This window comes from Chthoniobacterales bacterium (assembly GCA_018883245.1).
Classification (GTDB): domain Bacteria; phylum Verrucomicrobiota; class Verrucomicrobiia; order Chthoniobacterales; family JACTMZ01; genus JACTMZ01.
This window is the reverse complement of the sequence record VEQL01000005.1, coordinates 56,709-114,379: the sequence shown is the minus strand read 5'-3', so window position 1 is coordinate 114,379 and position 57,671 is coordinate 56,709. Positions and strand designations below refer to the sequence as shown.

Annotated in this window: 51 protein-coding genes and 2 tRNA genes (2 of these 53 cut by a window edge); 29 read left to right on the top strand and 24 right to left on the bottom strand. The window is 61.6% G+C overall.

The annotated features are described in order from the left end of the window. A protein-coding gene (locus FGM15_03325; GenBank protein ID MBU3664895.1) for a YHYH protein crosses the window boundary here: on the top strand, positions 1-50 show its 3' portion. Its footprint begins 985 nt before the window's first position; only the last 50 of its 1,035 coding nucleotides appear in the window; the start codon falls outside the window, past its left edge; it ends in the stop codon at positions 48-50. Positions 51-182: 132 nt separating this feature from the next. On the opposite strand, the gene FGM15_03320 is transcribed toward FGM15_03325, so the two are convergent. Next, positions 183-485 carry a hypothetical protein gene (locus FGM15_03320; GenBank protein ID MBU3664894.1) on the bottom strand — a complete coding sequence of 101 codons (303 nt, stop codon included), beginning with the start codon at positions 483-485 and terminating at the stop codon, positions 183-185. A gap of 202 nt (positions 486-687) precedes the next feature. On the opposite strand from FGM15_03320, the gene FGM15_03315 reads away from it, so the two are divergent. Next, positions 688-1,809 (top strand): 6-phosphofructokinase, encoded by a 1,122-nt coding sequence (locus FGM15_03315; GenBank protein MBU3664893.1) that lies wholly within the window; start codon positions 688-690, stop codon positions 1,807-1,809. 12 nt (positions 1,810-1,821) lie between these two features. Here the strand turns inward: FGM15_03315 and FGM15_03310 are convergent, their stop codons facing one another. Next, positions 1,822-3,426, bottom strand: a complete 1,605-nt coding sequence (locus tag FGM15_03310; protein MBU3664892.1) for a DUF885 domain-containing protein — start codon at positions 3,424-3,426, stop codon at positions 1,822-1,824. Between FGM15_03310 and FGM15_03305 the strand changes: the two genes are divergently transcribed. The 4 genes from FGM15_03305 to FGM15_03290 all read left to right on the top strand — a co-directional run bounded on the left by FGM15_03305 (position 3,392) and on the right by FGM15_03290 (position 9,233). Further along, entirely contained in the window at positions 3,392-4,870 is a 1,479-nt protein-coding gene (locus FGM15_03305; protein MBU3664891.1) for a universal stress protein, read from the top strand. The genes FGM15_03310 and FGM15_03305 overlap by 35 nt on opposite strands. 33 nt (positions 4,871-4,903) lie before the next feature. Further along, positions 4,904-5,404 (top strand): 8-oxo-dGTP diphosphatase, encoded by a 501-nt coding sequence (locus tag FGM15_03300; protein MBU3664890.1) that lies wholly within the window; start codon positions 4,904-4,906, stop codon positions 5,402-5,404. Further along, complete coding sequence (locus FGM15_03295) at positions 5,401-5,766, top strand: sulfite exporter TauE/SafE family protein (protein ID MBU3664889.1); 366 nt, start codon at positions 5,401-5,403, stop codon at positions 5,764-5,766. The genes FGM15_03300 and FGM15_03295 overlap by 4 nt, the downstream gene beginning before the upstream one ends. A 248-nt stretch (positions 5,767-6,014) precedes the next feature. Beyond that, positions 6,015-9,233, top strand: a complete 3,219-nt coding sequence (locus tag FGM15_03290; protein ID MBU3664888.1) for a hypothetical protein — start codon at positions 6,015-6,017, stop codon at positions 9,231-9,233. A gap of 25 nt (positions 9,234-9,258) precedes the next feature. Here the strand turns inward: FGM15_03290 and FGM15_03285 are convergent, their stop codons facing one another. The 6 genes from FGM15_03285 to FGM15_03260 form a co-directional block, all read right to left on the bottom strand. Then, entirely contained in the window at positions 9,259-11,757 is a 2,499-nt protein-coding gene (locus FGM15_03285) for an ATP-dependent Clp protease ATP-binding subunit (protein MBU3664887.1), read from the bottom strand. Beyond that, complete coding sequence (locus tag FGM15_03280) at positions 11,754-12,866, bottom strand: protein arginine kinase (protein ID MBU3664886.1); 1,113 nt, start codon at positions 12,864-12,866, stop codon at positions 11,754-11,756. The genes FGM15_03285 and FGM15_03280 overlap by 4 nt, the downstream gene beginning before the upstream one ends. Further along, on the bottom strand, positions 12,863-13,354 hold the full coding sequence (locus FGM15_03275) for an excinuclease ABC subunit B (protein MBU3664885.1): 492 nt from the start codon (positions 13,352-13,354) through the stop codon (positions 12,863-12,865). Before FGM15_03275 ends, FGM15_03280 begins: the two co-directional genes overlap by 4 nt. A 3-nt stretch (positions 13,355-13,357) precedes the next feature. Then, a complete protein-coding gene (gene ilvE, locus FGM15_03270; GenBank protein MBU3664884.1) occupies positions 13,358-14,227 on the bottom strand; it encodes a branched-chain-amino-acid transaminase in 870 nt (289 codons plus the stop codon). 92 nt (positions 14,228-14,319) lie between these two features. Continuing rightward, positions 14,320-16,911 carry a glucosidase gene (locus FGM15_03265; GenBank protein ID MBU3664883.1) on the bottom strand — a complete coding sequence of 864 codons (2,592 nt, stop codon included), beginning with the start codon at positions 16,909-16,911 and terminating at the stop codon, positions 14,320-14,322. Then, on the bottom strand, positions 16,908-17,801 hold the full coding sequence (locus FGM15_03260) for an alpha/beta hydrolase (protein MBU3664882.1): 894 nt from the start codon (positions 17,799-17,801) through the stop codon (positions 16,908-16,910). Before FGM15_03260 ends, FGM15_03265 begins: the two co-directional genes overlap by 4 nt. A gap of 86 nt (positions 17,802-17,887) precedes the next feature. Between FGM15_03260 and FGM15_03255 the strand changes: the two genes are divergently transcribed. Then, positions 17,888-18,340, top strand: a complete 453-nt coding sequence (locus FGM15_03255; protein MBU3664881.1) for a D-tyrosyl-tRNA(Tyr) deacylase — start codon at positions 17,888-17,890, stop codon at positions 18,338-18,340. Here FGM15_03255 and FGM15_03250 read toward each other — a convergent pair whose 3' ends face one another. Continuing rightward, positions 18,341-18,694: a cupin domain-containing protein gene (locus tag FGM15_03250; GenBank protein ID MBU3664880.1), complete on the bottom strand. Its 354-nt coding sequence runs from the start codon at positions 18,692-18,694 to the stop codon at positions 18,341-18,343. Between the two features lie 11 nt (positions 18,695-18,705). Between FGM15_03250 and FGM15_03245 the strand changes: the two genes are divergently transcribed. Genes FGM15_03245 through FGM15_03235 form a run of 3 tightly spaced genes read left to right on the top strand, consistent with a single transcriptional unit; the run spans position 18,706 to position 21,985 of the window. After that, positions 18,706-19,503, top strand: a complete 798-nt coding sequence (locus tag FGM15_03245; protein ID MBU3664879.1) for an SDR family oxidoreductase — start codon at positions 18,706-18,708, stop codon at positions 19,501-19,503. A gap of 43 nt (positions 19,504-19,546) precedes the next feature. Next, entirely contained in the window at positions 19,547-20,584 is a 1,038-nt protein-coding gene (locus FGM15_03240) for a polyprenyl synthetase family protein (GenBank protein MBU3664878.1), read from the top strand. Between the two features lie 18 nt (positions 20,585-20,602). Continuing rightward, positions 20,603-21,985, top strand: a complete 1,383-nt coding sequence (locus tag FGM15_03235) for an APC family permease (protein MBU3664877.1) — start codon at positions 20,603-20,605, stop codon at positions 21,983-21,985. 6 nt (positions 21,986-21,991) lie between these two features. On the opposite strand, the gene FGM15_03230 is transcribed toward FGM15_03235, so the two are convergent. The 3 genes from FGM15_03230 to FGM15_03220 are packed head-to-tail and all read right to left on the bottom strand — an operon-like array spanning position 21,992 to position 25,419. Next, positions 21,992-22,372 (bottom strand): DUF1844 domain-containing protein, encoded by a 381-nt coding sequence (locus tag FGM15_03230; protein MBU3664876.1) that lies wholly within the window; start codon positions 22,370-22,372, stop codon positions 21,992-21,994. Beyond that, positions 22,365-24,947: an insulinase family protein gene (locus tag FGM15_03225; GenBank protein ID MBU3664875.1), complete on the bottom strand. Its 2,583-nt coding sequence runs from the start codon at positions 24,945-24,947 to the stop codon at positions 22,365-22,367. The genes FGM15_03230 and FGM15_03225 overlap by 8 nt, the downstream gene beginning before the upstream one ends. Before the next feature lie 31 nt (positions 24,948-24,978). Beyond that, on the bottom strand, positions 24,979-25,419 hold the full coding sequence (locus FGM15_03220; GenBank protein ID MBU3664874.1) for a hypothetical protein: 441 nt from the start codon (positions 25,417-25,419) through the stop codon (positions 24,979-24,981). Positions 25,420-25,672: 253 nt separating this feature from the next. On the opposite strand from FGM15_03220, the gene FGM15_03215 reads away from it, so the two are divergent. The 11 genes from FGM15_03215 to FGM15_03165 all read left to right on the top strand — a co-directional run bounded on the left by FGM15_03215 (position 25,673) and on the right by FGM15_03165 (position 35,732). Further along, positions 25,673-26,206 (top strand): hypothetical protein, encoded by a 534-nt coding sequence (locus tag FGM15_03215; GenBank protein ID MBU3664873.1) that lies wholly within the window; start codon positions 25,673-25,675, stop codon positions 26,204-26,206. A 13-nt stretch (positions 26,207-26,219) separates the two neighbouring features. Continuing rightward, positions 26,220-26,948, top strand: coding sequence for a TlyA family RNA methyltransferase (locus FGM15_03210; protein ID MBU3664872.1), 729 nt, complete (start codon positions 26,220-26,222; stop codon positions 26,946-26,948). Then, a complete protein-coding gene (locus tag FGM15_03205) occupies positions 26,867-27,808 on the top strand; it encodes an NAD(+)/NADH kinase (GenBank protein MBU3664871.1) in 942 nt (313 codons plus the stop codon). Before FGM15_03210 ends, FGM15_03205 begins: the two co-directional genes overlap by 82 nt. Continuing rightward, positions 27,805-28,239, top strand: a complete 435-nt coding sequence (locus tag FGM15_03200; protein MBU3664870.1) for a PTS sugar transporter subunit IIA — start codon at positions 27,805-27,807, stop codon at positions 28,237-28,239. Before FGM15_03205 ends, FGM15_03200 begins: the two co-directional genes overlap by 4 nt. Before the next feature lie 48 nt (positions 28,240-28,287). Then, the gene (locus FGM15_03195; protein MBU3664869.1) at positions 28,288-29,079 is read left to right on the top strand and encodes an ABC transporter ATP-binding protein; all 792 of its coding nucleotides are present in this window, start codon (positions 28,288-28,290) and stop codon (positions 29,077-29,079) included. Between the two features lie 13 nt (positions 29,080-29,092). Then, a complete protein-coding gene (gene rodA / locus FGM15_03190; GenBank protein ID MBU3664868.1) occupies positions 29,093-30,208 on the top strand; it encodes a rod shape-determining protein RodA in 1,116 nt (371 codons plus the stop codon). A 129-nt stretch (positions 30,209-30,337) separates the two neighbouring features. Next, positions 30,338-31,186, top strand: coding sequence for a hypothetical protein (locus FGM15_03185; protein ID MBU3664867.1), 849 nt, complete (start codon positions 30,338-30,340; stop codon positions 31,184-31,186). A 138-nt stretch (positions 31,187-31,324) separates the two neighbouring features. Then, complete coding sequence (locus FGM15_03180; protein ID MBU3664866.1) at positions 31,325-32,665, top strand: aminotransferase class I/II-fold pyridoxal phosphate-dependent enzyme; 1,341 nt, start codon at positions 31,325-31,327, stop codon at positions 32,663-32,665. Beyond that, positions 32,580-33,734: a hypothetical protein gene (locus tag FGM15_03175; GenBank protein ID MBU3664865.1), complete on the top strand. Its 1,155-nt coding sequence runs from the start codon at positions 32,580-32,582 to the stop codon at positions 33,732-33,734. The genes FGM15_03180 and FGM15_03175 overlap by 86 nt, the downstream gene beginning before the upstream one ends. 2 nt (positions 33,735-33,736) lie before the next feature. After that, a complete protein-coding gene (locus FGM15_03170; GenBank protein MBU3664864.1) occupies positions 33,737-34,732 on the top strand; it encodes an NAD(P)-dependent oxidoreductase in 996 nt (331 codons plus the stop codon). Between the two features lie 31 nt (positions 34,733-34,763). Further along, positions 34,764-35,732, top strand: a complete 969-nt coding sequence (locus FGM15_03165) for a linear amide C-N hydrolase (protein ID MBU3664863.1) — start codon at positions 34,764-34,766, stop codon at positions 35,730-35,732. A 17-nt stretch (positions 35,733-35,749) separates the two neighbouring features. Here the strand turns inward: FGM15_03165 and rnr are convergent, their stop codons facing one another. The 9 genes from rnr to FGM15_03120 all read right to left on the bottom strand — a co-directional run bounded on the left by rnr (position 35,750) and on the right by FGM15_03120 (position 46,019). After that, positions 35,750-38,071: a ribonuclease R gene (gene rnr / locus FGM15_03160; protein ID MBU3664862.1), complete on the bottom strand. Its 2,322-nt coding sequence runs from the start codon at positions 38,069-38,071 to the stop codon at positions 35,750-35,752. Between the two features lie 9 nt (positions 38,072-38,080). After that, positions 38,081-38,162 (bottom strand) — tRNA-Leu (locus tag FGM15_03155). Positions 38,163-38,460: 298 nt separating this feature from the next. Continuing rightward, complete coding sequence (locus FGM15_03150) at positions 38,461-42,741, bottom strand: hypothetical protein (GenBank protein MBU3664861.1); 4,281 nt, start codon at positions 42,739-42,741, stop codon at positions 38,461-38,463. A 151-nt stretch (positions 42,742-42,892) separates the two neighbouring features. After that, positions 42,893-42,964, bottom strand: a tRNA-Pro gene (locus FGM15_03145). A gap of 131 nt (positions 42,965-43,095) precedes the next feature. Then, on the bottom strand, positions 43,096-43,506 hold the full coding sequence (locus tag FGM15_03140; GenBank protein ID MBU3664860.1) for a type II toxin-antitoxin system VapC family toxin: 411 nt from the start codon (positions 43,504-43,506) through the stop codon (positions 43,096-43,098). Between the two features lie 3 nt (positions 43,507-43,509). Further along, positions 43,510-43,779 (bottom strand): hypothetical protein, encoded by a 270-nt coding sequence (locus FGM15_03135; GenBank protein MBU3664859.1) that lies wholly within the window; start codon positions 43,777-43,779, stop codon positions 43,510-43,512. Positions 43,780-43,938: 159 nt separating this feature from the next. Then, positions 43,939-44,565, bottom strand: coding sequence for a hypothetical protein (locus tag FGM15_03130; GenBank protein ID MBU3664858.1), 627 nt, complete (start codon positions 44,563-44,565; stop codon positions 43,939-43,941). Position 44,566: 1 nt separating this feature from the next. Next, positions 44,567-45,229: a hypothetical protein gene (locus FGM15_03125; protein ID MBU3664857.1), complete on the bottom strand. Its 663-nt coding sequence runs from the start codon at positions 45,227-45,229 to the stop codon at positions 44,567-44,569. 106 nt (positions 45,230-45,335) lie between these two features. Then, positions 45,336-46,019, bottom strand: a complete 684-nt coding sequence (locus FGM15_03120) for a hypothetical protein (protein MBU3664856.1) — start codon at positions 46,017-46,019, stop codon at positions 45,336-45,338. 85 nt (positions 46,020-46,104) lie between these two features. Between FGM15_03120 and trmD the strand changes: the two genes are divergently transcribed. From trmD to FGM15_03095, 5 genes are all read left to right on the top strand, one after another. Continuing rightward, positions 46,105-46,803 (top strand): tRNA (guanosine(37)-N1)-methyltransferase TrmD, encoded by a 699-nt coding sequence (gene trmD, locus FGM15_03115; protein MBU3664855.1) that lies wholly within the window; start codon positions 46,105-46,107, stop codon positions 46,801-46,803. Positions 46,804-46,806: 3 nt separating this feature from the next. After that, entirely contained in the window at positions 46,807-47,535 is a 729-nt protein-coding gene (locus FGM15_03110; GenBank protein MBU3664854.1) for a DUF4410 domain-containing protein, read from the top strand. A gap of 85 nt (positions 47,536-47,620) precedes the next feature. Further along, entirely contained in the window at positions 47,621-48,754 is a 1,134-nt protein-coding gene (locus FGM15_03105) for an efflux RND transporter periplasmic adaptor subunit (protein ID MBU3664853.1), read from the top strand. Then, entirely contained in the window at positions 48,751-51,918 is a 3,168-nt protein-coding gene (locus tag FGM15_03100; protein MBU3664852.1) for a multidrug efflux protein, read from the top strand. The genes FGM15_03105 and FGM15_03100 overlap by 4 nt, the downstream gene beginning before the upstream one ends. Positions 51,919-51,963: 45 nt before the next feature. Next, a complete protein-coding gene (locus FGM15_03095) occupies positions 51,964-52,434 on the top strand; it encodes a hypothetical protein (protein MBU3664851.1) in 471 nt (156 codons plus the stop codon). 1 nt (position 52,435) lies between these two features. On the opposite strand, the gene FGM15_03090 is transcribed toward FGM15_03095, so the two are convergent. Beyond that, positions 52,436-52,870 carry a hypothetical protein gene (locus FGM15_03090; protein MBU3664850.1) on the bottom strand — a complete coding sequence of 145 codons (435 nt, stop codon included), beginning with the start codon at positions 52,868-52,870 and terminating at the stop codon, positions 52,436-52,438. A 42-nt stretch (positions 52,871-52,912) separates the two neighbouring features. Further along, positions 52,913-53,242 (bottom strand): hypothetical protein, encoded by a 330-nt coding sequence (locus tag FGM15_03085; protein MBU3664849.1) that lies wholly within the window; start codon positions 53,240-53,242, stop codon positions 52,913-52,915. 54 nt (positions 53,243-53,296) lie between these two features. Here FGM15_03085 and FGM15_03080 point away from each other — a divergent pair, with 54 nt between their 5' ends. The 3 genes from FGM15_03080 (at position 53,297) to FGM15_03070 (ending at position 57,295) form a co-directional block, all read left to right on the top strand. Then, the gene (locus FGM15_03080) at positions 53,297-53,887 is read left to right on the top strand and encodes a lipocalin family protein (protein MBU3664848.1); all 591 of its coding nucleotides are present in this window, start codon (positions 53,297-53,299) and stop codon (positions 53,885-53,887) included. Between the two features lie 106 nt (positions 53,888-53,993). Next, positions 53,994-54,941 carry a prolipoprotein diacylglyceryl transferase gene (gene lgt, locus FGM15_03075; protein MBU3664847.1) on the top strand — a complete coding sequence of 316 codons (948 nt, stop codon included), beginning with the start codon at positions 53,994-53,996 and terminating at the stop codon, positions 54,939-54,941. Between the two features lie 200 nt (positions 54,942-55,141). Beyond that, positions 55,142-57,295 (top strand): glutamine synthetase type III, encoded by a 2,154-nt coding sequence (locus FGM15_03070; GenBank protein MBU3664846.1) that lies wholly within the window; start codon positions 55,142-55,144, stop codon positions 57,293-57,295. A gap of 57 nt (positions 57,296-57,352) precedes the next feature. Here the strand turns inward: FGM15_03070 and rsmI are convergent, their stop codons facing one another. Then, positions 57,353-57,671, bottom strand: the 3' end of a protein-coding gene (gene rsmI / locus FGM15_03065; protein ID MBU3664845.1) for a 16S rRNA (cytidine(1402)-2'-O)-methyltransferase. The gene runs 347 nt beyond the window's last position; the window shows 319 of its 666 coding nt (coding positions 348-666); its start codon lies beyond the right edge, outside the window — the gene reads right to left on this strand; its stop codon occupies positions 57,353-57,355.

Sequence of the window (57,671 nt, the reverse complement as noted above, 5' to 3'; positions counted from 1 at the left end):
CGGAGGAAGCGAAGTCCCTGCCTAGACCGCCCGGACGCACCGCCCCGTAAACGCCAGCGGCGTGGAATGGCCTCGTTTGCATGGCGGCATGCTCTCTCACGCGGCCTGCTTTCGGAGGGCGTTTTCATGCGCCAAGCATGTCGTCGCATCGGGTGAGCGCGCGCACCCGCTGTTGCAAGCTCTTAGCCCGCGAGCGCCATGTCCGCGTTCGTGCGATGTCTTGCAACAGCGCGGCTTTCGCGGACGTCGGGACCCACGTCGGGCATGAATTGCGCAGGCGGGCGCGGGATGTTGGCGCTGATCTTGGGTGTGGCCTCCATCAGGAAGTCGCGCAAGGCGCGGGCGATGGCGACGTCCTTGGTGCCGAGGGAGACGCGGACGCGTTGCTTGGTGTAGTCGTCGTTGTGGACGGTGTAGTGGCACCACCACGTTCCGTTGTTGTTCCAGATGTGGTGGTCGGGGTTGTGTTGATGGTTGTCTTTCACGCGCCCACTTCATCAGAGGGGGTGAGACATTTGCTGTCCTACGGGTAAGAATTTCCACGAATTGCCCCGCTTTTTGGCCGGCCGAATTTTCTTCGGAAGGCCGTGCAGGCGTGGGAGTCTTTCCGCTTTCCGCGAAAGCTCCAGCTATGCGTTTGCAAGGATGCGGGGAGATCTTGCGGGCCCATTCAAAAAATTACCCATCATGGCTCTTCACATCGGACTTCTCACCAGCGGCGGCGATTGTCCCGGGCTGAATGCCGCGCTGCGCGCGGTTGGAAGGGCGGCGCAGGACTGCTACGGCATGCGCTTGACCGGATTTCGCAACGGATTCCGAGGCCTGGTGCAGGACCAGGCTGTCGAACTCGACGGGAAACAGCTGTCGGGCATCCTCGCGCTCGGCGGCACGATTTTGGGGACCAGCCGCGACAAGCCCCACCGCATGCCCATGGGAGGCCGCATCCTCGACATGACCCCGGCCATTGTCGAAACCTACAATCGCCACAAGCTCGACGCGCTCGTCTGTCTCGGCGGCGGCGGAACGCAGAAAAATGCCCTGCGCCTGCAGCAGGCGGGCCTCAATGTGGTGACTCTGCCGAAGACGATCGACAACGACATCGCATGCACGGACCGCACCTTCGGATTCGACACGGCTGTGGGCATTGCCACGGAAGCCATCGACCGTCTGCATTCCACCGCGACGAGCCACAACCGGATCATAGTCATCGAAGTGATGGGCCACCGTGCGGGTTGGCTCGCGCTCGAGGCCGGCGTGGCCGGCGGCGCCGATGTGATCCTCATTCCCGAGAAGCCTTACGATGTCGAGTTGGTGGCGAAAGCGATCAAAGCGCGCACGCGCCACGGGAAGCTTTTCAGCATCATCGTGGTGGCCGAGGGCGCCATGCCTTTGGTCGATGCGCGCAAGGTCGAGCGACTCGTGCGCGAGCGCGACGCGGCGGATTCCAAAGAGACGCGCGCCAAGATTTCCGAACGCCTGAGAAAATTCCATGCCAAGCGCTCCGAGCACGCCATCGGTCTGACGCACCAGCTCGAGAAGCTCACTTCGCAGGAATCGCGTTTGACCATCCTCGGTCATTTGCAGCGGGGAGGGACGCCCTCGGCCGCCGACCGAGTCTTGGCCACGCGATTGGGGACGGCGTGCGCCGAGTCCGTGGCGGCCGGTCGTTTCGGAGTCATGCTCGCGGTGCAGGGCGATCGCATTGTTCCGGTTCCGCTCAAGGAAGTGGCCGGCAAAAAGAAGCTCGTGCCGCCGGACAATCCGCTGGTCCGCTCGGCCGAAATGGTGGGGACGCGTTTTGGTTGTTGAGCAGTCGCGGCCTCAGCGAAACCAGCTGAACGGCACGGCGCCGCGGGACAGGAGGCGGTCGTTGAATTCGCGCAGGCTGCCGCGGTGCGCGGCAAAAAGTTTTTCCACCTCGCGACGCCCGAGCAGGTAGCTCATCGGAACGGTCGGTGCGGCCGTATACCAGTTGACGTCGGCCGCCGCGCGGGCCTTGGTGAAGCCGACGTTTTCCACGAGGTGCCTCGTCGCCGCCGCGTGCGTCATGCCGCCGGTGTGCAGCCCGATATCGACAAGAATCCGGTGGGCGCGCCAAAGCGCATCGTGAAGCTGGATCAGCCGCGCGTGGGGTGCGCGGTAGATTTTTTTCTCCACGCACAACTTTTCGCACCAGAGTGTCCAGCCCTCGTAGAAAATCGCGTGCGAGAACATGCGCCGCAGGTGGCTGGGATGGCGGTTCTGCACGATGAATTGCAGATGGTGGCCGGGATACGCCTCGTGCGCACAGGTGAGTTCCAGACCGAAGTGCTGCGCGATCTCGGATCTGCGCGCGTCGGCAGTCGCGGCCCGCTGCGAGAGGTCGTTGACCCAAAAGATGCCGGTCTGGTCGGCATCGAACGCGCCGGGTGCGCTGTAGGCGGCGGTGGGAAACTGCTCGCGAAGAAAATCAGGCACCGGAACAACTTTCAATTTTTCGCCGCGCGGCAGACTCACGATCCCTGCGGTTCCGAGACGCTTTTTGATATCCGTTGTGACCCGCCGGTATTCCCCGAGCAGCGTCGGTTCGGCGGGTTGCCACCGGTCGCGCAGTTCCTCGAGGAGGGCGTGTGCAGGACGGCGTCCGAACTTCGCGGCCTCCCGCCGCAATTCGTCCGACACCGACGACACCAGCCGCCGTCCTTCGGCGAGAAGTTCTCCCGCGGTGGCGTCTGTTCCCATGCGCTCGCGGAGCAGAAATTCGAAGTTTGTTTTGCCGACGGCGAATCCCGCCGTCGGGCCGGTCTTTATTTTCCCGAGTCTGCGCGCGTAGTCGCGGAAAGCGTCAGCCGCCCGCGCGAAGGCATCGCGTGCCGCGCGGGGAGAGGGACACAGCGGCACGATTTGCTTCGCGGTTTCTTCGATGAACTGCGCCGCATGGACGCTCGATCGTGCGGCGAGCCCGGTCCATAGCGGCACTGGGCGCCGCAGGCACGCAAAGCCTTCGTCCAGAAAGCGCGGGATTTCGCGGACGAGCGAGAGAATGTCTCGAGCCACGGGACGGAGGTTGTCCGCATGGCGCACAAGCAGGTGGAAGACCGCGTTGGCCGCGGCGCCACTGTGCGTCTGCGGGTCGAGCATCCAGCGCGGATGCTCGGAGCCGTAAAACAGTCCCGTCCGCAGATACGCGAGAAAAGCGCGGCGGTCGGTCCAGTCATCTCCCTCCCCGGGAGGAAGGTTTTCGATTTTCGCCAGGGTCTCGGCGAGGAGTGCGGCGTGTTTGTGGTGATCTTCGGGACGGTTGCGTCCGAGGTGTCCGCGGTATTCTTTCAGTCCGAGTCCGGCGGCCTCGGCGGGAAAGATCTCCCACGTTTTGCGGAAAAATGCGCCGGCTGCCCGGTGCAGCTGCGGCATGCTGCTGCCGGGGGGTGTGCGGAAGATGGCCATGCGTGATCGTTGGCGCGTTCCCCGTGCCGGGGCTCCGGCGGGCAATGGATTAATCGGCCTTGATGATGCGGCCCTCGTTGTCCACCCGCGACGAGGCGATGTCGTTGATCTGCACGGCGAGATCGCGCATCTGCTCGACTTCCGATTTCGACGGCGCGCGGTCGGCGGCCTCGCCGGCAATCTTGCGGATGGTTTCCAAGCGCGAAGTGATGCCGGTGACGAGTTCCGTGTTCTTGAGGCGCGGGTTGAGCGTCGAAAGCCGGTCCAGGAAATAGTCCATGACGTCGGTCTTCATCAGCCCGGCCGCGCGTTGCGGCGTGTAGTTGTCGGCGGTGACGATGGCACCGATTTCGAATCCCCGGAGCCATCCGCCGAGGCTGATCATATGGGCCATTTCTTCGTCGCGCAGTTCGATCATGGCTTCTTCCACGTCGGACTGGGTCTTGATGAGTTCGAGCTTCAACTCCGCCCAGTCGCCGCGTTGCCCGAGATCGAGGAGGCTGTTGGCGTGGCTCGAAAGTCGCTGCCCGACGGCAAGGCTTTTGGCCTGCCGCAGGAGGGAGCGTCCTATTTTCTGGATCAGCGGTTTCTGCTCGGCGACCACGGCGAAGAATCCGTCGCAGATGAGGGATCCGAAGTTGAGCGATGTCTGGAAGCGGTTGTTGTAAACGCGGTCGAAATCGGTGTCGGCGATGAGAGAAATGGGGACGGGTTTGAAAACCTCCAGCTCGGTGAAAAGGCGCTGGATCGAGGGTGTGGTGAGCTCGTTGACCCCGAGTTCCTCGCGTGCGTATTCGTCCAACACCGGCTGCGGGGGAGCTTCTTGCGCATGGGCGGCGCCGCAAACGGCGGCGAGGACGGCTATGAAAAGCGCGGAGCGCATGTTTCCGGGCAAACTGCCATAAAACAGGGCGGGTGTCCACAGGGGGTCTTTACCCCGGATTTCACGCTGGAGTGCCGGGGTGCATCGACGGATCATGGCCTTATGAAGACGATCATTGTTCCTGTGGACTTCAGCGACACCCAAGGGCGTTTGATCTCGGCCGCCGAGCAGGAGGCCAAGCTGCGGGACGCGTCACTCTTGCTCCTGCACATAATCGAACCGGCGGCCGAGGTGGCCGGCTTCGAGACCGATCCGGAAATGATGCGCCTGCGCATCGGCCAAGACTTCGAGGCAGAGGAGCGCATCGAGAGCGAGCGGCTCCGGGAGTTGGCCAAGCAAATCGAGTCGCGCGGGGTGAAATGCGCGTCCTCGGTGAAGTTCGGCCTTCCCGCCGACGAAATTCTCTCGGCCGTCGCGGAACATGGCGCCGGTCTCGTGGTGATGGGATCACACGGCCACGGAGCACTCTTCCACTTGTTCAGCGGCAGTGTGGTCACCGGGGTGCTCAAGCGCATCGATCGCCCGGTGCTGGTCGTCCCGCTGCGGGCCAAGTCGAAATAACACGGCGGGATTCGCGGGACGCGCGGTTTTTCCATGAACACCGATTGGTCAGTCTGGCAGCCGCGCGAGCGGGCCAACCTTTGCTTTGTCACGCGCGGCGAGGAAGTCCTGCTCATCCACAAGAAGCGCGGACTGGGTGCGGGAAAAATCAACGGTCCCGGCGGGAGGATCGAGCCGGGCGAGACCGCGTTGGAGGCGGCGATACGCGAGGTGCGGGAGGAATTGGGTGTCGTTCCACTGGCGCCGCAGCAGCGCGGCGAACTTCATTTCCAATTTGCCGACGGTTACGCGTTGCATTGCGTGGTCTTCGTCGCCGACGGCTGCGAGGGCGAACCGGTCGAGACGGACGAAGCGATTCCGCTCTGGGTGCGCACCGGCGAGGTTCCCTATGACAAAATGTGGGCCGACGACCGCCATTGGCTGCCCGGCATTCTCGAGGGGCGCTCTTTCCGCGGCTTCTTCGAGTTCGATGGCGACCGCATGCTCGCGCACCGCGTCGAGTGGTTGGCGGAGGAGGCGCTGGCCGGGCGATGACGACCGCTCAGTTCCTTTTGGGCGTGGGCGTCGGTGCGTTGACCGGCGTGTTGGCCGCGCTCTGCGGCGTGGGCGGCGGACTGATCATGGTGCCGGCTTTTGTTTTCCTGATGGCACTGGACCAGAAATCGGCGGTGGCCACCTCGCTCGCGGTGATCATCGCCGTGTCGCTGGTATCTACAGCCAAATATTCGGCCGCATCGTTGGTGAAGTGGCAGGTTGTTCTGCCCGTGGCCCTCGGAGCCATCGTCAGCGCGTGGTTCGCCGCAGATTGGCTGAAGCACCTTTCCAACGATCTCCTGTCGAAAATCTTTGCCATCCTCATGATCTTGGTAGGGCTTCGCATGCTTTTGGCCAAATGAATGGCGTGGGAACGTGCAAAGTATTAAATTTTCTTAAATTGGAAATAGTTCTGGGAAAGGTATTTGCAAATAATACGCCGATGGACCAAAAAAATTTTCAAATTTTTCCTTGCACAACCGGTGCTCCGTGCTATTTTGCCTACATCTTTAGTAAAGATTGTTCTGGGGGGAACAGCAGCCCTTCTCGCCACTCGGTGAGGAGGGCTGCAACTTTTTAGGGATATCGTTCCGGTCTCGAGCGACAAGCCATGGGTTCTTCCAAAGGATCGCAAGCATCCGCGCCCCGCCGTCGCTTCCGTTTTGTCTTGGCCGGCTTGGTCATCGTGGCGGCTGCCGTTTGGATTGCGCAAGGGCCGATACTCCGCACCGCCGTGAGGCTTGCCTTGCCGGAGTGGGCGCATCGTGCCGGATACGAAATCGAATTTCGCGCGCAACCGTCGCGCCTGTTCGGCCCGCTGCTTCTCGGCGAGGTGAGTTTGCGCGATGCACGCGGCAGCGACCTGCGTGCATCGGAAGTCGAGATCGATCTGGCGCGCATCCCGGATCTGCTGAGGCGTCCCCGGCACATTGTCCAATCTCTCCGCGTGCGCGGGCTTACAGGCGCGCTGCATTTGGCGGCTGCTTCCGGCACAAAGCCCCCCGAAAATGGCGACAGCATTTTGAACGTCCTTCCCGCTCCGACGCGGCCCGCCGTCATCGATATCCAAGCCCCCAAGATTTTCGTTTCCTCCGGTGATGATCATCTGCTGCTCAAAGATGCGCAGATGCTTCTCAGCGAAGAGCAAACCGGCACCTTCCGCGCGGGCGAAACCGGAGTCCGGCTCGGGGGAGCAAGCAAGAGTCTCGCCGGGCTTCAAGGCGTGACTGCATGGCGCGATGGCGTGGCGTATTTCGCGGATGTGGCTTTGGCTGACGATGCGGTGGTCGAGGAACTTTCCGTGAGTCTCGATCCCCCGGGAGCTGTCACGCTCAAAGCCCGCACCTTCGGCGGAAGTTTTTACGGCGAGTGGACCGGCGGTGCACGCACCACGGCCGCGGTCAGTGCTTCCGATATTTCGCTCGCCGGCCTCGGAAAATTTCTCGGCCTCCGGAATCCGATGCGGGGCCGCATCGGCGCGCTGAAGTTCACCTTCAACGGCGACTCCGCCGATCCGCTCGATGCGCAGTCGTCGCTGCGCGTGGAGGGGAAAGATTTTTCCTGGGAGAAGCGCTCGTTCGGAAGCTTGCGTCTGGGGGCGAGTTTTTCGGGGCGCCACCTCAAGATCGACGAGTGCTCGCTCGAGCAGGGCGCAAACCGCGTGGCAGCGCGCGGCTCGCTTGTCTTTCCCGCGCTCGATTGGCGTGCTTCCGCGGTTTCGCTCGATCTCGATGCCTCGGTCTCCGACGTGCGCGCATTAGCCGATCTTCTCGGAAGGACGCAAAACAATTTGTCCGGCAGCCTGGTCGTCCAAGGAAAACTCGCAGGGCGCCTCGGTGATCCGTCCGGTTGGTTCCGGGCGCGCGGCTGGAATTTGCGCGCACCGGGCATTCCCGTCGCCTCCCTGCAGGCCGACATTTTGTTCGCCAACGGCGGTGTGAACATCAGCTCGGTCGAGTCCCATAGCGGGCCGGATTTCGTCCGCGCCTCGGGGGAAATTTCGCTCAAGGATTCCCTCACTTACCGCGGGCGACTCGAGGCGCGGGCCCGGGAGGTCTCGCGTTTTCTCGAGCCGCTCGGGCGTTTTGCTCCCGACTGGGCGCGCCAAGGCGGAGTTCTTTTGTTCTGGGACGGGGACGGAACGGAAAGCGCCCACTCCGGCGTTGTTTCGTTCGAATTGTTCAACTTCGCCGGCGATTTGAACCCGGTGCCGGTCAACGGAAAGTTCGCCGCCACATATTCGCCCGGAAATTTTTATGTGAGCCGCCTGCTTTTGGACCGCGGGCCGCTCTCGCTTTCGGCTTCGTGCTATCTCTCGGGCAAGGGACTTTCGGTGCAGGATATCCAGCTTTTCAATGCGCGCGACCGGCTGCTTAGGTCGGAAATTTTTCTGCCGGTCTCTTTTCCGCTTCTGCTCGAGGGGAAAACTTGGTCGCAAACCATGATCCCGGGTGGCGAGGTTTACGCCATGGTGCGCACCGAAAATCTGCGCCTCGGTCCGCTGGCCAACCTTTTCGGACAGAATTCCGTGTGCGAGGGGTCGGTGGATTGGCGCTTCGATGCCTCCGGACCATGGGAAGATCCGCGTGTGGAATCCGCGCTCGTCACCGAGGGCCTGCGTGCGCGGTTCGACTCCTTTGCCATTCCTCCATCCCGCTTTGAGGCCAAGGCCTCTGTTTCCAAAAGGCGTCTCGATGTTTCGGGCAAACTGCACAAGAACGGCTCCGATCTTTTCAAGCTGTCGGCGTCGGTGCCGTTGTTGGGCCGGAGAGCGGACGGTGGTTGGCGTGTTCTCGACCGCGAACTGCCGGCAACCGCGCAGTTGGAAGTTGCACGGCTCGACTTGACGGAGTTCGCCGGCTTGAAACCCTTGGCCGGAGAGTTCGGAGGTTCGGTAAAAATGTCCGGCACGCTCTCATCGCCCAATCTCGACGGCGCCTTCGACTGGAAAGATGTGAAAATTTCGTTCGTGGACGGTCTCGAACCGGTCACCGGTTTTTCCGGACAGCTCGTCTTCGCGGGGTCGGAGGCAAAGCTTCCTGGCGCCAAAGGCAAGATGGGTGAGGGGACTTTCGTTGCGGAGGGACAGTGTAATTTTGCAGATCCGGCAAACATGGCTTCGTCTGCAAAAATCGCCGGAAAGAATCTGGCGCTTGTAGCGTCGGACAATTTTTATTTTCCCGCCGATGTGAACCTTGCATTTCAGCGCACGGTGGATTCCCGCACTGTGAGCGGCGATATCGCGCTGCTGCAAAGCAAGGCGAATGTTGCTTTCTCCGCCGTGCCCCGATGCGATCCCGAGGGGAAAAACGGTCGTGCGACGGAGCTTCCTCTGCCGTTCCGTGTTGGTGGTTGGTGCGCTGACTGCAGCGCCGACATCCGCATCCACTCGTCGGAACCCGTCGAAATTGCCCAAGGAGCATCCGCATCCGTCGATGTGTGGCTCACCGGAACGCTGCGTGAACCGGTGCCGGTCGGCACGGTTGATTGCTCGGGCTTGCAAGTCGCTTTGCCTGCGGGTCCGCTGGCGTTGACCCGCGCCAGGCTTTACTTCACCCGCGAGATCCCGCTGACGCCGGTGCTCGATCTCTCGGGCGAAACATTCGTGAGCGGACATCGCATCACGGCAAATATGTCCGGACCGCTCGGTCAAGAGCGTGTGGAATTTGTCTCCCTGCCCGAGCTGGCGCCGGCGCGTATGGCCGAGCTTCTCGCTGCCACATCACCCGCCGCCAACGAAGCGGCAAAAAACAAAACGTCAGGTGAAAAGTCCGGAGCCGGCGCGGAGTTGCCTCCGCCGCGCATCGGCATGACTTGGAGTATTCGCTGATCCGCGGCGGCCGAACCCGCCCCGTTTACTCCGGCTTTTCCGCCGCGGTGAGGGCCGGAGGTTCGGTGCCCCCTTTGGCCTTGAAGACGAGTTTGTCGCCCTCTTTGACCACATGGATTTCCTGTCCGGCGTGGAAGCTGCCGCGCAGGATCTCCTCGGCGACCGGATCCTCGAGGTAACGCTCCACGGCGCGGCGCATGGGACGCGCTCCGTATTGCGGGTCGTAGCCTTTGGCGATGAGGAATTCTTTGGCGTCCGGTTCGAGGACAACTTCGATGTTCTTGGCCTTGAGGCGATCGATGACTTTCTTCACTTCGAGGTCCACGATGTGCTCGAGGTCGCCTTTTTGCAGGCTGTGGAAGACGATGATGTCGTCGAGGCGATTGAGGAACTCGGGCTTGAAGACGCGTTTGGTCTCTTCCATCACCTTGTCGCGCATGCCCTCGTGGCTCGCGTCGAGCTTCGGCGCGCCGAACCCGAGCGATGTCTGCTTCTTGAGCATCTCCGCGCCGACGTTGGACGTCATGATGATGATGGTGTTGCGGAAATCGATCTTGCGGCCGAGCGAGTCGGTCAGCTTGCCTTCCTCGAGGATCTGCAGCAGAAGGTGCATCACGTCGGGATGGGCCTTTTCGATTTCGTCGAAGAGCACGACCGAATACGGGCGGCGGCGCACGGCCTCGCTCAGTTGTCCGCCTTCCTCGTGTCCGACATAACCCGGGGGCGAGCCGATGAGGCGCGAGGCGGTGAACTTCTCCATGTATTCCGACATGTCGATCTGGATGAGCGAGTCGGCGTCTCCGAACATGAACTCCGCCAGGGTGCGAGCGAGGAATGTTTTTCCGACGCCGGTCGGTCCGAGGAAAATGAACGAGCCGATCGGGCGGCGTGGATCTTTCAGATCCGCGCGTGAGCGGCGCAGGGCTTTGCTGATGGCAATGACGGCTTCGTCTTGCCCGATGACCGATTTCTTCAGCTCGCCCTCCATGGCGAGAAGCTTGCGAGTCTCGTTCTGGTCCATGCGGGCCAGCGGGATACCGGTCCATTTGGAAATGACGTGCAGGATGTCGTCTTCGCCGACCACGACTTCATTCTCGTCGCGGTGCGCGCGCCAGTCGGACATGATTTTTTCCAACTTCTCGCGCGCCTGCTTTTCGCTGTCGCGCAAAGCCGCGGCTTTCTCGAAGTCCTGCGCCTTGATCGCGGCCTCTTTTTGTCCGCGGATCTCCTCGATTTCCACTTCGAGGGTCTTTACGTCGGGAGGGCGCGTCATGTTCTGGATGCGCGCGCGGGCGCCGGCCTCGTCCATCACATCGATGGCTTTGTCCGGCAGGAAGCGTCCGGTGAGGTAGCGATCCGAAAGTTTTGCCGCCGATTCGAGCGCTTCGTCGGTGAGCTTGGCCTTGTGGTGCGCCTCGTATTTGCCGCGGATGCCTTTGAGAATGAGGATGGTGTCCTCCACGCTCGGGGCATCGACTTTGACGGTCTGGAAACGGCGTTCGAGGGCGGCATCCTTCTCGATGTATTTGCGGTATTCGTTGAGCGTGGTGGCGCCGACGCACTGCAACTCTCCGCGGGAGAGGGCGGGTTTGATGATGTTCGATGCATCCATCGCGCCCTCGGCCGAGCCGGCGCCGACGATGGTGTGCAGTTCGTCGATGAAAAGGATGATGTTCTTGCTCTTGCGGATCTCGTCCATCACCGCCTTGATGCGCTCCTCGAATTGTCCGCGGTATTTGGTGCCGGCGACCATGAGGGCAAGGTCGAGCGTGATGACCCGTTTGTCGCGCAGGAGTTCCGGAACGTTGCCGGCGACGATTTCCTGGGCGAGGCCTTCGGCGATGGCGGTTTTGCCCACACCGGCTTCGCCGATGAGGACGGGGTTGTTCTTCGTGCGGCGGCAAAGGATCTGGATGACGCGCTCGATCTCGCTGGCGCGACCGATGACGGGGTCCATGGCACCCTTTTTGGCGAGTTCGGTGAGGTCACGTCCGAAGGCGCGCAGGGCCGGCGTTTTGACCTGCTTTCCTGCGCCGCCGCCCCCGCCGGCAACTTCGGCGGCTTCCATTTCCTCGTCCTCGGGGCTGAAATTTGGATTGAGTTCGCGCAGGATTTCGTTGCGCGTGCGCTCGATATCGACGTCGAGATTTTTGAGGACTTTTGCCGCCACGCCGTCTCCCTCGCGGAGAAGGCCGAGCAGGATGTGCTCGGTGCCGACGTAGGAATGCCCGAGGGCTTTGGCTTCCTTGCCTGCCAGCGCGAGGACTTTTTTAACGCGTGGCGTGTAGGGGATATTGCCCACCATCTTGGTTTCCTGCCCGGACCCGACCTGCTTCTCGACTTCCATGCGCACGGTGTCCAGTTCGAGGCCCATTTTGGCGAGGACGTTGATGGCGACACCTTGTCCGAGTTTGAGCAGGCCGAGCAGGAGGTGCTCGGTCCCCACGTAATTGTGGTTGAAGCGGTCGGCTTCCTTGCGGGCGAGCGCAAGGACTTGCTGGGCGCGCGGCGTGAAGTTGTTCATTTCTTTTTCCCGTTGCCGTTGGTCGTCGGAACGACCTTGGCAATATCGGGCTCCGGAATCTTTTTCACTTTTGCACGGACCAGATCGGCGCGCAAGGTGTCGCGTTCCTCGGGCGTGAGTTTGTCCTGTTTGACCCCGAGCTGCAGGTGGGCAGGCTGGGTGGTCATGAAGAGTTCGTCCACCACGAGCTGGGCGCTATCGGGGAGCATGCCCAAATCGGCGCCGAGCTTCATTACGGAGAGAAGATTGAGGGCTTCCTTCGACGCGACCGAGCGGGCGTTGCCGAGGATGCCATAGGCGCGCCCGATCTGGTCGAGCAGCATGCTGGCGCGCCGCTCGAGCAGCATGTGGCGGGCGTTCTGCTCGTGCTCGATGACCTGCTCGATGACCTTGACCAGGCGGTCGATGATTTCCTCCTCGGTTTCACCGAGCGTCGTCTGGTTGGAGACTTGGAAGAGATTTCCCAGGGCCTCGGTGCCTTCGCCGTAAAGCCCTCGCACCGCGAGACCGATTTTGCCCACGGAATTGACGATCTGGTTGATCTGCTCGGCGAGGACGAGCCCGGGCAGGTGAACCATCGCCGAAGCGCGCAGTCCGGTGCCGACGTTGGTGGGACAGGCGGTGAGGTAGCCGAGGTCGGGATGGAATGCGTAGGGGAGGCGATCCTCCAGGAACAGGTCGGCCTCGTTGTTGATTTTGTATGCTTCGCGCAGCTGCAGGCCCGGGAGGAGGGACTGCATGCGCAGGTGATCCTCCTCGTTGATCATGATGCTCAGCTGCTGGTCGTGGCTGATGATGACCGCGCTGCCGGCGCTCTTGGAGGCGTGTTCGCGGCTGACGAGGTGCCGTTCGACGAGGATCTGTTTCTGCAGCGGCGAAAGTTCCTGCAACGCCCCGGTGTAGCCGTCCCGCATCGCGGGTATGGCAGCCACGTGGTCTTGGATTTCACCGAGGATCTGAAGACGCTCGGCTTTTTTGGCCCAGCCGGGAAAGGGGCGCTCGCGCAGGTTGCGGGCAAGGCGGATGCGGCTGCTGACGACGATTTTTCCGTGGGGACCTTCGCCCTGCAGCCATTGGCCGGGTTTGGCGATGATGTCGTCGAAAGTCATGCCTGCAACTCGTGCTCGAGTTTCTGGATTTCGTCGCGCAGCCGGGCGGCGTCCTCGTATTTCTCTTCTTTCACCGCCCGCTGCAGCTCGGTCTCCAGCGATTTGACGCGGTCGGCCATGGCGAACCGACGCGAAAGTTTGGCCGGCATTTTGCCGGTGTGCCGCAGGCCCTTGTGCATGCCGCGCAGGAGATTCGCCAAACCGTCGGCGAATGTGTCATAACACGCGCTGCAACCGAGACGGCCGGTCTTTTTGAAGTCGGCCTGGGTGAATCCGCAGACCGTGCACCGTTGGGAGGGCTGGCCGTGCTCGATCTGCTGGGCGGCGCCCAATCCGAGAAGCAGATCGGCGAGCGCGAAGCCCGTGGGGTCGCTGACGCCCTTCTCTTTGGCGCAAACTTCGCAGAGGTTCACTTTCTGCATTTTTCCCTCGACGATTTGCGTGAGGTAAACAGTGGCCTCGTTTTTCTGGCAGACGTCGCAACGCATAACTCAACCGATCGGCGTGCCGGTGGTTCGCGTCAACTCGCGGAACATTTCCGTGAGGCGGCGGGTGACGGGCCCGGGTTTCCCATCGCGGACAGGTCGCGAGTCGAGCTCCACGGCCGGGATGATTTCCGCCGCCGTGCCGGTGAGGAAGCACTCGTCGGCGGTGTAGATGTCGTAGCGCGTGATGTTTTCCTCGCGGATCTCGACGCCGAGGTCGCGGGCGAGTTCGAACACGACGGCGCGTGTCACGCCCGAGAGGGCGCCGGCGGCGATCGGCGGGGTGACGATGCGTCCGTCACGGATAACGAACACATTGTCGCCAGTGCATTCGGCCACATAGCCCTGCTCGTTGAGCATGAGTCCTTCGCCGGCTCCGGCTTGCTCGGCCTCGATCTTGGCCATGATGTTGTTGAGGTAGTTGAGCGATTTGACCATGGGACTGAGAGCGCCGTGGGCGATGCGGCGCGTGGCGCAGGTCACCAGTTTGAGTCCGCTGGCATACATCTCTTCCGGGTAAAGTGTGATCGTCGAAGCGATTATGAACACGGTGGGCCGGGGGCAGCTCTTGGGTGAAAGCCCCAGGGAGCCTTCGCCGCGGGTCACCACGAGGCGCACATAACCGTCGGTGAGTTTGTTGGCGCGGATTGTCTCCAGGACAGCTTGGGTCATTTCGTCCGGCGTAGTGGGAATGCGCAGTGCGATGGCCCGGGCCGAGCGGTAAAGGCGGTCGATGTGGTCATCGAGGCGGAAAACGCGCCCGGCATAAAAGCGGATGCCTTCGAACACACCGTCGCCGTAAAGCAAACCGTGGTCGAACACCGAGACGGCCGCCTCTTCTTTGGGGACAAGTTTTCCGTTGAAGTAGATTTTCATGAAAATGCGCCCCTCGGTTGCGGCGAGGCTATGCCGACAGACTGAACGGCCTGCAGCTGGAAGACAAGCCGGTCCGAAACCGCGCACGCGATTCAGCGCTGGAGCAAATCGGCGATGCAGGCGGTCCAACCGGTCTGGTGGGAGGCCCCCAAACCGCGTCCGGTTTCCGCGTGGAAGTATTCGTGAAAAAGCAGGGGGTCGCCATCGCGACCACCGTCGCAAGGACGGATGCCGTCCGCGCCCGGAAGAAACAGCGAAGCGAGTCGCCGTGTCAGTTCGTCGGCAATGGCGGCGAGGGTCAGACGGCGCCCAGAGCCCGTGGGAAATTCCGCGGTCAGTTCCTCCCCGTAGTAGGTGTGGTATTTGCGCAGGGATTCGATGAGAAGGAAGTTCACGGGCATCCAGACGGGCCCGCGCCAGTTGGAGTTGCCGCCGAATAGCCCGCTGGTGGATTCGCCCGGGGCGTAATCCACGCGGTAGGTGCGGCCGTTTACAGCCAGCTCGTAGGGTTCTTCCCGGTGACGCAGGGAAAGCGAGCGCAAGCCGAAGGGCCCGAGAAATTCCCTCTCATCGAGAATCGTTGCGAGAAGGCGTTCGAGGCGCGGCCGGTCGAGCAGGGAAAAAATATGGACGCCGTCCTTGTTCGGTTTGCGCCAGCGCGAAGCGCGTTCGCGCAGGTCGGGACGGCGGTCGATGAACCATCGCCACCGGTTGGTCAGGGGGCGTCCGACCTCGGCCAGATCGCGCGGCACCGTTTCCACGGCAAAGAACGGTATGAGTCCGGCTACCGAGCGCAGTTTGACCGGAATGCGTCGTCCGTCCGGCATGTGGAGCTGGTCGTAGTAAAAGCCGTCCGCCTCGTCCCACAGATCCGATCCCGCCTGCCCGCCAAGGTCGAGTGACGACGAGATGTAGAGAAAGTGCATGAGGAATTTTCCCCCGAGCGTCTGGTAGGCAAGGTCCTCGCGCGCCAGTTCCAGCGCGATGAGCAGCATGTTCAGTGCGAACATGGCCATCCAACTCGTGCCGTCGCTTTGCACGAGATAACCGCCCTCGGGCGGCGGTTCGCTGCGGTTGAAAGGGCTGGCATTGTCGAGTCCGAGAAAGCCGCCGCCGAAAACTTCGAGCTGCTCGTCGCGCGCCGCGCCGTTTGCCCACCACGTGAAATTCACGAGCAGCGCGTGGAAAACGTGCTCGAGGAAAATGCGGTCGGGCGTTCCCGTGCGCCGTGCGTCCGCGAAATACGTGCGCAGCGCGGCCCACGCGTAAACCGGCGGGTTGGGATCGCCGAAATTCCACTCGTAGGCGGGCAGGCGTCCGTTGGGATGCATATACCATTCCCTGAGCAGCAGCTTGAGCTGGTGCTTGGCGATGGCCGGGTCGGACAGCGAGAACGGGATGGTGTGAAACGCCAGGTCCCAGCATGCAAACCACGGGTATTCCCAGTCGTCCGGCATGGAGATCACATCGTGCGCGATGAAATGCCTCCATTGGCGGTTGCGCGGATTGTCGCGCTCCGGTGGCGGGAATGCCGGGTCTCCGTCCAGCCATTTGCCGACGTCGTAGTGGTAAAATTGTTTGTTCCAGCACAGTCCGGCGAGCGCCTGTTGCTGGACGCGGCGCCCCGCGGCGTTCAGGGACGGCGCGGCGAGCGAGTCGTGGTATCCGGCGCATTCGCGTGAGCGCTGGGCCATCACCGCCCCGAGATTCTCCGTGGCGGTTGCGGCGTCGGCGGACCGCAGTCGCAACTCCAAAGTCCACGTCCCGCCCGGCTCGAGGTTGCGGTGGTAAACGGCCGTCGCCTTGGTGCCGGTGCGGTCGGGATTGACCGCGTGCCGCTCGCCCTCCACGAGATGCCGGTGGAAGGCGTCTTTGGTGAACAGCGAGGCGTTTGCGCTGCCGAAAAGAAGTTTGTTGTTCGTCTCGTTCTCCGTGAAAAGCACTTCATCGGCCGCCGGTCCTTCCAAAACCCATTCGCCGAGCGCTTCCTCCCGGGCGTGCACCAGGGCGTTCCCGGCTGCGCAAAGCCGGGCAGCTTTCGGGCGCGACGGGTCCCACGTCCAGCGGTTGCGGAACCACAGGGTCGGCAAAACCCAAAGCGGCGCGGAATCGGGTCCGCGGTTTATCGCGGTGATGCGGATCAGGATGTCATCCGGTGCGGCCTTGGCATAGGCGACATCGATGTCGAAGAAGCGGTTGCCATCGAAAATGCCCGTATCGCGGAGTTCGTATTCGGGATCGAGCGGCCCGCGCCGCGAATTCTCCTCCACGAGTCTGCCGTAAGGAAATGCGCGTTGCGGATAGCGGTAGAGCGCGCGAAGCCAGGAAGAAGTGGGCGCGGCTTCAAGATACCAGTATTCTTCCTTCACATCCTCGCCGTGGTTGCCTTGCGGTCCGGCGAGGCCGAAAAAGCGTTCTTTGAGGATGTGGTCAACCCCGTTCCAGAATGCCGGGGCGAAACACATGCGTTGCTCGCGATCGCAGATGCCGAAGATGCCGTCCTCTCCCCAGCGGTAGGCGCGACTGCGCGCGTGTTCGTGCGGGAAGTAATTCCACGCGTCGCCGTCCGCGCTGTAGTCCTCGCGCACTGTGCCCCACTGACGTGACGAAACGTAGGGTCCCCAGCGCCGCCACGGGTCGTGGGGCCGGGGGCTTTCTGCCAATCGCTCTGCTTCGGCATTCATGGCAGTCCTTTCATGATCCAGTGAACGATGCGTTCGAGCACATCTTGGCTGTCCACATCGTGCCAAAGCAGATGATGGCTATCGGGATAAAAGCGGTATTCTTTCTCCGCGCATCCGAGACATTCAAAAAACGCGCGGCTCTGGTCTGGGCGGATGAAAACATCGCGCCCACCGGAGAGCATGAGCGTCGGCACCGCGATGCGTGCCGCGTTTTGCGGAGCCTCCTGCATAAGGTCGTGGAATCGCGAGAGGAACCCCAGTGTGAAGCCGCGCACGCGGTGCGGGATGGTCCGCAAATACGCCATGTATTCGTCGTCCGCGGTCAGGCGCGGGATCGATGTCTTGCCGTGGACGAAGCGCATGGGCGCGAGCTTGAATCGTGGGGCGACGCACGCCGCCTTGCGCATCAACGCCAGAATCCAGTCGGGGACCGGCGCACGGATTTCCGTGACCGGGACCGACAGCACCAGGCGCTCCGGTCGCAGGGCACCGTTGGCAACCGCATCGACCGCAACCAACGAACCCATGCTTTCGCCGACGAGAAAAAACGGCACATCCTCGCCGAGGTGCGCTTCCGCGAATGCCGCGAGATCCGCCCGCCATTCGCGCGGGTCGAGGAAATGCCCTCGCCTTCCGTGGTCCGGATCGTGGCCTTGGCCGCGCAGGTTGATCGCCCAGACGGAGCAACCATCGGCGGACAGTTTTCGTCCGAGCGGACCGAAGTCGGCAGCCGCGCCGCTCAAGCCGTGGATGCAAAGCACATGCGCGCGGGGGGTGCCATCCGCTTCCCAGACGAGCCCGGGGAATATCGTGCCGTCGTGCGCCGGCCACGCGAAGTCCCGCGCGCCGCGCGCCACTTCGTCGATGGTCCAAGGTCGCCCGTCCGGCATGCGCCGATCATCCTCCGTCCGCGCGATCAGGTGCAAGCGGGGATCGGGCTTGCCGCAATCCGCTTCCCGCGACAACGTGCGTGATTGTGAGAGCGGTGGTCCAGCGTGTCACCCGTGCCTCGGTATCTGTCGAGGGGGAAGTTGTCGGCGCGATCGGCCGCGGGTTGCTTGTGCTGCTCGGCGTGGCGGCGGATGACGCCGCCGACGACATCGCGTGGCTTGCAGGCAAAATCGCGCAGCAGAAAATTTTCGCGGGTGACGGCGATCGCATGGACCGCTCCGTTGTCGAGGCGGGTGGCGAAGTGCTGGTTGTCAGCCAGTTCACCCTGCTGGCCAGCACCCGCAAAGGCACAAAACCGTCGTGGCATCGCGCGGCACCGCCGGATGTTGCCGTGCCGCTCTATGACGCCTTCGTCGGCGCGATGCAGCGCGCGCTCGGGCGCCTGGTTGCAACGGGCTACTTCGGGGCGACGATGGAAGTCGAACTCGTCAACGACGGCCCGGTGACGTTGGTGCTCGACTCGCGCTTGCGCGAGTAGCTACGCGAAATACGTGTCCCCGTGCTCGTAGGGCGGCGCGCAGCAGCAGAGAAAGCGCAGGTCCGAGCTGGCGGTGATCCGGTGCCAGGCGCCTGCGGGGATAAGGACGGCATCTCCGGCGCCGATTTCGCGTGTTTCGCCATCGACTTCCATCCGTGCCGTGCCTTCCAACAGGAAATAAAATTCCTCGCTCAGCTTGTGGTAATGACGGTCGGTGGCACTGCCGGCCGGCAACCGCGCCTCGGCCAGGCTCTGGTTTTGCACCGGGGCGTTGGTGCGGTCGAGGATGCTGCGGATGGTCGATCCGTCCTTCGTGGTGAAGGGGCTTTGTTTTTCCAGTTGCTGCACTATCATATCCGGAAGATATGAGATTTTTCGAGGGTTGCACCGCCTTAATCACGGGAGCTTCGTCCGGGCTCGGAGCGGAATTCGCCCGCCAGCTGGCGCCCGTGGCCGGCAAACTTGTCCTCGTGGCGCGCCGCGGCGAGCACCTCGATGCCCTCAAGGCCGACCTGGAGGCGCGGCATCCGTCGGTGCGGATTTTTGTCTATGTGATGGACATCACCCGCGAAAACCAGAACCGCGATTTCATCGCTTGGTTGGAGCGCGAGAAAATCAGCGTCAACTTCCTGGTCAACAATGCCGGGATGGGCGACAAGGGTCCTTTTGCGACCGGCGATTGGTCGAAAATCCACGCCATGCTCGAACTCAACGTGGTCGCGCTCACGCGTCTTACCCACCATCTCCTGCCGATGCTGCGCGAAGGTGGTCGCGGTGCCGTTTTGAATGTCAGCTCCATCGCCGGTCTGCTTCCGTTGCCGCACATGGCGGTGTATGCGGCGACCAAGGCTTACGTGAACAGTTTCAGCGACGGCCTGCGCATGGAACTGCGCGACACGGGGATCACGGTCACGGCCGTTCTGCCCGGACCCGCCGACACCGAGTTTGGCGAGGTGGCATCGCGCGGCACCGGCGAGCCCGAGTGGAACACACCCGACGCTCTCACGATCCCGGTGGAGGAGGTGGTGCGCTCGGCGCTTGCGGCCGTGGCCCGCGACAGGGCCCGCGTCATTCCCGGATGGAAAGTGGCGCTCCTGATGGGGATCGCCGTGGCCCTGCCGCTGGGCATCGTGCGCGCCGTCCTGCAACGCCGGCGCTCTTGATTGCGAAGGCTCCGCGCCCGAAAACTTTACGAAGTTTCCGCACATGAACCCGATCAAAGCCAAAAAAGCCGCGGTGGATCCGGCCGCCTTGGCCAGCTTCAAGCGCACCTTCGAGCTGATCAACACGCATCTCTACAGCGTGGAGGAGCGGATCCGCGCGCAGGCGCGGGCCTTCGATCCCGCGATGGAAGGCTACGTGGGTTATGTCTGCGGCTCCGCCGGCAAGCGTCTGCGTCCCGCCCTCGCTTTGCTCGCCGGGGGTTCGACCGGGAAAATATCCGCCGCGCACGTCGACCTTGCGGTCGTCGTCGAACTGATCCACATCGCCACGCTCGTGCATGACGACATCATGGACGGCGCCGACCTCCGCCGCGACCAGCCGACGGTCAACGCGAAGTGGGGAAATGCCATCAGCGTGTTGCTCGGCGATGCGCTGCTCGCGCATGCCATGCGCCTGGCCACCAATTTTTCCGACACCGAAGTGGTGCGCCGCATCGCCGATGCCGCGGCCGAGGTGTGCACGGGCGAGATCATCCAGACGCAGCGGCGGTTCGATCTCAATTTGTCCGCGCATGACTATTACCGCATCGTGGAAATGAAGACTGCCGCGCTCTTCGCCGCGGCCAGCGAACTGGGCGCTTTCCTCAGCGAGACAACGCCGGAAAAAATCGGCGCGCTCAAACTTTTCGGTCTCAAGCTCGGCACGGCTTACCAGATTTATGACGATTGCCTCGATCTGGTCGGCGACGAGGAAGAGATCGGCAAGACGCTCGGCAGCGATCTGCGCAAGGGGAAGCTCACGTTGCCGCTCATTTTTCTCCTGCAGTCGGCGCGGCGTGCGGGCGACCACGGGGAGTTGAGCGCATTGCTCCTCAACGGCGGCGACACCGCGCATGAAAAAATCGCGGTGCTGTTGTCCGAGCGCCGCGCGTTGAGGCAGACGGCGGACGCCGCGGGTGCCCTGGTGCAGGAGGCACTTGCCGCACTGGGTCCGGTCGATGAAAACCGTTTCACCGCGGGACTTCGCGGTGTGGCGGAATATCTCCAGGTTCTCATCGACCGCGTGGCCCGCACGGCTTAGCGGCGTTTTGTTCCACCCGTGGGAGAGGGGCTGAATACTGCATCGCCGCCGCCCGGGCGGTTGCGGTCCGGCCACGTGACGCTCCTGCAGCTCGTCGGCCAGTGTTTTTCGGTCGGTCCCCTCATCGACGTCGCGCTCTTTCTCGGCATTGTCGCTTCGATGGCCGGTGCGGTCGGTCCGCTGGCTGTCGCTCTCGCCGCGCTTGGCATGCTGGCCTTTTCGCTCGTGGTGGCGTTCTACGCGTCCGAGACCGGCGGTGCGGGCGCGATGGGCGACTACGCGGGCCGCGCATGGGGAAAAACCGCGGGCGTCGCGGTTCTCGGCATCTATGTCGTTTCGCTCATTTTTTCCGGCGCCGCGGGATTTTCCATCGCGGTGGGCGAACTGGCGGCGCAATTTGCCGCCCGTTACGCCGGTATGGATTTGCCGTGGTGGGCGGGGGCGCTGGCTGCGGCAGCCGCCGCGTGGTGGCTCAACGTGCGCGGTGCGGGTGCGGCAACGCGCGCGCAACTTGTCATCGTCGGCGCATCGGTCATTCCATTCGTGCTCACTGCCTTCGCCGCCATCGCCCAGGCGGGAGCGGCGAACACATGGGCGGTTTTTTCGTGGGGCAACCCGCACGCTGGCGACCTCTTCGGCGCCCTGCTTTTCTGCATCCTGCTGTTCGGCGGCTTCGAGACCGCGGGCGCATTGGCCGAGGAGACCGACAACCCGCGGCGCAGCATCCCTCTCGCGCTGGTGGGAACGGTCGGCGCGGTGGCGGTGCTGCTCGTGCTCTGCTCCTACGCCGGCACGGTGTATTACGGCCCCGCCAATGCTGCCAAAGATTGGGGCGGTGTGCTCGACGGCTACGCGCGCATGGCCGACGATTTGCTCGGATCGTGGGCCGGATGGTGGATCCGCTTCGCCGTTCTGGTGGACTTTACCGCGACTTGCATCGGCTTCACCGTTGCCGCCTCGCGCGGCATTTTCGCCCTTGCCAGATCCGGGTTGCTCCCCGCGCGGTTGGCCGCGACGAACTCCCTGGGTGCTCCGCAGACCGCGGCCACGCTGGTGCTTGCTCTCGCCCTCCTTGCCATCGCAGCCGGATCGCTCGTGCCGTCCGGGCAGCGCTATGACACACTATTCGTCGCCGCCACCTCGCAGGCGGTCCTGCTCGTGATTGTTTACTCGGCCCTGGCGCTCGGTGCGTTGCGTCTGATGCTGCGGCAACCCGGGGGCCAACCGCGCTGGCGCTGGATCGTGTTCCCCCTGGCTGCCGTCGTGCCGGGCTTGGCGCTTTACGGAACGTTTGTCCCGTTCCCGGATTATCCCGAGCGTCTGGGGCTTTACGCCGGCTTGGCCGCTTTGGCAGCGACGATCGCGTGGGTGGGCTGGCTGCGTGCGCGGGGGCGGATCTGACGCCGCTCAGCCGTAGCTTTTCGTGAACTTCTTTTTTCCGTCGTCGTCGGTTTTTGCCGTCGTCGTTTCGTCAACAGCGACCGGCTTTTCCGGGGCGGGCGCGGGTGCGGCGTTGCCGGCCTCGACGAAGGCCAGTTGAAGTTCGGAGAGGACTTTGGCCAGCAGGGCCGATTCTTCCTCGGTCAGGTTGCCGCGGGTTTTTTCGCGGATCATTTCCAACTGGTCGATGAAGATGCGGGCAACGGGGAGGTTCGGCTCCATCGGCTTGCCGTCGGGGCCTGGGATGTGGCCGAGCATGAGCGCGATTTGTTGCGCCTGCATGAGGACGAATTCGGTGAACCGGCGGGTCATTTCGCCGGACTGGGTCGAGGATTGGACTTCAGCCATGGTTTGAGGTGTTCGTTTCGGAGGGAGTCACCAGAACCGTGGCCCGGTGCTGCCCGCCGAAATATTTTCTGGCCGCCGCGCGCACACGGTCAATGGTGATTTCGTTGATCTCGGCCGCGCGCGTCGCGTAATGCTCCGCGCCGAGTCCGTAAAGCTCGTCCACCGCGACGACGTGGGCGAAGGCCTCGAGCGACTGGTTGCGGATGGCTTCGCTGCCGATGAGTTTCTTTTTTGCGCGCGCAAGTTCGGCCTCGTCGAGTCCGTCCCCGGCGAGGGCGGAAATTTCCTCGTCGAAATGTTTCCGCACCAGATCAACCTTGGCCGGGTCGGTTCCGAGATAGAAGGTGAAGATGCCCGGGGCGAAGCCCATCATCTGGGCCGCTCCGACGAAGTAGGCTAGGCCGAGTTCCTCGCGGATGCGGTGGAAAAAGCGCGAGGCCATGTCGCTGCTCGCGGTGTCGATGAGTTCCAGCGCCACGCGGTCGGGGTTGAGCGCATCGGTCCCGCGGAATCCCGCCATCAGCACGGCTTGTTGTTTGGGTTCGTGGACCACGGTCTCGACCGGCGCGGGCAGCGGCGGCGCAACGGGCGGTTCGGTCATGAGCAACTCGCCGGGCGGCAGCGATCCGAAAAATTCCCCGGCGAGGCGCCGCACTTCGTCGGTGTCGATGTCGCCGAAGATGGCGAGCACGCCGTTTTTAGCGGTCACACAACGGTCGTGGAAATCCACGAGTTGCCGGCGCGACAAGGCGGCCACGGATTCTTCCGTCCCGTTGGAGCGCAGACCGTAGGGATGGTCGCCGAAAACGGCTTTGCGCAGCGCGTGCCTCGCCACCGAGGTGATTTGTTCGTCCTCCGCCTTGATCGCGGCGATCTGGTCGTGCTTCTCGCGCTCCACCTCGTGGTCCGGAAAGCTCGCGTTTGCGAGCACATCCGAGAGCAGGTCCAAACCCAAATGCAGATCGGGTTTCATCACCTCGACCGACACGCTGAAGCTGTTGTTTCCGGAATCGGCGCGGATCTGGCCTCCCACCGCCTCGATGGCGTCGTTCAACTGCTCGGCTGTGCGTGATGCGGTGCCCTTGATGAGGGCGCGCGCGGCCAGCGCCGTGATGCCGTTGGTCTGCGGGGTCTCCGCGAGCAATCCGCCGCGGAAAACGGCCACCATGTTGACCAGCGGAAGTTTCGTGTCGCGGCAGACAATCATGCGCAGGCCGTTGGGCAGGGTGAACTTTTCGATGTGCCGCGCCCCGGCCGCGGGTGCGCCCGCCGAGGTCCGGGCGAGGGAACCTTTCGGATTGAGCGAAGTGACGGTGATCCCGGTCGGGATGAGATGTTCGCGGGCCACGCGCGCGATGTCGTCGGATTCGACGCGCCCGATCTGTGCCAGGTATTCCGAGCCGAGGTCGGGGTTGCGTGCCAAGAGCCAGCTTCCGCCGATGTCGGATGCGCGTCCGCGCGCTGTGGCGAGGTTGTTCAGCTGGTCGGCGAGGATATTTTTGCGGGCCTTGGCGACCTCGGCCCCTGACGCCGGCCGGTCGCGGTAGCGCCCGACGATCTCCAGCGCGGCGGCTTCGGCTTCGGCGCGTTTTTCCGGTTCGCAGAGGAAATCGATGCCGAAGAGTCCCATTTCGCCGGCCATGTAGGAGTAGGCGGAGATGTGGTGGACAAGATTTTTCTTCTCGCGCAACTCTAGGTGGAGTGGTGCGCTGCGGCCACCGCCGAGCACGGTGGCGAGAACATCGAGGGCGGCGGTGTCCGGGTGGGTGATCGGCGGGATGTGCCACACGAGCGAGACGCGGCTGAGCTCGGTCTCGAACTCGGAATGCGCCTCGCGCCGGCCAAGCTGCGTGGGTTCGCGCGTGATGAGCAGTGGTGCGCTTACACGCCGCGGCTCGCCGCCGAAGAAGTGCTCGGCTTGGGCGAAAACGAAATCGGGGTCCAGATCGCCGACCACGACGAGAAACATGTTCTCGGGCACGTAGCGCGCACGATAATAGGCCTCGAGATCCTCGCGCGTGAGGCGGTTGAACACGTCGAGATGCCCGATGACCGGGTGCCGGTAAGGGCTGCGGCTGAACGCGGTCGAGAGCATCAATTCGGTGCTCATGCGGTTGGGATCGTCGAAGCCCATGGCGAACTCGCGCCGGATCACCTCCTGCTCCTTGGCGAATTCCTCCGCGGGCAGCGTGGAATGCAGGGTGGCATCCGCGAGCAATTCGATGGCCGTGGCGGTGCCGTCTGACGGCACGTCGATCCAGTAAACGGTGCGGTCGAATGAAGTGTAGGCGTTGATGTAGCCTCCCGCCTCCTGAACAGCGCGCGCGATTTCGTTCGGTCCGCGTTTTTCGGTGCCCTTGAAAACCATGTGCTCCAGGAGGTGCGAGAGACCCGCTCCGAGCCAAGCGCCTTCGTGGATGCTTCCGGTCTCGACCCAGACCTGCACGCTCGAGACCGGAGCCGAGTGGTCCGGCTCGAAAAGCACGGTGAACCCGTTGGGCAGCACGCGCGTGCGCGTTTGGCCGCGGGCCAGCGCCGCCGCTGACGGATCGGGATGGGGCAGGAAATTCTGCATGCCGGTGCGTGCCGCAGTCGCGGCGCGTTGGTCAGTTGGCTTCCGGCGCGAGTTTCCGGCGACGCGGCACTTGCGCCGTCTTCTTTTTCTCCGCGGGACGGAAAGGCGTGACGAAGACCTCTTCGAAGCTGAATGCGTTCTCGAAGTCCTCGATGCGGTCGTCGTCCGCGCGGCCGAACACGCCGGCCTCGATGAGGTTGAACACCATGCGCCCGACATCGCCCGTCGAGCGCACCCCCCAGTATTCGAGCACGGTCAGGCCCATCGGGCCGAACTGCTGCAGCGAATATTCGCGGAAGCCGTCGAGCAACTCCGCCGCGGAAACGTGGGTCGCGGAGGCGCTGCGGCTCTTGCGGCGTTTTTTCTGCGTGAACTCGAGGGCCTCGCGGAGAAATCCGTAAGCCTCGCGGCTGAACCGGGGATCGCGCGCGGTCAGCTGGTCGAGAATTTCGTGGAAGGCCGGTTTTTGCATGGCGTCGGATTTCAGGGCGTGGAGAGCTGTGCGGCCGCGGCGCCGGCTGCGCGGGCCTCGCGCCAGTGCTTGATGCCGAGCCCCGTCACGAAAGCCGCGAGAATGAAGGCGATCAATTGTCTCTCCTGCCGTGTCAACCTGATCATCGAACGGCTAATTTGCCCCAGATGTCCGGTGGTGGCAAGCGGTAGGCTCTGGATATCCCCCTGCGGATTTGCTCGCCACGCGCCGCGCCCGGGCCGATCATTCCGCCATGGCGACGGAGCACTCGGCGAAGTGGTTCTTGAGAAAGCACGAAGACGGCGAGACTTTCGGTCCGGTCGATTTCGCCAAAATCAAGGAATGGGCGCGCGCCGCGCAGGTGTCGCCATTGGACATGGTCAGCGACGACCGCGTGAAATGGGTCAAGGCCCCGATGTTGCAGGAGTTGCACATGGACTACCTCATCCAGCTCGGCGACGAGTCCTACTACGGCCCGACAACCGAGGAGGCGGTGCAGGAATTTTTGCGTCTCGGCGAAATCAATGCCTCGACCAAGCTGATCAACTGCTGCACCGGCGTCGAAATGGCCCTGCGCGACAGCGGCTTTTTCCAGGGCCAGCCGCCGCCGATGGAAGAAATCGCCCACAACGAGCCCGGTCGCCGCACCATCCGCCAGAATCTGCAGCAGCGCATCCGCGAGCTGGAACTGCTGCTGGTCGAACACCACCAGAAACTCCAGATGGCCGAGGTGCGCATCCGGCAACTGGAGAAGCGTCTGACCGGCGCGGGACTGCGCGCGGATTGATCCGCGACGGCGCATGGCCCGCGAGCGGATCGATGTGCTTCTCGTGCAGCGGGGCCTTTGCCCCTCGCGCGAAAAAGCGCAGCGTGTCGTCATGGCGGGGGAAGTTTTCATCGGCGGAACGCGTGCGGAGAAACCCTCGCAACTCGTCGCCCCTGACGCGCCGCTCGAGGTGCGTGGCGCCGATCGCTACGTCGGTCGCGGCGGCTACAAGCTCGAAGCCGCGCTGGCCGCATTCGGCATCAACCCGTCGGGATGGGTCTGCCTCGACGTCGGCGCCTCGACCGGCGGATTCACCGACTGTCTCCTGCAGCACGGGGCCGCGAAGGTCTATGCGCTCGATGTCGGCCACGGCCAGCTCGCTTGGAGCCTGCGCAACGACCCGCGCGTCGTCGTGATGGAGCATGCCAACGCTCGCCATCTCCAACCCGAGGATTTGCCGGAAAAAGTCCGGCTCGCCGTGGCGGACGTGAGTTTCATCTCCCTGACTTTGGTCTTGCCGCCCGTCGCCGCGGTTCTTACTGACGACGGAATGATTGTGGCGCTGATCAAACCGCAGTTCGAGTTGTCACGCGACGAAGTCGGCCGCGGCGGCATCGTGCGCAGCGAGGCTGCACATGCGCGCGCCGTGCAAAAAATCGCGGACTTCGCGGCCCGGTCCGGATGGACATGGGGCGGTGTGACCGACTCGCCCATCACCGGCGCGGATGGCAACCGCGAATTTCTTTGTCTTTTGCGTCCATGAAAACCGGGATCATCGCACGCGCCGACAAGCCGCAGGCTGCGACGCTCGTCGCCGACCTGCGCTCGGCGCTCGAACGCCACGGGGTCGGCGTTTTGCTCGAACGCCGCACCGCGGCGCTGGCATGCGGTGCCGGGTCTGACGGCCCGGACGAGCAAGAATTGGCGGCCGCCTGCGATCTTCTCATCGTCCTCGGCGGGGACGGCACGATTCTGCGGGTCTTGCACCGCGTGCGCGCACCGGTGCCGCCAATTTTCGGCATCAACCTCGGTTCGCTGGGTTTTCTCACCGGAGTGAGCAGCGAGGACTGGCCGCGTGCGGTGGAGAGCATCGCCGCAGGCGATTACAGGCTAAGCCCGCGCACGCTGCTTCACGTCGAACTTCTTCGCGGCGGCCGCGTGGCGGAAACTTTCACCGGGCTGAACGATGCGGTGGTCAGCCGCGGGCAGCATTCGCAGCTAATCAAGGTCGAGGCGCGCGTCGATGGCGAGGAGCTGTGCATCTACAACGCGGACGGCCTCATCGTCGCCACGCCCACCGGATCGACCGCCTATTCCATGTCGGCTGGCGGCCCCTTGTTGCTGCCCGACAGCGCTTGTCTCGTTCTCACGCCCATCTGTCCGCACGTCTTGACCAACCGTTCCGCAGTCATCGCCGACACCTCGCGCCTCGAGCTGCGTCTGGTGGGCGATGCCCCGGGCGTCACGGTCAACGTGGACGGCCAGGAAGTCCGCGACTTCGGCGAAGGCGACGTTCTGCGCATTTCCCGCGCTGCCGAAAAATTGCAGCTGGCAACGCTTCCCGGCCTCACCTTCAGCGGGGTCTTGCGCGAGAAGCTTAAGTGGAGCGGCAGCAACGTATGACACGCATTCTCGTTCCGCCCGCGTGCGCCGCCGTGGATGTTGCGGCCGGATCGCGCGACGAAGCCGCGGAAAAAGCGGCGGATCTCCTGCGCAGCGATCCGCACATCGGTTCCTGGGAAGCCTTCCGCGCATCGATCGGCGCGCGGCAAATCGTCGATCTCGAGGGATGCGCCAGCGGCGTTTGCCTTGTGCACGGCCGCAGCGACGCGGTGAAGGGCCTTGCCGTTGCCGTGGCGCGCACGGCGGGGGGCTCCGGGTGCTGCCCGCGGTTGGTTTTCGTTTTCGCTATCCCTTCCGCCATGGCCGAGGAATATCTGCGGGCCATCGGCTCGCTTGCCCGCGCTTGCCGCGACCAAGCGGTGCTGCAAACGCTGCTCGATGCACCCGATGCCGCAAATCTGGCGCGGCGGGTGGAAAAGTTGCTCGCCTGATTCCGGCGCGTTCTTGCAGGACGGACCGGGGAAGGGCACATTGCGCGCATGCCGCTCGTCTCGGTCCGCAATCTCCGCACGTGGTTCCCCGTGCTCGGCGGCGTCTTCCGCCGCCGCACGGGCGAGATCAAGGCTGTCGATGACGTGAGCTTCGACGTCGAAGCGGGCCAGACCGTAGGCCTCGTCGGCGAAAGCGGCAGCGGAAAAACCACCGTCGGTCGCACCATTTTGAAACTCACGCCGGCCACGTCGGGGGAAGTGCTCTACGACGGGCGCGACATCCTGCCCATGGGCGAGAGCGAGTTCCGCCCCCTGCGCAAAGACCTGCAGATGATTTTCCAGGACCCGTTCGGATCGCTCAATCCGCGCATGACCGTGCAGGCCATCCTGTCCGAGCCGCTGGAGATCCATTTTTCCTCGATGACCAAAGGCGAGCGCCGTGAGCGGGTTGACGAACTTCTCAAGCTCGTCGGTTTGCCATCCGATTCCGCCGGCCGCTACCCGCACGAATTCAGCGGTGGTCAGCGCCAGCGCATCGGCATCGCGCGGGCGCTTGCGGTCAAGCCGCGCTTCATCGTGTGCGACGAGCCGGTGAGCGCGCTCGACGTGAGCGTGCAGGCGCAGATCGTCAACCTGCTGCAGGATCTGCAGGAGCAGTTGGGCATCGCCTACCTTTTCATCGCGCACGATCTCGCCGTGGTGGAACACGTGAGCGACCATGTGATCGTCATGCACCGCGGAAAGATCGTCGAGTCGGCGCCGGCCGAGGCGATCTACGAGGATCCGAAACACGACTACACGAAGAAACTTCTTTCCGCCGTGCCGCGTCTTGCGGCTTGATGTTGCCAACCGCATGATTTCCCTTTCGCGCAAAGTCGGGTCTTTCCATTGGCCGCTTGTGTTCCTCGTCGCCCTGCTCGGCGCCTTCGGGATTTTCGCCATTTACAGCGCCACATGGATGCGCGACCAGGATTTCTGGAGCCGCCAGCTTGTGTGGTTGCTCGTCGGGGTCATTCTTTGTCTCGGCGTCTCACTCGCGGACTACCACTGGATCCGCAAGGGCGCACTGCCCCTTTACATCGCGGGACTCGCGGCCCTCGTGCTCACCCATTTCCTCGGCGCAAAGGTTTACGGGGCGCGCAGCTGGCTCGACTTGGGCATCATCAATTTCCAGCCTTCGCAGCTCGCCATCCTTGCCGCGATCATGGTGATGGCGCTGTTTCTTTCCGATTATGAAAGCATGCCGGCGCCGCTGCGCATCGCGCTCTGCGGCGTCATCGCGGCCGCACCCGGCATCCTCATCCTGATCCAGCCGGACCTCGGGTCCGCCATCGTCTGGATGCCTGTGATCCTCGCCATGCTCTATGCCGCGCGCATCCCCGCCCGCTACCTCATCACCCTCATACTGCTGGCGGTGGCGTTCATACCCCTGATGGTGAATTTCGGTCTGCGCCCTTACCAGCGGCAACGCATCGTGACCTTCCTCGATCCGGACCTCGATCCGCGGGGCGCGGGTTGGACGATCAACCAATCGCTGACTGCCATCGGCTCGGGTGGTTGGGATGGCAAGGGCTTCAAGGCGCCGAACACGCTGAACGAACTCGGCTTCCTGCCCAGCACCATCGTGCACAACGACTTCATTTTTTCGGTCATCGGAGAGCAGCATGGGTTCATCGGCGGGTTTCTGCTTCTTCTCGCTTTTGCCGCCCTCATCGGAGCCGGCCTCTACATTTCACTCCGGGCCAAGGACGATCTCGGGCGCCTGCTTGCCGTGGGAGTGACGACCCTGTTATTCACCCACGTTTTCATGAACATCGGGATGACTATCGGCGTGACTCCGATCACCGGGCTTCCGCTTCCGCTCATCAGCTACGGCGGATCTTTTCTCCTCACCGTTTTGTTCAGCGTGGGTCTGCTGCAAAGTATCTGGATCCACAGCCGGCCGGCTCGCCGCAAGTCCGCGTGGTGATTTTTCGGGCTGGTTTGTTGTTTTCTTAAAGCTTTGCTCATCAATATCTTAGGCGATCATCTTGCGCCAAAATCTGGCCTTTTACTTGCGCCGCGCCGCTCATGACGAGACTATTTGAGGTTCCTACCCATGCGCTCCCGCAGACCCCTCATCACATTCCTCTTGGCTGCTTCGGTTGCGGCGTCCTTTACGGAGGGACGCGCCTCCACGTTCGAGGACGAGGCGCTGCGTCTGAGGGAAAGCGTGCTTCTGAGGGTCGAACCGCGGGTGCCCCGCGCGACCTTGGGACCCCCGCGGGCGGGTAACTCGCGCCGCTACCCGTGGAAGAACAACATTGTCACCACGGTCTTCTGGATCGGGGAAACGCCCACGCCCAATAACCCCGTTCCCAACAACAAAAGCTCCTGGGATCAGCAGTGGATGCGCAGTTACGGCGGGTTTGACGACCCCGATCCCCGCGGTCGCCGTGGCTACATCCCGGCCCGCTTCATTCCGCGGCAAAATCCCTTTTACGTGGCCCTGCCCTACAATGATGTCTCCCAAGGCCGCACCAAGCCGGAGGCCCCGCGTGTGATCCCGTGGTTCCGCGAGTCATTCGTGCGACACGGGCAAACGGTTTGCAAAGGACGCTGGGTCGTCATCCGCAACCGCAGCGGCAAAGAAGCCTATGCGCAATGGGAGGATTGCGGTCCCTTTCGCACCGACCACTGGCAATATGTTTTCGGCAACCAGCGTCCATTGCCCAACCTCAACCAAGGTGCCGGCTTGGATGTTTCGCCCGCCGTGCGCGACTACTTGGGCATGAAGGGCAAGGACATCGCTTCCTGGCGCTTTGTCGAATTCAGCGAGATTCCGCGCGGACCTTGGGCCCAATACGGTGACAACAACACCTTTGTCCAGAAGCGCCGCCGCGGCGATGTGCGTTTGGCCGACTCCACCCGCTATCCGGCTTCGGTTCCCGCCACCCGCAGCAACTGACCGGCAGTGCCGCTGCTGCTGGCCTTTTGGTGCCTGGCGGTCTCTTTTTTTGACTGATTTAGCCCTCTCATAACGCCAAATGCGGCATTGCGTTGCCATCGCTCGCTCGGTAGCCTCCCCCATTTCGGCGCAAACCGGATGAAAATCATCAGTATCAACGGCGAGGAGGTTGCTCCTCCGCTCAACGGCCACGCTTGGGAAGAAGAGAATGATCTTTTCAACAAATGCGTGGTTTACGATGAACCCGAGAGGGCCCGCGCTCTCGGGGTCTACCCGTTTTGCCGCCCCATCGAGGAAATGGACGGGACCGAGGTCATTTGCGAGGGCAAGCGTGTGGTCATGGTCGGGTCGAACAACTACCTGGGTTTGGCCAACGACCCCCGCGTGGTCGAGGCCGCTGTCGAAGCCACGCGCAAATACGGCCTTGGTTGCACCGGTTCGCGCTTGCTCAGCGGCAACCTCATCATCCACGAACAACTCGAGGAAGCCCTGGCCGAATACACCGGCAAAGATGCCGCGCTGCTTTTTTCCACCGGTTATTTTGCCAATCAAGGGGCGCTGACCTGCCTGTTCGAGGAAGGCGATTACATCCTCTGCGACAAGGAAAACCACGCCAGCATTATCGATGGCTGCCGTATGTCGCCGGCCAAAATTGTCCCCTTTGCCCACAATTCCCCCGAGTCCCTGCGCCGCCGCCTTTCGCGCCTTCCGCGGGAAGCGGGCAAGATGGTGGTGGTGGATGGCGTGTTCAGCATGTCCGGCGACATTGCGCGCCTCTCCGATCTCATGGCCGTTTCCGAGGAATTCGGTGCCAAATTTTATGTCGATGAGGCCCATGCGCTCGGCGTGATGGGGCCGGAAGGCCGCGGCAGTGCCCACGAATTCGGCGTCGCCGACCGCTCGGACCTTCTCATGGGCACCTTTTCGAAGTCGCTCGGATGCATGGGCGGGTTCCTCGCGGGCGAGAAGGACGTCATCAAGTTCGTCCGGCACAAAGCGCGTTGCTTCATTTTCACTGCGTCGCCAACCCCCGCCGTGGCGGGTGGTGTGATGCGCGCCCTGGAGATCATGCGCGAGGAAACCTGGCGCATCGAAAAACTCTGGGAAAACGCGCGGCGTATGCACGCTGGCTTCCGCGCCCTCGGGTTCCATATCGGGACGACCGAGACACCCATCGTTCCCATCCTCGTCGGCGACGAGCAGAAAGCCTTCTTCTTCGCCCAGCGCCTCTTCGACAGCGGGATCTTCGCCACGCCGGCCATCTACCCGGCGGTGCGCCGCGGGCAGGCCATCATCCGCACGAGCTACATGGCCACCCATACGCCGGAGCAACTCGACCATGTGCTCGAGACCTTTGGACGCATCGCGCGCGAACTCGCTATTTTTGAAGACGATGCCTACCAGCGTGCCGCAGGGGAAGTCCCCCAAAGGCATCACGATTCGCCCTTGTCGCGCCCGGCGCGAACTGCGGCGGTTTGAGAACGCGGCCGAGGACATCCTCGGGCACGCCAAGCAGTTCGTCCCGCCCATTCCGGGCAGCGTGCTCGAGATCTTCCTGCCCGGCTCGCCCTTCCTTGCCGCCCACGGCGAAATGGCGCCGTTTCTCGCGGAGCGCGACGGGAAAATCGTCGGCCGCATCGCCGCCATCCTCAACCGCACGCACAACGAATATCACCGGGACAAGACCGGGTTTTTCGGCTTTTTCGATTTCGCCGACGAGGATGCAGCCCGGGACTTGTTCGATGCCGCGTGCGACTGGCTGCGCTCGAAAGGCTGCGACGCCGCGCGCGGACCGTATTCGCCGAGTATCAACGACACGTGCGGTCTGCTCACCGAGGGCTTCGAAGCGCCGCCCTGCGTGTTCATGCCGTGGAATCCCGCGTTCTACGCGGATATCTACCGGGATCTCGGCCTGAGGGAAGTCCGGCGACTCTACGCTTTCGAGATGGATATGACCGTGGTGGCCAACCCGGCCATGACGCGCCTCGCCACGCGCGCCCAAGCCAAAAGCGGTTTGACCACGCGACCGTTCAATCTCGCCGACATCGGCGGCGAACTGCGCAAGTTGCAGCGGCTTTACAATGTCACCCTCGACCGCAACTGGGGTTACATGCCGGTCAAATGGGAAGACCTCGAACACTCGGCGCAAGGCTTGCGCACCATCGCGAATCCGGACCTGCTCTTTTTCGTCATGCATGAAGGTCGCGAAGTCGGCTATTCCATCAGTCTTCCGGATATCAATGACTTCCTGCTGCGCACCCGGTCTTGGCCGCGCGGCTGGGCGCGCCTCATCCCGATGCTGTGGTTTCTCAAAACGGCCAAACCCTGCCGTGCCCGGCATCTTATCCTCGGGATCGAACCCGAGTTCCGACGCCGCAGCGGCATCGCCCCTTTCCTCTACCATGAGACCTTCCGCCGCGTGGCTTCGCACTATCCTCTTACGGAAGTCTCTTGGGTCGAGGCCAACAATGCGCAGATCGTTCGCGGCATCGAAATGCTCGGCGGCCGCTGCAACAAAACTTACACCATCTGGGAGAAGAAACTTTAACCATGCGATTGCTTGTCACCGGAGCCACGGGATTTATCGGACGCACCATCGTCATGCGCGCACTGGGCGACGATCGCATCACCGAAGTCGTCGCCCCCGTGCGCTCGCCTGCGAAGCTGCGCCAGCAACTTGCGCGCGAGGGGTTCGCCGACCAACCCAAGCTTTCCATCGTCGAAGCCGAGGCGCCCGCGTGGGATCTGCGCAACCTCGGATCGTTCGACCGTGTGGTGCATTGCGCCGGCGTGCTCTTCAGCCGCTCGCGCGAAGAATATTTCCGCGTCAATGTCGAAGGCACCGTGCGGCTGCTGGAAACCGTCGGCGGCAACCCGCGCGTCGTCGTGCTTTCTTCGCAAGCCGCAGGCGGACCGACCCCGCGCGGGCAGGAAGCGAAAAAGCTGACTGATCCCGACCGCCCCGTTTCCTGGTATGGAGCTTCGAAGCTGCGGATGGAACTGGCCGTCCGCGAGAACCCCCCCGACTTTCCGGTGCTACTTCTCCGTGCGCCCATGGTGCTCGGGCCGGGCGATCAGGCCACCCTCCCGCTCTTCCGCATGGTTCGTGGCAAGGTCTGGCCGAAACCGGGATTGCGCGCAAAACATTACAGTTGGATCTCGTCCGGCGACTTGGCCGACGCCATCGCTGCGTGGTTCGAGCGCGGACCGCAACACGGATTGCACACTTCATACGTTGCCTCGGGCTCCGTCATCAGCGATTCCGACCTCATGCTCACCGCCGCGAAAATCAGCGGCCGACGCGGGCTGCTGCTGCCTGTGCCGCAAATTTTCCTCCGTCCGGTGGCGCTGGCCTCGAAATTCATTCCCGCGATCGGGCAGAAAGTTCCGTCGCTCACTCCCGACCGCGCGCGGGAAATCTGGCCCGACCGCTGGGTCGTCGATGCCTCGGACTTCCGCGAGGCAACCGGATGGAGCTGTCGTGACACCCTTGAGGAGAGTCTTGCGCGGACGCTCGTATGGTTCCGCCGCGAGGGATTGGTGTAGAACCAAGTTTCTGCGGTCTCTTTTCTATATTATGAAATCAAAAACACTCCTTATCGTTGGTTTGGTCTCCTTTGCTACTGCGCTGACTGCGCGTGCGTGCACGTGGTTCAGGTTTCTCAACGACCAGAAGCATTGCTTCATCGGACGCACAATGGAGTGGCCCGGCGACCTGAAAGCCGAGATGACCCGCGTGCCGCGCGAGCATGACTTCGGGACTTTCCGGACCAAGCATGGATTTGTCGGTATCAGTCACGATGGCATCTTTAGCGATGGCATCAACGAGCACGGCCTTGCCGCAAGCGCGCTATGGCTCGGTGAAAGCAAGTATCCGGACAAGAAATCGGGAGCGCGCCCGATCATCGAACTCCTGCCGCTCGTGCTCGGCAATGCGAGGACCGTGGACGAAGCGATTTCCATGATCAAAGAAAATTCTTTCTACGGTGTGACCTCGAACTTGGCCCCGGAATTGGAGATTACTTTGCACTACGCCATCACCGACGCGACCGGTCGTTCCGTTGTTGTTGAGTTTCTCGATGGAAAAACCGTGGTTACCGAAAACAAAGTCGGCGCGATGACCAACGATCCGAATTACGCAAAGCAGATGGAGATCTGGTCGAAATACGATCCGAAAAAATTCGACGAGGGAACATTCCAAGCCTTCGATTACTCGCCAGAGGGGCGTTTCTGCCGCATGGCGGCGATCAATGCCACACAGGCCAAGGTTCCCGACGAACTCGCTGCCGTGAATCGCGCGTGGTCGATGGTAAATACCGTCGACATCCCGCAAGGCATTCTTTACTGGCGGTGGGTCAACGACCGGCCGCAGTTCACCTCATACTCCGTGGTTGGCGACCTCGCCAACCGTGTCTACTACTTCCGCACCTACAACAATTACGACATCCGCAAAGTCGCGTTGCAGGATATCAATTTCGCCGACACTACCTACAAGGTCGATACGCTGTTCACGCCACCGGACTACCAGGCGTTCAAGTTTCAGTAGGCGTCCGCTTTCCCGCCTCAAGCCGGCGCGAAGTCGATCTGCTGTTTGAACGGATCGACGCGCGCAACGATCACTTCGAGTTCGTCGCCCGCCTGGTAAGTCTTCTTCTTTTTCCTCCCGACAAATCGCTGCCTCGCCTGATCGAACGTGTAGAAATCATCGCCCAGCGCGGACACATGGATGAGTCCGCCGGCCATGACTTCCGGCAACTCGACGAACATCCCGAAGTTGCGCACCTCGAGCACGATGGCTTTGAACGTGCGCCCCGTGCGCTTCGCCAGTTGCTGACGGAAAAACTCCATTTTCTTCAGCCGCACGGCTTCCCGCTCGGCCTCGGCCGCGTTGCGCTCGGTCGTTGAAATATGGCGCGCGATCTCGGCGAACGGAATACGGCCTTTCGGTTTGGTGTAACCGCAGATATCCGACAGCACGCGATGGACGATCAAATCGGCGTAGCGCCGTATCGGACTGGTGAAATGGGTATAGTCGCTCTTGGCCAAACCGTAATGCCCCGCCGGTTCCGGCGAGTAACTGGCGCGTTTGAGGCTTTTCAAGAGCGCGGTTTTTAACGCGTATTCCTCGGGTCGCCCCTGCAGCATGCGCAGGAATCGCGTCAGCTCCTTGCGCACCGCGAGATTTCCGACCTTGTGTCCGTGCATCTGCACACGCTCGCGGTATTCATTGAGCTTTTCCTCGTCCGGCTTCTCGTGCACGCGGTGGATCGCCGCGGCGGGCTTCATGCGGAACAGTCGCGCAACGGCTTCATTGGCCGCGAGCATGCATTCCTCGATCAACTGATGGGAAATGTCGTTCTCGATCCGCTCGAGACGGTCCGGGCGTCCCTGGTCATCCAGCCACACCTTCACTTCGGGAAAATCCAAGTCGAGCGAACCTTCGTCGAAGCGCTTTTTCCGCATCACCGACGCCATCGCCCACGCTTCGTGCAACAGGCGGTCGAACTTGTCCTGCGGCGCTACCTGCAGACGCGCAAACGCCTCTTTGTAGGTGAACCGCCGCGCGCTGCGGATGATGCATTTCGCAAAACGCGACTTGCGGATTTTGCCATCACGCCCGATCTCCAGAAATGCGGCGAAGGTGAGACGGTCCTCGTCCGGCCGCAGACTGCACAGCCCGTTGCTCAACGCTTCGGGTAGCATCGGGATCACACGGTCGGGCAAATACACGCTGTTGCCGCGCTTGTAGGCCTCGTGGTCGAGCGGAGTCGCGGGTGCAACGTAATGCGACACATCGGCCACATGCACCGTGAGTCGCCAGCCGTCGGACAATTTTTCCACCGCGATCGCGTCGTCGAAGTCGCGCGCGTCGTCCGGATCGATCGTGATCACCAGGGTGTTGCGGCAATCTTCGCGCCCCTGCGCCGCGGAGGACGGCACCTCCGACGGAAATGCATGCGCCTCGGCGATGACAGCCTCGGGAAACTTTGTCGGAAGGTCGAACTTCCGGATGATCGATTCGATATCGACTCCGGGTTTATCTGCCGGCCCGAGCACCTCGACAATCTCGCCCTCGGGATTCGTGTAGCGCGAAGTCCATTCGCCGAGTTTCACCACGACCTTGTCGCCTTGGTTCGGACGCAACGGCGGTGCGGGCTGGGGGACGTAGATGTTGTGGACGAAATGTTTGTCGTCAGGAACGACATGCCAGAAACGAGCGGACTTTTCCAAAGTGCCCACGGCCATCGTTGTTCCGCGTTTGAGAATGCGGATCACGCGCCCGCACGGCTGGTAGCCGCGATACGGTGGCTGATCGCGCAAATGTCTCACCACTACGCGGTCCCCAGGGAGCGCCGTCGTCGTGTTTTCGGCGCTTAGATAAAATTCAGGATCGCCCGGACGGTCGCGCAAGAGGTGTGCCGAGCCGTCACGGTGAAGTTGGATCGTGCCGACGGCAAGGTCCGCGTCGGCCGGCAAGGTGTAGCGGTCCTGCCGCACGCGAACGATATCGCCCGCGATTTCGAGATCGTGCAGCGCGCGTTCCAAGGCAGCAGAATTTTTTGGACCCAGTTGCAGAGTGCGGGTGAGATCTTGTGCCGACGGCGGCGACTTTCGTTGCTTGCGCACCACAGCTAGCACCCGTGCCGACAAGTCGGAATCGGATGCGCCCGCGGGTGTTTTTTGCGGACCGGGAATATTCTGCTGCTTTTTTTGAGCGGCTGGCTTGCCGCCGTGACGCTTGGCTTGCTGCGGACGTCCGCTATCGCGCTTTGGTTTTTGCCGACTGGATGGACGGCGGGATTTGTCCGAGCGTTTCGGACGACGTGAAGATCGGGGCATATGCGGGCTGACGATGGGGCGTTGTCCGCCAAGGAGCAAGCGCATTGGCGGAAATGCTCGGGAAGGGACTCGAACCCTTATGGATTGCTCCACCAGATCCTAAGTCTGGCGCGTCTGCCAATTTCGCCACCCGAGCAATGATCGACAATTAAGCACGAACCGGAGGGCATGGCGAGGGTCCGACGCTTTCAGTGTGGCCATCACTTTGTCTGCAGAGCCAATGCGGGGCTCGATGCAATGAAGATGCAAAGGGTTTCCTCGACATCGAACTTGTTTGGAGGTTCAGACAGATGGAAGGGCTCAAAAATATTCGAGGAACGATTGCTCGGAAGTTGAAGAAGAACGAGTCTGCTTACGCCTATGAGGAGTCAGTGCTGAGTATTTTGGCAGAGGCTGTTTAGCTTGTCTGACAGAACACCGTTTGGTGCCGATCCCTATTTTGCGTGGATTCTGATGAACCCTTTGTTGCCCGGCATCGGAATCATGTTGGTGATCGCCGTTCCGTTGTTCGTGAAGGGCTGCGTTAGGTCTACCGTCGTTTGCGGTTGGAATGTGACGACAGCGTTTGAGCCCTTTTTCTGCACCATGACTCCGCCCATGCGGAGGTCCATGATCGAATCTGCGGTGTAGAGTCCGTAGGCGCCCGGGTTTGTTGTCACATCCTGTCTGCCGGCAGCACGGTTCGCATTAGACTGCTCTTGTGTGACGAGACCGTAGACAGCCGGATTGTTGATGACGTCTGCACGGCCGTTTGTCCGGCTGGCATTGTTTTCCTGCTGCTTCTGCTCCTCGGTGACCAAGCCGAATCGTCCTGCATTACTGCCTACTACTTCACGCAGGAGATCCAATACAGGCCGTTGATCCACGAGTGGATTCAGGTTGCGGGAAACCGCCTCACCGTCGCTAATCCCGTCCCCGCTCGAATCCGCCTCGTATGGGTCGCTGCCCGTGTCATCCGTCGAAACAAACTCCCCTGTTGCGCTTTCACGCGTGTCCGGCAAACCGTCTCCGTCCGAGTCCATATCGCGCGCCTCGGACGAGTAGAGTTCCCTGACCTCGGTAGCGGAAAGGGTGCGCCCATAAATGCGAGCCTCGTCCAAGAGGCCTTGGTAGGTATGGGTGTTGAACAAATTGCCGATCGTGTAATTCGAAGGATCGAGCGGGATCGATCCATTGGTCGAGCTGCCCACCAGTCTGCCGTTCAAATAGATCTTGGTGGAGTTGCCATCTTGGACACCGACGACTTGCTGCCAGTTGTTGGCGCGCAAGCGGCTGATCGGCTCAGTGGTGAAGCTATATCCGGGGTCGCCGGGCCATTCGTAGCCCATCGCCAACACCTTCGAACCGGGAGCACCGACAGATGCGTTACCGAATCGGAGATACGCTGCATTGTTTGGTGCGCTGAACAGATAGTGCCACGTATCGTTAGTCTGGTTTAATGTCGAAGGCCGCATCCAGATCGAGATACTGAAAGTGTTGATCCGGTTGGGCGTATTGGTGTTGTTGGGATCGTTCCAATAGTTCGCCTGACTGTTTCCATTGGTTAGGCTGAGCGAACTTCCTAACCCGCGCAGCCCCGGGCCGAAAGTCGTGTAGGGCGCAAGCACATGGCGTTCGTAGCCGCTCGAGTCGTTCCACGTGTTGTCGAAGGTGTAGTGAGCCAGAAGAGCGACGCTGAGCGGGTGGAAGGAATTGGGGTCATTCGGGTCCGTTCCATCCCGACCCTCACGGTAATCAGTCACGCCATCGCCATCGCGGTCCAGCGGGCTGTTGTGCATGGCCAGGCCGTGGGCGCTGCCCGCTGCCACTTGGAGGATGTCCGACAGAGGCGGAGCCGAAAGCTGGCCGTAGGTGTTGTCGCCCCATTCAACGAGAGTTCCATCCGCTTTGAGCGCGATGACATTCGGGCCAACCTTGCTCGCACTTATATCCTTCACGTCCGTGAGTCCCGATGGGATAGCAAGAACTTGTGCAGAGACGCTGGGAAGGCCCCAAGCGGCGATGGTGCCATCGGCCTTGAGTGCGAGGCTGAAGTGCGCGCCGGCTGACACCTTTGCCACCGTTCCCAGATTCAAAGGCACATCCGTGACTACCGAATGAAGACGGGTTCCCCAAGCGACGACCGTGCCGTCACGCTTCAGCGCAAGCGAGTGGTAGTCACCGGCTGAAACTTGGACGATATCCGCCAAACCCGAGGGGACATTGGTCTCGCCCCAATTGTTGGTTCCCCAAACGACGACGGTGCCGTCCGCCTTGAGCGCGGTGACATGGGACATGCCCATGGATACCTGCACGATGCCGGTAAGACCCTCGGGAACGGAAACAGGCTGCACTTCGTTGCCGTCCCAGAAATAACCCCACATGACGACGGTGCCATCACCTTTGAGCGCTATGCCGCCGTGACTCCCGGCATCAACCTGCACTACGTTGACCAGACTGTGCGGTAGGACGGACGAAACATTTATCCACCCGCTTCCGTTCCAGATTGAGCCCCACGCGGAGACCGTTCCATCGGACTTAAGTGCGTAAGAAGTTTTTGCCGTCGATATTTGAATAACATTGGAAAGACCGCCGGGCACGGCCGTGCTCCCCTCGGAATTGTCTCCCCAAGCGCTCACCCGTCCCGTCTCACGGGAATTGTTCGGCGTGATCGTCGCATCATTGGGATCGGTTTTATATTGCGTCTCGATCGAATCATTGAACCCGTCATCGTCCGAGTCGGGGTCGAGAGGGTTGGTCGGGTAACCTTTTTCCAACACGTAGCGGGTATAACCGCCAGCAAGCGCAGCATCATCCCACTTTGAGAATCCAAGGTTGTCGCCGATAATACAGCCGTAATCTTGATTCCCCTGATAGTTATCCGGTGCGACGTTCCAACTGGTGTAGGACCAAGACTCGCCAGTGACCCAAGCCCAATTTCCCGAGGGTTCGTCCGAGTTGTCGATTTGGAAAGCGCCGAACCACGTGCCCTCGCGGCCTTCGCGAAGTGCCGCATCAAAGGAAGACACGACGAAGTCTTGCTCGGCTTGCGATGTTATTGTCGCAAGGTGACCACCCTTGGATTCCGCGTCTGCCTTCGCCTCCAGCCAGTTGAAGTTGCCTTGGACGATCTGATACCGCCCGAATCCCCGCTCCCAAGCATCAGTCAACCCATCGCCATCGGAATCCAAAGTGCCCGCTTCAGTTTGATAAAGCTGGCCCACTTCGGCTGCTGACATGACGCGGCTGTAGAGACGTGCGTTATCTACTTCGCCCTGAAAGCCGCGATCTCCGAACCCCTCAGACCCAGGCCCTCCCATAATCTTAATTGGTCCGTCAGCAACACCTTCGAGCGTCGTATCTGGCCCGCCGAAACCATCTTGAAAAACCAAATCTACTGGCTGTCCGTCTAAATAAAAACGAGACTCCCCTAGCTTGTTTTTGTAGGTCCAAACAAAGTGGTGAACCCGTTGATGCAGATCTTCAACTGCGGGCGTTTCAACATTCTTATATCCGTTGTCGATCTGGATTGAGCCCCTCCCACGATCAACTGCAACGCGCGATCCCATGAGCACAACGTTGCCAGTTGGCCACGGCTGTGGGCCATCTGATCGAAACCAGAAAGAGATGGTGCGGTCGCTGTTGGCGGAGATGCCAGAATCTTGGCTGGACATAACTCCGCCATCAACTCGCGAAGGACTGCGAAGCGCTTGGCCAACATCCTTGGTCAAATCACCGACAAATTCATAGTTACCGACGCGATCCAAATGTTTCGCGTAACCGCTCTCGTCAACAAGCCCTTGGTCGAATGAATAATACGCTACCAAAGCCTTGCTCAGCGGATTGAAGGAATTCGGATCATTTGGGTCTGTGCCGTCCTTGTTCTCGCGATAATTGTTTACGCCATCGCCGTCTGTATCTAAACCCGTCGGAACACTTGCTATGCGCTGGATATTTCGCGTGTTAGGGAGGGACACTTTTTCGGAAAAGGTCCCAGTGTTTGGGTCGACGGAGAGTATCTTGCGAATGGAGCTTGTGGTAGCGATGACCAAAACCTCTCCTGTCGGCGTGACGTCCATGTCCAAAAGATCCCCGCTGTTGCCGCTGGACCATGTGTCTGTCGATGTCCAAACTCGCTCTCCCGAGCTGGCACTTAGCTGGTAAATTTTGCCATCCCATTCGTCGCTAGCCCAGAACACCTGCCTTGTATCGTCGAAGTCTCCTCCAAGAACACTGGGTGATCTTGCTCCGTTGGGCCGCTTGGTCAGAGTGCCCTGAGACCAATTTCCAAAAAGGAAATCGCCTGAAGTTTGGCCTGTGCGTTCGCCATAGCCATACAGGTCTCCTGAGCTAGTGAAACCAATTGAGAATGGTGGCGGTGCATCCGCAGGGACTCTCAACTTCTTGTCTATTTGTTGAACAGATCCTGTCGAGGGCTCTATGACATAAAAGCTGACTTCGTTTGAGGAAAATGTGCTGGCATACAACTTGCCATCAGAAGGCCTGAAATCAAAACCAGTGCCGTAGTTTGCTACGAAAGGAAGTTGAGCAACATCCGTAATGCTGCTGCTGATCGGATCGATCAGAACAACTTTGCTAGAGTCGACGTCAATTCCGTATAAAGTGTAGTTTTGTGCGGATGCATGTAAGCCATCTCGTATTAAAAGGGCTATAAGGGGGAACACGAATAATTTCTTCATATTTAAATATTGCGACCGCATCTCCGAATACTTCAAGTCTAGAATGAGCCCTGTCTCGCAGTTATCGCTATTTGTCTCTCACGATCAGCACCTTGCAGCTTTCAAAAATCTTCCAAAGCCACACTTAGCGCATTAACCGCGAACTGCCGAAACCTCGACCGAAGCGGTTCTCCCAGGTTTTGAAAAATCGGGCTGCCGGGATTTGAACCCAGGACTTCCTGAGCCCAATTCAAGCGCTGTCCCGACAGCTTACGGATCGGTTAGAAGCCTATGTCCTCGGGTCGTTTTCCGACCATTCGCGCTTGTTAAGGACTTTGCGTTCGAAGGGGCGTGGTAAGGCGCGGCGCACAAGGAGTCGCTGTGAAGGATCAAGAGTGTTGCCGACACACACTACTTCCAAGGATTGATCACCGCAACGCCACCGTCAGCAAAGTCTTTGGTGTTTCGCGTGACGATGGTCAAACGGTGTGCCGCTGCAGTGGCGAGGATCAGGCCATCGCGGAACGAGCGGGGGCGTGCGGCGTGCAGACGACCGCAGGCTTCGGCAACCGCTTCATCAACCGGCAAAATCCGTCCGGCGAAGCCTGTTTTGACACGGCCTTCCAGCCATTCCTCGAGGATTTGTGCTTTGGCGCAGTCGTTCTTGCGGGCCAGTTCGATACCCAAGCGGATTTCCAAGATCGTCACCGCGCTGATGTGGCAAACTCCCGGCTTCTGCTTCGCCTGCCAATCCGCCACGCCCGGATGACAGCGCGAAGCTTTGCGCAGTTCAGACACCACGTTGGTATCAAGTAGAAACAAGTGCTATTCCTCCAACACTGCCGGGCGCGGTTTCTCGGCTAACGAGGGAATCTCCAAATCCACCGCGCCCGATTTCTCGTCGCCCAGCAAATCGAGCAACGTTCTCTTCGGCCTCGCGGCAACCGGGGCATGATTCAGGTGCTCGCGGATCAGTTTAGCTATCCACCCTGACAGCGACAAATTCGCATCCACCGCCCGGTGCCGTGCCTCGCGGCACATGGTGTCGTCCAATTTGATCGTGACATTCACGAGAGCACGGTTGCACGATTGCACGGTTCTGTCAATTCCGCGGCACAGCCTGACAGCGGCGGAAGGCTTCTTTGCCCAGGTGGTGTGATGCCGTCCAACGTTGCTACTGCACTTGTCAATGCGCGGGCAGGTGTGCCGTTTGTATGAAAGACGAAAGCAGCGCCATCCGGCTAGGGAGACTGCCTACGTCCTTGGATCGTTTTCCGACCATTCGCGCTTGTTGAGCACTTTGCGTTCGAAGGGTGTGGCGCGGCGGATGTGGCGGCGGTTACGCGGGGGAACGAGGGGATAATGCGGAGTTGCGTTGAGCAGGTCGTCGAGTTCCCACCAGTCGTGCTCGGCGGTGATCCAATCTTGTCCGAACCTGCGCAGGTCGAAGGGACGCGAATAGGACGTGAGCGTTTTTATCCCGTCCTCATCGCGGAAGTATTCGTGGAAATAGGACGCCGCCAGCTCGCGCACGGTGCGGTAAATCGGGTCGCGCCAGCGCACCACGGCATGGTTGGTTTTCGAAATCGCACCCCAATATCCGTTCTCCTTGAACAGCGCGACGACATGCTCGTCATCGAGAAGGATCGTCTTGAGGTCGAGTAGCAGCGGTGGGCGTCCGTGGAACCACAGCGCAGCGGCGGCGAGCAGCGCCCCCTCAACACAATGGGCTTTCCGTTCGCGCAGCACGCGGCGCGGGGAGTAGTGCGTGTCCCCCCGTTTCTCGAAATTCACCGGCAACCGGTCGATGAAATCCTGGATCTTTTGCGGCGTGTTGAGTCGCCGCAGGATCGCCTGCTCGGTCTTGGTGAGTCCGAACATGTTATTGAGCCTGCGAGGCTTTACTCAGCACGGCAGCGAAAAATGTGCGCACGTTCTCCGGAAGCGTGGCACCGAACTTCACGGTTTGTCCGTCGGTGGAAATCACGACATGGCGCTGGGGGACATTGTTGACGCGAAGGGAACTCAGCTCGAGCCGGACCGAAGACTCGGGTGTAAGCGCGATGCGTCGTCGCCGTCCGATCAAACCGACGCCGGTGAAAATCTCGCATTGCCCGCGGTCGATATGAATACGGCGGCATCCGCAGAGCATGAAGGCGATCAGCCACAGCATCAGCAAGGCTCCGATGAAAAAGGGCAGTCCGGCGAGACTGAGGGTGGCGTCGAACTTTCCGGACGCGATCTGCGGTCCGTAGATCATCGCGAGCGGAAGTCCCGTCCAAAGCAACGCCAACGGAATGATGAAGAAAACGAGCGGCGACAGTTTCCGGTAAGTGATCTCGATCCCGCTGATCTGGCTTCCGCTGACACGCACGCCCTTCGGCGGCGATGCAAGATCGACGGCGTCGATATCCACGTTTTCGGCGATGGATGAAAACGGCACCGATTTTCCGCAGGCGCGGCACAGGGCGATGTCGGTCGCGACATTGGTGTCCGACGCAGCGATGTCCGAATCGCAATGCGGACAGCGGTAAGTCGCGGTCATGCCGCTATACTAAGCGGCACCCGGGGCGTTGTTAAAACCAGAATGCGCAGCGCTCCGGAATCGCAAGCAAGAGGTCTTCGCTGTTTCGCGAAGTTTGGGGCAGGTTCTACGCCTTTGGCGTGGGCGATGCTGAGGGCGAAGGCGATGCTGAGGGCGAAGGCGAGGCTGCCCGTGATGGTGTCGCGGCTGCCGTTTTGAGGTGGCGCCGTTCTGCTTCTTTCGCGATGGCGTTGACCGTGTTGGACGCCTCCTTGATCGCGTGCCCGCGCAAACCGGCGATGAGGCGCGTGGCAGGTTCGACGTGGTTGGCATAGCAGATCACCGCCGCGTCCTCATGCGGTTCGACGCGCAGGGAACCGACGGCAGATTTTGCCGCGAAAGGCGGCTCGAGCAGATGCCAGCTCACTTTGTATCCTTCCTGTGTCTTCTCGTAGCGGTTGCGCACGAGGTAGTTGATGGAGAAAATGATCGGCAGCCGCACAGTGTAGCGGACATCCTTGGTATTGGCATCGGGTTCCTTCTCCACTTTGGCGGAGTCCAGGTTCTCGATGAACGTGTTGGCGTGCTCGTAATCCAGGAAAAGATCGGTCACTCCCTGCGGCGTGGCTTTGACTTTCCGGTAAATGCGGACTTCGGGCCAGACAGCGCCGGGTTTCTCGACAGTGACGACGACGCTCTCCCCCTTTTTCAGCTTGGCTTGGTCGGCAGGGGTGAGTTCTTCAACAATTGTGCCAGATGCGAGTTGGGTAGCAGCCGCGAATGCGGCGATCAGAACGATGGGTTTGCGCATAAAGATACGTTTGAGACAGGTGTAAGGCGACGGACGTTCATTCCGCGACTGGATACGCGTGTCATCGAATGGTAACAGGAATGAGGTGGAAATCGACATTCTCTCACTTTTCCCGGCCATGGGGGCGGGGGTTCTCGGCGAAAGCATCCTGCGCATCGCCGGGGAAAAGGGTCTCGCGCGGATCCGCGTGCGCAACCTGCGCGACTGGGCGCCGGGAAAGCACCGCGTGACGGATGAGCCGCCCTACGGTGGCGGCGCGGGCATGGTGATGAAGGTCGAGCCGATCTTCAACGCGCTGGAGGAACTGCGCCGGCCGGATTCGCGTGTGATTTTGCTCTCGGCCCAAGGTGCGCGCTTCGACCAGGCAACCGCGCAACGGCTGGCGGGGGAGAAGCATCTCATCATGATTTCGGGGCATTACGAAGGCGTGGATCAGCGCGTGGCCGACCATCTGGTGGACGAGGAAATTTCCATCGGCGACTACGTGCTCACCAACGGGACGCTTGCCGCGCTCGTAGTCACCGATGCAGTGGTGCGTCTCTTGCCCGGCGTTCTCGGCGACGCGCAGTCGGCCGCGGATGAATCGTTTACCCACGGATTGCTGGAATATCCCCATTACACGCGCCCGGCCGAATTCCGGGGATGGAAGGTTCCCGATGTGCTTCTCGGAGGCAATCATGCCGAAATCGAAAAGTGGCGGCGGGAGCAGGCGCGGGAACGAACGAGGACGCGCAGGCCGGATCTGGGTGGAAATCTCGAAAAGCGGCAACAAGCCACTGGATAGCCTATGCCTATTAACAAACACATCCATTTCTTGTTGGCACCTGCCATCGTGGTGCTGGTCTCCGGATGCGCCTCGGTTAGTGTCCGTGAGGGAAAATGGTCGTCGCAAAATGCCGGTCTCCCCGAAAAATTCTATGTTGCGGACTTCTCCGTGGATCCCGATGTGCTTAAGGTCGACCGCACGGGTGACGAACTCGAAGCTTTCTCCCAAGCGCTCTCCCGATCTTTCAGCGCGGAACTCCGCGATCGGATCTGCGAAACGATCGCGCCGGCGCTCCCCATGCCGTCGAACGGGCGTGTGGGTGGGAACAGTTGGGTTGTGGAAGGCCGATTCATGCGGGTCAATCAGGGCAGCCGCTTTCTTCGAAGCTTGGTCGGTTTCGGAGCTGGCGGGACAAAGTTCGAGACTCTGACCACGGTCTCTGAGGTGCTTCCTTCCGGAAAGCGCCGGTCGCTCGGGATGATCGAAACAACAGGCGGATCGAACGCGGAACCGGGTCTTTTGACTTTGCCGTCGCCTGTCACAGGACCGGTGCGGGCGGTGCTGTCGGCCACGCTCACGGGCTTGACATCGGACCAGCGCCGCACCGCCCGTATGATCGCGGCATCGATAGCACAAAAGCTGAAATCGCGCGGCTACGCGCTGCGCGGCGAGCCGGAGCCGGTCAAACGCCTCGGTTCTTCGCTCTCTGCCTCTCCGAACAATTCGTCGCGCGGATCTGGCGCGCCTTGAATCGATCCGGTGCTGCTTGGTTGGTGACATCCCGTCTTGTCCGTGTAGAATAATACGAGCGTTTAACGTCCGGCGCCTCGCTTGCATGAAAATCAAACCTTACCTGTATGCCGCGGCGATTTTGCTGGTCGTTGTCGGCGTGGTGGGCGGCATCAAGGCACTGCAAATCGGAAAGCTCATTGCCACGGCCAAGGAAAAAAGCGGACCGCCGCCGGAATCGGTCAGCTCGGCCGAAGTGACATCCGCGCGCTGGGAACGCATGGTGGAGTCCGTCGGTTCGCTCCGGGCGGTGCAGGGCGCCGACCTCAGCACGGAATCCTCGGGTGTGGTGACGAAGATCCTTTTTGAAAACGGGGCCGAGGTGAAAAAGGGCGACCTGCTGCTTGAACTCGACACCGACACCGAGCAGGCGAATTTGCGTTCCGCCCAAGCGGAGGCGGATCTTGCGCGGACTGTCTATGAACGCACGCGCAAGCTGCGCGAAAACAACACGGTGCCGCAGTCGGAGATGGACGCGGCCGAGTCGCAGCTGCGCAAGATGACGGCGCTGGTCGAGCAGCTCAAAGCGACCATCACCAAGAAACAGATCACCGCGCCGTTCACCGGGCGCCTCGGTATCCGCGAGGTGAATCTCGGTCAGTTCGTCAACAACGGCGACAAAATCGTGTCGCTCCAGTCGCTCGATCCGATCTACGTCGATTTCCTCCTGCCGCAGCAATTGCTGGCCAGCGTTTCAACAGGGGCAAAGCTCCGCGTCTTCACCGATGTTTACCCGGGGCGGTTTTTCGATGGCGAACTCACGGCCATCAACTCGGAGATCGATCCGGTGACCCGCAACATCCGTCTGCAGGGCACGCTCCAAAACCCCGCCGGCGAGTTGCGTCCGGGCATGTTCGTGCGCGTGATTCTCTCCATCGGCGGCGCCGATGAGGTGCTGAGTATTCCGGCCACCGCTATCCTGCGCGCGCCTTTCGGCGACTCGGTATTTGTCCTTGAGGAAACCGCCTCGGAATCCGGCGAAACAACGGTTGTCGCCAGGCAGCGCTTCATACGCACCGGCCGCTCGCAGGGAGATTTTGTTTCCGTCACCGAGGGCCTCAAAGCCGGCGAAAAGGTGGTGACCGCGGGCGTGTTCAAACTGCGCAACGGCTCGACCGTCATCGTCAACAACGAGATGGCTCCGCAGCCGAGCGCCGAGCCCCGTCCGCCCAACTCATGAGCTCCCGCCGGCCGTCGGCGCCGCCCGCGGCGGAAGAGGGGCGCGCGTTCACCGACATTTTTATCCGTCGTCCCGTTCTGGCGGCGGTGGTTGCCCTGCTCATCATCGTCGCCGGTCTTCAGGCGGTGTTCACGCTCGTGGTGCGCCAATACCCGCAGAGCAATAACGCGTCGGTGACGGTTAGCACCGTGTATGTCGGCGCCAGTGCGGACCTCGTGCGCGGCTTCATCACCACGCCGCTCGAGCGTGCCATCGCGGGGGCCGACGGCATTGATTACATCGAGTCGCAAAGTGCGCAGGGGCGATCGCTCATCACCGTGCGCCTCAAGCTCAACTACGACCCGAACAAGGCGCTGTCGGAGATCAGCTCCAAAGTGGACCAGGTGCGCGGCGATCTTCCGCCGGAGGCCGAGGTGCCGGTCATCAACATCGAGAACGCCGACTCTCAGCGCGCCGCGGCCTACCTGCGTTTCATCTCCGACATCCTGCAACCCAACGAGGTGACTGATTATCTCGTGCGCGTGGTGCAACCGCGCCTGAGCGCCATCCCCGGCGTGCAGCGGGCGGAGATTCTCGGGGGTCGCACCTTCGCCATGCGCATCTGGCTCAAGCCCGAGCGGATGGCGGCGCTCAACATCAGTCCAGCGCAGGTGCGGCGCGCTTTGGCGGGGAACAATTATCTTTCGGCCATCGGGCAGACCAAGGGCGCCCTGGTCACGGTGAACCTTACTGCCAACACCGACCTCAACACGCCCGAGGAATTCGAACAACTTGTGCTGCGCGAGAGCGGGGGAGCCGTGGTCAGGCTCAAGGATGTGGCGGATGTGGTCCTCGGGGCGGAGGATTACAACACCGAGGTCCGCTTTTCCGGCGAGCCCGCCGTTTTCCTTGGCATCTGGGTGCTGCCCAACGCCAACTCGCTCGATGTGATCGGTGACGTGCGGAAGGAACTCGAGGCGATCAAAAAAGACCTGCCCGCGGGCATGGAGGCCGGCATCGGCTACGATTCGACGGTTTACATTTCGGATGCCATCAACGAGGTGCTCAAGACGCTTGCCGAAACCCTCCTCATCGTCGTCATTGTCATATTCCTGTTCCTCGGTTCGGTCCGCGCGGTGGTCGTGCCCGTCGTCGCCATTCCGCTGTCGATCATCGGCGCGTTTTTCCTCATGCAGTTGGCGGGGTTCACCATCAACCTCCTCACCCTGCTGGCGATCGTGCTTTGCGTCGGTATCGTGGTGGACGACGCCATCGTCATGGTGGAGAACATCGAGCGTCATTTGTCCGAGGGTATGGCGCCCGTCCCCGCCGCGCTGCGCGGTGCGCGCGAACTCATCGGCCCGATCATTTCCATGACCATCACCCTCGCGGTGGTTTATGCGCCGATCGGCCTCCAGGGTGGGCTTACCGGATCGCTCTTCCGCGAATTCGCCTTCACGCTAGCGGGTGCGGTGGCCGTGTCCGGCGTGGTTGCTCTCGCGATTTCACCCGTGATGTGTTCGCGCCTTCTCGTCCCCGGCATGGAGGAACACGGCTTTGCCGGGAAGGTGGGGAGCGCTTTCAACCGTTTGAGGGACAGCTATGGCCGCGTCCTCGACAAGGTGCTTGGAAACCGTCCCGCGGTTTACGCCGTGTGGCTCGTGCTCGCGGCGCTCACCATCCCGATGTTCCGGATGTCGCCCGGTGAACTCGCGCCCACTGAGGACCAGGGCATTATCTTCGGCATTGTCGAGGCGCCGGCAAACGCCACGATCGAGGAAACGGCGCGCTACGCGGCCGCCGTGAAGGACATATTCTTCGAGGAGCCGGAGGCGGACTTTGTTTTCCAACTCACCCAACCATCTTCGGGCATCGCGGGGTTGCGGCTCAAGCCGTGGAGCGAGCGTGAACGGACGCCGTCCGAAATTCTTCCCGGCGTTTCCGCCAAGCTGGCGGAAATCCCCGGGATAAGCATGCGCGCGGTCGTGCCGCCCTCGCTCCCCGGTGGCGGAAATTTCCCGGTGGAGTTTGTCATAGCCTCGACGGCCGAACCCGGGGATATCCTCGCTTTCGCCAAGCAGTTGCAGGAGAAGGCGGCTGCCAGCGGGATGTTCGCGTTTCCGCCGATCATCGACACGAAGATCGACCAGCCGCAGGCGGAGGTCGTCCTTGATCGCGACAAGGTGGCGTCCATGGGCCTGGATATGCGCCAGGTGGGCGAGGATTTGTCGGCCATGATGGGCGGCAACTATGTGAACCGTTTCAATATCGGGGGCCGCAGCTACAAGGTGATCCCGCAGATCCAGCGCACCGGGCGGCTCAACCCCGACCAACTGCAGAGCATCTATGTCACCGGCCCGGGCGGGCGCCTGATTCCCTTGGCCTCCGTCGGCACGATCAGCAACACGGCCGAGCCGCGCTCGCTCAACCGCTTCCAGCAGCTCAACGCGGTGAAGCTGAGCGGTGTCGCGATCCGTCCGCTCGACGAAGCGCTGCGTTTCCTCGAGGACGAGGCCGGCAAGATTCTTCCGCAGGGCTATGTCATAGATTACACCGGCGAATCGCGCCAGTTGCGGCAGGAGGGCAACAAGTTCCTCCCGGCGCTCGGACTCGCGCTGTTGTTGATTTTCCTGGTCCTCGCGGCGCAGTTCAACAGCTTCCGCGATCCCCTCATCATCCTCCTCGGGTCCGTTCCGCTGGCGATGTTCGGCTCGCTCGTTTTCACCTTTTTGAAAATGCCTGCCCCCAACGTGCCTTTCTGGACCAGCGGGTGGACCACGACGATGAACATCTACTCGCAGGTGGGTCTGGTCACGCTGGTCGGCCTCATAGCGAAAAACGGCATCCTCATCGTCGAGTTCGCCAACAAGTGCCAGCTCTCGGGGATGGACAAATTGGCGGCCATTCGAGAAGCGGCGCGCGTGCGCTTGCGGCCCGTGCTTATGACCACCATTGCCACGGTGGCGGGCCACTTTCCGCTCGTGCTCGTCACGGGGGCGGGGGCGGCCGCGCGCAACTCGATCGGTCTCGTGCTCGTGGGCGGCATGTCGATCGGAACGATTTTCACACTCTTCATCATCCCGTGTCTTTACATGCTCATCGCGAAGGATACTTCGAAGCTCGCCCGAACGGCCGCGCATGACGGGGCGGCGGTCGTGCCTGCCGGTCAGGCCAAGCCCGCCTGAATGTCGCTTTGTCCCCCGCCGGATATGGAATTGCCTTGACCGCGCATGGCGCCCCGCGATTCGTTAGCAGCCGACATGAAATCTCTTCGCATCCTTTCCCTCGCCGTTCTTGGTGCTTCTCTTTGCGTCACCGGTTGTTCCTTGCTTCAACCCAAGTCCGGCAACGCGGCGCTGATGAAGAGATTCAAGCAGGCGGATGCCTCGCGCGACGGCAAAGTTTCACGCGACGAATTCACGGATTTCATGATCACCGAGGCCTATGCGCTCTATGACAAGAGCGGCAAAGGCTATGTGACGTTGGAAGAGTTCGTCGCCGGCGGAGGAACCCCGGCCACGTTCCGCAAGATCGACCGCGACGGCAACGGCAGGGTCACTTTGGCCGATGCCAAGGCCAGCACGATCGTGCGTGAACAGTTCGTCAAACCCTTCGATGGGGCGGACACCTCGCACAGTGGCTATGTGACCTACGACGAGTTCGTGGCTTACCGCCAAGCGGCCGCGCCCTACGTGCGCTGAGTCAGCGCAAATCCTGCACACCGAGAAGTTCCGGCGGTGCGCCGAATTCCTCCGGCCAAGGCTCCCATGCCACGTCGGTGATGCCTGCGAAAGCGCGCAGCACTTTCCACCCGCCTTTGCTCCTTTTCCAGAGGATGCATGCCTCGGCGCTTCCCACCTCGTGCAGCAGGATTGGGCGGCCTTTTGTATCGACGATCTCGCCTTTGAAGAACGCCCAGTCGTCCAGTTTCTTGAGGCTGCCGTGAAATTTGACGGGCCGACCGGCCTGCTCTTCCACGGCCGGTCGCGCCAGATCGAAAAGCTCCGTGCGCAAAGCGGAGTCCTTGGGAATTTCTTGGGGTTGGCCTGCGAATAGCGCGGACGCCATGACAAGGAGCATCAACAGCGGCAGAATGGCACTTGCCGATACCTCGCTGTGCATTGATGCGGTGTGCATATAGGGCTGGCGTAGAAACATCGAATCCGGGCGGCCGGCCAACTACATTTTCAAAACAGGGTATTTCTTGCCCTTGTATTCACCAAGCACTTGGTTGGTCTTGGTGTTGAACGCAAGAATTTTGAAAAGGTGCAACCCCGTTCTCGGCATGGTCACGCGGATCGTGTCGCCCACGAGCTCCCATGTGCCCCTGGAATATCCATTCCCCAAGCCGGCAGTGGCCTCCCCATTTTTCTTGAATGTCATCGGGTGGGGGAATCCGACCCATGTTCCGACGAGTCTTTTTTGAAGATCTTTCGGAAGGTCGGCGGCTAAAGCGGAGGTTGCAAAGGATAACGCAAGGACGATCAGGGTGAGGGGGAGCTTTTTCACAAGAACGGTCGATAATGCCGGAAGGCTCCGGCATCAACTGATTTTTGCTGCTGCATGCGGGCGTCCGCATGTTCCTCGGGCGCATTTGACTCGGGGGTCGCGGGATGTTTTGCTCGCGCCGTGCAAAGACTTGTTTCCGCGATTCCGCTTGTCTGCGGCTTGGTTCTGCTTTGCGGATGCGCATCGAAGCCGCCGCTCAAGCCGGTGGATTATGTCGATCTTCCGCGCTTCATGGGCGACTGGTGGGTGATCGCACACATTCCCTACTGGCTGGAGCGCGACACCTATGATTCGAAGGATACCTATCGCATGCGGCCGGACGGCAAGATGGACAACATCTTCAGCTACCGGCAGGGCGGATTCGACGGGCCGGAAAAGGTGATGAACGGGCTTGCGTGGGTGGTGGACAAAAAATCCAACGCCGAGTGGCGCGTTCAATTTCTCTGGCCGATCGCATTGCCTTACTACGTGATCTATCTTGATCCCAGCTACCGCTTCATGGCGGTGGGTCATCCTTCGCGTGATTACGGATGGGTGATGGCACGCGAAAAGCGCATGAGCGATGCCGATTATGCGGCGGTGCTCAAGGTGATGGCCGCGCAGGGATACGACGCAACCCGCTTTCGGAAGGTGCCGCAAAGCTAGGCTGGCTGAGGGTTGGGGATGAAAGTTGAAAAAACAAAACCTCCGAGCTCTCGTCTTTTCGGCTCTCTAAATCCTCAACTTCAAACTCTCAACTGCGCATCGCCCCATGATCGCCTACTGGCTCCACAACCTTGACCCTTTCGCCATCCGGTTCGGCGAGAGCTTCGGCATACGCTGGTATGGTCTGGCTTACCTCGCGGCGTTCGCCGCCGCGTATCTCATTTACCGGAATCTCGCGCGGCGCGGATTCGCGGTAATTCCCGCGGCCATGGTCGGCGACTTCATCACGGGGTGCGCGGTGTTCGGCGTGTTGATCGGCGGGCGCCTCGGCTACATGCTGTTTTATGACTTCCCCGCTTTCATTGATGACCCGCTGATTTTTTTCCGCGTCTGGGAAGGCGGGATGTCGGCCCACGGCGGCATCCTCGGCGTGGTGCTTTACACGCTCTGGTATGCATGGCGGCACAAGGTGAACTGGCCCGGCTTGGGCGACAATCTCGTGGTCGGTGCGCCGCTCGGACTTTTTTTCGGACGGATGGCGAACTTCATCAACGGCGAACTCTACGGACGCGCGTCCAATTTGCCGTGGGCGGTGAAATTTCCCTCGGAGGTTTACGAACTGCCGCTCGAGACCCAGCGGGAATTGCTGGCACGGGCGCAGGAGTTGCTCGGCGGCCCGGCAAGTCTGGACCAGGTGGCGGCCTTGGCGCGGGGATCGGATGCGTCGTGGCATGATTTGCTCGGACAATTTCTCACGCCGCGTCATCCATCGCAGATTTACGAAGGGGTGCTCGAAGGTCTCCTGCTTTTCGCGGTGCTTTGGATTCTTCGCACCAAAGTCCGCACAGCCAACGGGGTCATCACCGGGGCATTTTTCGTCGGCTACGCCGTGCTGCGGAGCTTGGGGGAATTTTTCCGCGAACCCGATTCCGGCTACGTCTGGCTTCTCACCAAGGGGCAGTTTCTCTCCGTTTTTCTCCTCTTGGTCGGCATCGGCTTTTGGGTGGCGGCGCGCTGGCGCCCGTCTTACCCGCCGGCTCTGGCCAAGTCCTGAATATGGCTAAATAACGACAATGCCCGGCGGAATGGCGAGTTTTGATCACTTGGCGTTTGCGTATTGAGATGGAAAGCGGTGGTTTGTGGTGCTAAACACTGCTTGGCATGCTTCGTGCTTCATCTAAGGCCAAGGATTCCTTGTCCGATTCACACAGGCCGGGGAATCCAGATTCAGAAACCAGCAACCTATCCAAATTTATGAGCAACATGACAGCCCGTTCCGCCGCCGTCGCGGCAATCGCTTCCCGCAAGTCGCAGGACGCTTCGATCAACTTCGTCGAGGAGACGCCGGAAACAGTATTCGGCGCGAACACCTTCAGCCTCGCGGTGATGAAGGAAACCCTCAAGCCGGGGACCTACCAAGCGGTCGTCGAAACGATCAAAAACGGCACCAAGCTGCCCGAAGGCGTGGCGGATGAAGTCGCCGAGGCGATGAAAAACTGGGCGGTCAGCCGCGGGGCCACGCACTTTGCGCACGTGTTTTATCCGCTCACCGGGACCTCCGCGGAGAAGCACGACTCGTTCTATGATCCGAGCGAGGATGGACGCACCGCGATATCGAAGTTCAAGGGCAAGACCCTTATCCAAGGCGAGCCCGATGCGTCTTCCTTCCCGTCCGGTGGTTTGCGCGCAACTCACAGCGCGCGCGGCTACACCGCGTGGGACGTCACCAGCCCGGCGTTCCTCATGGACAACGCCAACGGCACGACGCTTTGTATCCCGACTTCGTTCATTTCGTGGACCGGGGAAGCGCTGGATACAAAGACTCCGCTGCTCAAGTCGATGCAGGCCCTGGATAAACAGGCGCGCCGCATCCTCAATCTTTTCGGCCACAAGGAAATTGCTCGCGTGGGTGCCACCGCAGGACCGGAGCAGGAGTATTTCCTCGTGGACAAGATGTTTTACTACGCGCGGCCCGACCTGCTTTCGGCCGGACGTTCGCTTTTCGGTGCACCTTCGCCCAAGGGCCAGGAGTTCGAGGACCACTACTTCGGTCTCATTCCCGACCGCGTGATGGCATTCATGTATGAGGTCGATCGCGAGCTTTTCAAACTCGGGATCCCGGCCAAGACGCGCCACAACGAGGTTGCGCCGGGACAGTTCGAAATCGCCCCGCTGTTCGAGTCGGCCAACCTTGCGGCCGACCACCAGCAGTTGATCATGACGATCCTGAAAAAAACGGCCGACAAGCACGGGCTCATCTGCCTGCTGCACGAGAAGCCATTTGCCGGCATCAACGGATCGGGCAAGCATGTGAACTGGTCTCTGGGAAATGCCACGCAGGGCAACTTGCTCGACCCGGGCGACACGCCGCACGAAAACGCGCAGTTCCTCGTCTTCGCGGGCGCGGTGATCCGCGCGGTGGACAAATTCGCCGGTCTCCTGCGTGCCAGCGTGGCCACCGCGGGCAACGACCACCGCCTCGGCGCGAACGAAGCGCCCCCTGCCATCATCTCCATCTACCTCGGCGACCAGCTCGCCGACGTGTTCGAGCAGATCAAAGCCGGCGGAGCGACCACTTCCAAGCAAAGGGGCACGCTGAAAATCGGTGTGGATGTGCTGCCCGAGCTGCCGAAGGACGCGGGCGACCGCAACCGCACGTCGCCGTTCGCCTTCACCGGCAACCGCTTCGAATTCCGCGCAGTCGGGGCAAACCAGTCGATCGCCGGCCCGCTGACCGTGATGAACACCATCATGGCCGATTCGCTCGAATGGATGGCCGCGAAGCTCGAAGGCGCCTCAGACCTCAACAAAGCGATCCAAGACACGCTCAAGGAAGTCATGGACAAGCATGGTCGCGTGATTTTCAACGGCAATGGCTACTCCGAGGAATGGCACGCCGAAGCGGCCGAGCGCGGTTTGCCCAACCTCAAGACCGCGGCCGATGCTCTGCCCGCGTTCATTGCGTCCGAAGTGATCGAGCTGTTCGAGAAATACGGCGTTCTTTCCGAGGCCGAACTCAAGAGCCGCCACATCATTCTCTGCGAGCAATACGAGAAGGTGGTCAACGTCGAAGCCAAACTTGTCGCCGAGATCGCGCAGACCAAAGTTTTCCCCGTGGCAGCGGCCTACGCCGCGACCCTCGCCGAAGGCGCGGCGAAGATGAAAGCGGCCAACGTCGCGGTGAGCACGGCCACGTTGGAGAAAGTCGCCGCGCTGGTCTCGCAGCTCGAGAGCGACCTCGCCATGCTCGCGGCCGTTCACTCGGCGGCGCACGAAGTGGGCGACTACACCTTCAAAGTCCTTCCGGCCATGCTCAAGGTGCGTGCCACGGTGGACGAGTTGGAAGGTCTGCTGCCGGACGACATCTGGCCGCTGCCCACTTACCAGGAGATGCTGTTTATCAAGTAATCCTCGGCGAAATTCAGGACACAGGCGCGCCGCCGGGAAACCGGCGGCGCTTCCTTTTCAGTCCTGCCCTGCGACCAACAGGCAGATTTCTCCGCGAGGCGGCTGCGCGGCGGCCCGCTCCGAAAGTTCGGCAGCGGTTCCGCGCCAGTATTCCTCGAATTTCTTGCTCAATTCGCGCGCCACGCAGACCCGGCGTTCGGGCGAAAGTTCCGCCAGCACAGCCAGCGATCTGGCGATGCGATGCGGAGATTCGAAAAAAACCGATGTCTCCGTTCTTTGCAAAGCGGACTCGAGGACCGCGCGGCGCCGCCCGGATTTCACCGGAAGAAAGCCCCCGAAATAAAATTCATGCAACGGAAGACCGGATCCGACGAGC

Coding starts and splice junctions, on each gene's coding strand:
- FGM15_03315 (MBU3664893.1), top strand. CDS start 688: ATGGCTCTTCACATCGGACTTCTCACCAGCGGCGGCGATTGTCCCGGG.
- FGM15_03305 (MBU3664891.1), top strand. CDS start 3,392: ATGCTGCTGCCGGGGGGTGTGCGGAAGATGGCCATGCGTGATCGTTGG.
- FGM15_03310 (MBU3664892.1), bottom strand. CDS start 3,426: ATGGCCATCTTCCGCACACCCCCCGGCAGCAGCATGCCGCAGCTGCAC.
- FGM15_03300 (MBU3664890.1), top strand. CDS start 4,904: ATGAACACCGATTGGTCAGTCTGGCAGCCGCGCGAGCGGGCCAACCTT.
- FGM15_03295 (MBU3664889.1), top strand. CDS start 5,401: ATGACGACCGCTCAGTTCCTTTTGGGCGTGGGCGTCGGTGCGTTGACC.
- FGM15_03290 (MBU3664888.1), top strand. CDS start 6,015: ATGGGTTCTTCCAAAGGATCGCAAGCATCCGCGCCCCGCCGTCGCTTC.
- FGM15_03285 (MBU3664887.1), bottom strand. CDS start 11,757: ATGAACAACTTCACGCCGCGCGCCCAGCAAGTCCTTGCGCTCGCCCGC.
- FGM15_03280 (MBU3664886.1), bottom strand. CDS start 12,866: ATGACTTTCGACGACATCATCGCCAAACCCGGCCAATGGCTGCAGGGC.
- FGM15_03275 (MBU3664885.1), bottom strand. CDS start 13,354: ATGCGTTGCGACGTCTGCCAGAAAAACGAGGCCACTGTTTACCTCACG.
- ilvE (MBU3664884.1), bottom strand. CDS start 14,227: ATGAAAATCTACTTCAACGGAAAACTTGTCCCCAAAGAAGAGGCGGCC.
- FGM15_03265 (MBU3664883.1), bottom strand. CDS start 16,911: ATGAATGCCGAAGCAGAGCGATTGGCAGAAAGCCCCCGGCCCCACGAC.
- FGM15_03260 (MBU3664882.1), bottom strand. CDS start 17,801: ATGCCGGACGGGCGACCTTGGACCATCGACGAAGTGGCGCGCGGCGCG.
- FGM15_03250 (MBU3664880.1), bottom strand. CDS start 18,694: ATGATAGTGCAGCAACTGGAAAAACAAAGCCCCTTCACCACGAAGGAC.
- FGM15_03245 (MBU3664879.1), top strand. CDS start 18,706: ATGAGATTTTTCGAGGGTTGCACCGCCTTAATCACGGGAGCTTCGTCC.
- FGM15_03240 (MBU3664878.1), top strand. CDS start 19,547: ATGAACCCGATCAAAGCCAAAAAAGCCGCGGTGGATCCGGCCGCCTTG.
- FGM15_03230 (MBU3664876.1), bottom strand. CDS start 22,372: ATGGCTGAAGTCCAATCCTCGACCCAGTCCGGCGAAATGACCCGCCGG.
- FGM15_03225 (MBU3664875.1), bottom strand. CDS start 24,947: ATGCAGAATTTCCTGCCCCATCCCGATCCGTCAGCGGCGGCGCTGGCC.
- FGM15_03220 (MBU3664874.1), bottom strand. CDS start 25,419: ATGCAAAAACCGGCCTTCCACGAAATTCTCGACCAGCTGACCGCGCGC.
- FGM15_03215 (MBU3664873.1), top strand. CDS start 25,673: ATGGCGACGGAGCACTCGGCGAAGTGGTTCTTGAGAAAGCACGAAGAC.
- FGM15_03210 (MBU3664872.1), top strand. CDS start 26,220: ATGGCCCGCGAGCGGATCGATGTGCTTCTCGTGCAGCGGGGCCTTTGC.
- FGM15_03205 (MBU3664871.1), top strand. CDS start 26,867: ATGGACATGGGGCGGTGTGACCGACTCGCCCATCACCGGCGCGGATGG.
- FGM15_03200 (MBU3664870.1), top strand. CDS start 27,805: ATGACACGCATTCTCGTTCCGCCCGCGTGCGCCGCCGTGGATGTTGCG.
- FGM15_03195 (MBU3664869.1), top strand. CDS start 28,288: ATGCCGCTCGTCTCGGTCCGCAATCTCCGCACGTGGTTCCCCGTGCTC.
- rodA (MBU3664868.1), top strand. CDS start 29,093: ATGATTTCCCTTTCGCGCAAAGTCGGGTCTTTCCATTGGCCGCTTGTG.
- FGM15_03185 (MBU3664867.1), top strand. CDS start 30,338: ATGCGCTCCCGCAGACCCCTCATCACATTCCTCTTGGCTGCTTCGGTT.
- FGM15_03180 (MBU3664866.1), top strand. CDS start 31,325: ATGAAAATCATCAGTATCAACGGCGAGGAGGTTGCTCCTCCGCTCAAC.
- FGM15_03175 (MBU3664865.1), top strand. CDS start 32,580: ATGCCTACCAGCGTGCCGCAGGGGAAGTCCCCCAAAGGCATCACGATT.
- FGM15_03170 (MBU3664864.1), top strand. CDS start 33,737: ATGCGATTGCTTGTCACCGGAGCCACGGGATTTATCGGACGCACCATC.
- FGM15_03165 (MBU3664863.1), top strand. CDS start 34,764: ATGAAATCAAAAACACTCCTTATCGTTGGTTTGGTCTCCTTTGCTACT.
- rnr (MBU3664862.1), bottom strand. CDS start 38,071: ATGCGCTTGCTCCTTGGCGGACAACGCCCCATCGTCAGCCCGCATATG.
- FGM15_03130 (MBU3664858.1), bottom strand. CDS start 44,565: ATGTTCGGACTCACCAAGACCGAGCAGGCGATCCTGCGGCGACTCAAC.
- FGM15_03125 (MBU3664857.1), bottom strand. CDS start 45,229: ATGACCGCGACTTACCGCTGTCCGCATTGCGATTCGGACATCGCTGCG.
- FGM15_03120 (MBU3664856.1), bottom strand. CDS start 46,019: ATGCGCAAACCCATCGTTCTGATCGCCGCATTCGCGGCTGCTACCCAA.
- FGM15_03110 (MBU3664854.1), top strand. CDS start 46,807: ATGCCTATTAACAAACACATCCATTTCTTGTTGGCACCTGCCATCGTG.
- FGM15_03105 (MBU3664853.1), top strand. CDS start 47,621: ATGAAAATCAAACCTTACCTGTATGCCGCGGCGATTTTGCTGGTCGTT.
- FGM15_03100 (MBU3664852.1), top strand. CDS start 48,751: ATGAGCTCCCGCCGGCCGTCGGCGCCGCCCGCGGCGGAAGAGGGGCGC.
- FGM15_03095 (MBU3664851.1), top strand. CDS start 51,964: ATGGCGCCCCGCGATTCGTTAGCAGCCGACATGAAATCTCTTCGCATC.
- FGM15_03090 (MBU3664850.1), bottom strand. CDS start 52,870: ATGCACACCGCATCAATGCACAGCGAGGTATCGGCAAGTGCCATTCTG.
- FGM15_03080 (MBU3664848.1), top strand. CDS start 53,297: ATGCGGGCGTCCGCATGTTCCTCGGGCGCATTTGACTCGGGGGTCGCG.
- lgt (MBU3664847.1), top strand. CDS start 53,994: ATGATCGCCTACTGGCTCCACAACCTTGACCCTTTCGCCATCCGGTTC.
- FGM15_03070 (MBU3664846.1), top strand. CDS start 55,142: ATGAGCAACATGACAGCCCGTTCCGCCGCCGTCGCGGCAATCGCTTCC.